56 protein-coding genes (1 of these 56 running past the window's edge) are annotated in these 57,671 nt (G+C 44.2%); 36 read left to right on the top strand and 20 right to left on the bottom strand.

Annotated features, from left to right (window positions below):
* On the bottom strand, window positions 1-308 hold the 5' end (the start) of the coding sequence (locus tag AB6E30_RS09150; protein ID WP_029235435.1) for a sigma-54 dependent transcriptional regulator. The gene continues 1,156 nt to the left of window position 1, outside the view; 308 of the gene's 1,464 nt are visible here — the first part of the coding sequence; the start codon lies at window positions 306-308; its stop codon lies beyond the left edge, outside the window.
* 302 nt (window positions 309-610) lie between these two features.
* On the opposite strand from AB6E30_RS09150, the gene AB6E30_RS09145 reads away from it, so the two are divergent.
* From AB6E30_RS09145 to AB6E30_RS09120, 6 genes are all read left to right on the top strand, one after another.
* Window positions 611-1,417 carry a substrate-binding domain-containing protein gene (locus AB6E30_RS09145; RefSeq protein WP_372103342.1) on the top strand — a complete coding sequence of 269 codons (807 nt, stop codon included), beginning with the start codon at window positions 611-613 and terminating at the stop codon, window positions 1,415-1,417.
* 210 nt (window positions 1,418-1,627) lie between these two features.
* Window positions 1,628-2,326: an ABC transporter permease gene (locus AB6E30_RS09140; RefSeq protein WP_299134437.1), complete on the top strand. Its 699-nt coding sequence runs from the start codon at window positions 1,628-1,630 to the stop codon at window positions 2,324-2,326.
* A 10-nt stretch (window positions 2,327-2,336) separates the two neighbouring features.
* Window positions 2,337-3,056: an energy-coupling factor ABC transporter ATP-binding protein gene (locus AB6E30_RS09135; protein WP_176681197.1), complete on the top strand. Its 720-nt coding sequence runs from the start codon at window positions 2,337-2,339 to the stop codon at window positions 3,054-3,056.
* Window positions 3,034-3,618, top strand: coding sequence for a molybdenum cofactor guanylyltransferase MobA (mobA, locus tag AB6E30_RS09130; protein ID WP_128160576.1), 585 nt, complete (start codon window positions 3,034-3,036; stop codon window positions 3,616-3,618). The genes AB6E30_RS09135 and mobA overlap by 23 nt, the downstream gene beginning before the upstream one ends.
* Complete coding sequence (locus AB6E30_RS09125) at window positions 3,618-5,435, top strand: bifunctional molybdopterin-guanine dinucleotide biosynthesis adaptor protein MobB/molybdopterin molybdotransferase MoeA (RefSeq protein ID WP_372103339.1); 1,818 nt, start codon at window positions 3,618-3,620, stop codon at window positions 5,433-5,435. The genes mobA and AB6E30_RS09125 overlap by 1 nt, the downstream gene beginning before the upstream one ends.
* Window positions 5,436-5,736: 301 nt before the next feature.
* Complete coding sequence (locus AB6E30_RS09120) at window positions 5,737-6,003, top strand: DUF2960 family protein (RefSeq protein ID WP_102393726.1); 267 nt, start codon at window positions 5,737-5,739, stop codon at window positions 6,001-6,003.
* Between the two features lie 179 nt (window positions 6,004-6,182).
* Here the strand turns inward: AB6E30_RS09120 and nagK are convergent, their stop codons facing one another.
* On the bottom strand, window positions 6,183-7,091 hold the full coding sequence (gene nagK, locus AB6E30_RS09115; protein WP_017068179.1) for an N-acetylglucosamine kinase: 909 nt from the start codon (window positions 7,089-7,091) through the stop codon (window positions 6,183-6,185).
* Between the two features lie 163 nt (window positions 7,092-7,254).
* Window positions 7,255-8,001 (bottom strand): tRNA-uridine aminocarboxypropyltransferase, encoded by a 747-nt coding sequence (locus AB6E30_RS09110; protein ID WP_080582212.1) that lies wholly within the window; start codon window positions 7,999-8,001, stop codon window positions 7,255-7,257.
* A 68-nt stretch (window positions 8,002-8,069) separates the two neighbouring features.
* On the opposite strand from AB6E30_RS09110, the gene AB6E30_RS09105 reads away from it, so the two are divergent.
* A complete protein-coding gene (locus AB6E30_RS09105; protein WP_017070845.1) occupies window positions 8,070-8,879 on the top strand; it encodes a sterol desaturase family protein in 810 nt (269 codons plus the stop codon).
* 115 nt (window positions 8,880-8,994) lie between these two features.
* On the opposite strand, the gene AB6E30_RS09100 is transcribed toward AB6E30_RS09105, so the two are convergent.
* Complete coding sequence (locus AB6E30_RS09100; RefSeq protein ID WP_102393725.1) at window positions 8,995-11,040, bottom strand: methyl-accepting chemotaxis protein; 2,046 nt, start codon at window positions 11,038-11,040, stop codon at window positions 8,995-8,997.
* A 104-nt stretch (window positions 11,041-11,144) separates the two neighbouring features.
* On the opposite strand from AB6E30_RS09100, the gene AB6E30_RS09095 reads away from it, so the two are divergent.
* Window positions 11,145-11,630 carry a C40 family peptidase gene (locus AB6E30_RS09095; protein WP_017059602.1) on the top strand — a complete coding sequence of 162 codons (486 nt, stop codon included), beginning with the start codon at window positions 11,145-11,147 and terminating at the stop codon, window positions 11,628-11,630.
* A 107-nt stretch (window positions 11,631-11,737) separates the two neighbouring features.
* Here AB6E30_RS09095 and AB6E30_RS09090 read toward each other — a convergent pair whose 3' ends face one another.
* Complete coding sequence (locus tag AB6E30_RS09090) at window positions 11,738-12,082, bottom strand: DUF3802 family protein (protein ID WP_010440912.1); 345 nt, start codon at window positions 12,080-12,082, stop codon at window positions 11,738-11,740.
* 585 nt (window positions 12,083-12,667) lie between these two features.
* Between AB6E30_RS09090 and AB6E30_RS09085 the strand changes: the two genes are divergently transcribed.
* Together AB6E30_RS09085 and AB6E30_RS09080 are read left to right on the top strand one after the other, a co-directional pair.
* Window positions 12,668-13,534 carry a fructosamine kinase family protein gene (locus tag AB6E30_RS09085; RefSeq protein WP_102393724.1) on the top strand — a complete coding sequence of 289 codons (867 nt, stop codon included), beginning with the start codon at window positions 12,668-12,670 and terminating at the stop codon, window positions 13,532-13,534.
* A 92-nt stretch (window positions 13,535-13,626) separates the two neighbouring features.
* On the top strand, window positions 13,627-13,830 hold the full coding sequence (locus AB6E30_RS09080; protein ID WP_004733789.1) for a CPXCG motif-containing cysteine-rich protein: 204 nt from the start codon (window positions 13,627-13,629) through the stop codon (window positions 13,828-13,830).
* A 185-nt stretch (window positions 13,831-14,015) separates the two neighbouring features.
* Here the strand turns inward: AB6E30_RS09080 and AB6E30_RS09075 are convergent, their stop codons facing one another.
* Window positions 14,016-14,624 (bottom strand): riboflavin synthase, encoded by a 609-nt coding sequence (locus tag AB6E30_RS09075; protein ID WP_017065861.1) that lies wholly within the window; start codon window positions 14,622-14,624, stop codon window positions 14,016-14,018.
* A gap of 161 nt (window positions 14,625-14,785) precedes the next feature.
* Here AB6E30_RS09075 and AB6E30_RS09070 point away from each other — a divergent pair, with 161 nt between their 5' ends.
* Window positions 14,786-16,156, top strand: a complete 1,371-nt coding sequence (locus AB6E30_RS09070; protein WP_017070849.1) for an MATE family efflux transporter — start codon at window positions 14,786-14,788, stop codon at window positions 16,154-16,156.
* A gap of 101 nt (window positions 16,157-16,257) precedes the next feature.
* Here AB6E30_RS09070 and AB6E30_RS09065 read toward each other — a convergent pair whose 3' ends face one another.
* Window positions 16,258-17,100, bottom strand: a complete 843-nt coding sequence (locus AB6E30_RS09065) for a DNA ligase (RefSeq protein WP_102393723.1) — start codon at window positions 17,098-17,100, stop codon at window positions 16,258-16,260.
* Between the two features lie 311 nt (window positions 17,101-17,411).
* Here AB6E30_RS09065 and AB6E30_RS09060 point away from each other — a divergent pair, with 311 nt between their 5' ends.
* The 21 genes from AB6E30_RS09060 to AB6E30_RS08960 all read left to right on the top strand — a co-directional run bounded on the left by AB6E30_RS09060 (window position 17,412) and on the right by AB6E30_RS08960 (window position 44,227).
* On the top strand, window positions 17,412-17,741 hold the full coding sequence (locus tag AB6E30_RS09060) for an STAS domain-containing protein (protein WP_050621341.1): 330 nt from the start codon (window positions 17,412-17,414) through the stop codon (window positions 17,739-17,741).
* A 62-nt stretch (window positions 17,742-17,803) separates the two neighbouring features.
* Window positions 17,804-18,640, top strand: a complete 837-nt coding sequence (locus AB6E30_RS09055; protein WP_017067078.1) for an OmpA family protein — start codon at window positions 17,804-17,806, stop codon at window positions 18,638-18,640.
* The gene (locus AB6E30_RS09050; RefSeq protein ID WP_017067079.1) at window positions 18,637-20,736 is read left to right on the top strand and encodes an SLBB domain-containing protein; all 2,100 of its coding nucleotides are present in this window, start codon (window positions 18,637-18,639) and stop codon (window positions 20,734-20,736) included. Before AB6E30_RS09055 ends, AB6E30_RS09050 begins: the two co-directional genes overlap by 4 nt.
* Window positions 20,736-21,425: a tyrosine-protein kinase family protein gene (locus tag AB6E30_RS09045; RefSeq protein ID WP_050645553.1), complete on the top strand. Its 690-nt coding sequence runs from the start codon at window positions 20,736-20,738 to the stop codon at window positions 21,423-21,425. The genes AB6E30_RS09050 and AB6E30_RS09045 overlap by 1 nt, the downstream gene beginning before the upstream one ends.
* 555 nt (window positions 21,426-21,980) lie before the next feature.
* Window positions 21,981-22,973: an ABC transporter substrate-binding protein gene (locus tag AB6E30_RS09040; RefSeq protein ID WP_017063893.1), complete on the top strand. Its 993-nt coding sequence runs from the start codon at window positions 21,981-21,983 to the stop codon at window positions 22,971-22,973.
* Between the two features lie 147 nt (window positions 22,974-23,120).
* Window positions 23,121-24,020: a proline/glycine betaine ABC transporter permease gene (locus AB6E30_RS09035; protein WP_019823103.1), complete on the top strand. Its 900-nt coding sequence runs from the start codon at window positions 23,121-23,123 to the stop codon at window positions 24,018-24,020.
* Window positions 24,013-25,245 carry a glycine betaine/L-proline ABC transporter ATP-binding protein gene (locus AB6E30_RS09030; RefSeq protein WP_017059590.1) on the top strand — a complete coding sequence of 411 codons (1,233 nt, stop codon included), beginning with the start codon at window positions 24,013-24,015 and terminating at the stop codon, window positions 25,243-25,245. The genes AB6E30_RS09035 and AB6E30_RS09030 overlap by 8 nt, the downstream gene beginning before the upstream one ends.
* A 394-nt stretch (window positions 25,246-25,639) precedes the next feature.
* On the top strand, window positions 25,640-26,044 hold the full coding sequence (locus AB6E30_RS09025) for an Hpt domain-containing protein (RefSeq protein ID WP_017059589.1): 405 nt from the start codon (window positions 25,640-25,642) through the stop codon (window positions 26,042-26,044).
* A gap of 223 nt (window positions 26,045-26,267) precedes the next feature.
* Window positions 26,268-27,779 carry a sigma-54 dependent transcriptional regulator gene (locus AB6E30_RS09020; protein WP_017059588.1) on the top strand — a complete coding sequence of 504 codons (1,512 nt, stop codon included), beginning with the start codon at window positions 26,268-26,270 and terminating at the stop codon, window positions 27,777-27,779.
* Window positions 27,760-28,866 (top strand): glycosyltransferase family 4 protein, encoded by a 1,107-nt coding sequence (locus AB6E30_RS09015; protein ID WP_102428871.1) that lies wholly within the window; start codon window positions 27,760-27,762, stop codon window positions 28,864-28,866. Before AB6E30_RS09020 ends, AB6E30_RS09015 begins: the two co-directional genes overlap by 20 nt.
* 252 nt (window positions 28,867-29,118) lie before the next feature.
* On the top strand, window positions 29,119-30,495 hold the full coding sequence (locus AB6E30_RS09010) for an O-antigen ligase family protein (protein ID WP_372103337.1): 1,377 nt from the start codon (window positions 29,119-29,121) through the stop codon (window positions 30,493-30,495).
* 93 nt (window positions 30,496-30,588) lie between these two features.
* Entirely contained in the window at window positions 30,589-31,374 is a 786-nt protein-coding gene (locus AB6E30_RS09005) for a DapH/DapD/GlmU-related protein (protein WP_017059585.1), read from the top strand.
* Window positions 31,367-32,485, top strand: coding sequence for a glycosyltransferase (locus AB6E30_RS09000; protein WP_136978473.1), 1,119 nt, complete (start codon window positions 31,367-31,369; stop codon window positions 32,483-32,485). The genes AB6E30_RS09005 and AB6E30_RS09000 overlap by 8 nt, the downstream gene beginning before the upstream one ends.
* Window positions 32,482-33,906: a Wzz/FepE/Etk N-terminal domain-containing protein gene (locus AB6E30_RS08995; protein ID WP_136978474.1), complete on the top strand. Its 1,425-nt coding sequence runs from the start codon at window positions 32,482-32,484 to the stop codon at window positions 33,904-33,906. The genes AB6E30_RS09000 and AB6E30_RS08995 overlap by 4 nt, the downstream gene beginning before the upstream one ends.
* 398 nt (window positions 33,907-34,304) lie before the next feature.
* Complete coding sequence (locus AB6E30_RS08990; protein ID WP_372103334.1) at window positions 34,305-35,405, top strand: glycosyltransferase; 1,101 nt, start codon at window positions 34,305-34,307, stop codon at window positions 35,403-35,405.
* A complete protein-coding gene (locus AB6E30_RS08985; protein WP_017059581.1) occupies window positions 35,402-36,589 on the top strand; it encodes a glycosyltransferase family 2 protein in 1,188 nt (395 codons plus the stop codon). The genes AB6E30_RS08990 and AB6E30_RS08985 overlap by 4 nt, the downstream gene beginning before the upstream one ends.
* A gap of 9 nt (window positions 36,590-36,598) precedes the next feature.
* Window positions 36,599-37,258: a sugar transferase gene (locus AB6E30_RS08980; protein WP_017063903.1), complete on the top strand. Its 660-nt coding sequence runs from the start codon at window positions 36,599-36,601 to the stop codon at window positions 37,256-37,258.
* Window positions 37,259-37,474: 216 nt separating this feature from the next.
* Window positions 37,475-38,353: a LysR family transcriptional regulator gene (locus tag AB6E30_RS08975; protein WP_017083639.1), complete on the top strand. Its 879-nt coding sequence runs from the start codon at window positions 37,475-37,477 to the stop codon at window positions 38,351-38,353.
* A 99-nt stretch (window positions 38,354-38,452) separates the two neighbouring features.
* The gene (locus AB6E30_RS08970) at window positions 38,453-39,586 is read left to right on the top strand and encodes an efflux RND transporter periplasmic adaptor subunit (RefSeq protein WP_372103331.1); all 1,134 of its coding nucleotides are present in this window, start codon (window positions 38,453-38,455) and stop codon (window positions 39,584-39,586) included.
* Between the two features lie 10 nt (window positions 39,587-39,596).
* A complete protein-coding gene (locus AB6E30_RS08965) occupies window positions 39,597-42,716 on the top strand; it encodes an efflux RND transporter permease subunit (RefSeq protein WP_372103358.1) in 3,120 nt (1,039 codons plus the stop codon).
* 2 nt (window positions 42,717-42,718) lie between these two features.
* The gene (locus AB6E30_RS08960) at window positions 42,719-44,227 is read left to right on the top strand and encodes an efflux transporter outer membrane subunit (protein ID WP_372103329.1); all 1,509 of its coding nucleotides are present in this window, start codon (window positions 42,719-42,721) and stop codon (window positions 44,225-44,227) included.
* A gap of 108 nt (window positions 44,228-44,335) precedes the next feature.
* On the opposite strand, the gene AB6E30_RS08955 is transcribed toward AB6E30_RS08960, so the two are convergent.
* From AB6E30_RS08955 to AB6E30_RS08925, 7 genes are all read right to left on the bottom strand, one after another.
* Complete coding sequence (locus AB6E30_RS08955; RefSeq protein ID WP_065675541.1) at window positions 44,336-44,788, bottom strand: hypothetical protein; 453 nt, start codon at window positions 44,786-44,788, stop codon at window positions 44,336-44,338.
* A gap of 87 nt (window positions 44,789-44,875) precedes the next feature.
* A complete protein-coding gene (locus AB6E30_RS08950; protein ID WP_136978477.1) occupies window positions 44,876-45,172 on the bottom strand; it encodes a hypothetical protein in 297 nt (98 codons plus the stop codon).
* A 104-nt stretch (window positions 45,173-45,276) separates the two neighbouring features.
* Window positions 45,277-45,726, bottom strand: a complete 450-nt coding sequence (locus AB6E30_RS08945; protein WP_122055378.1) for a DUF3291 domain-containing protein — start codon at window positions 45,724-45,726, stop codon at window positions 45,277-45,279.
* A 64-nt stretch (window positions 45,727-45,790) separates the two neighbouring features.
* Window positions 45,791-46,072 carry a hypothetical protein gene (locus AB6E30_RS08940; RefSeq protein WP_017059577.1) on the bottom strand — a complete coding sequence of 94 codons (282 nt, stop codon included), beginning with the start codon at window positions 46,070-46,072 and terminating at the stop codon, window positions 45,791-45,793.
* A 194-nt stretch (window positions 46,073-46,266) separates the two neighbouring features.
* Complete coding sequence (locus AB6E30_RS08935) at window positions 46,267-46,671, bottom strand: DUF1801 domain-containing protein (protein ID WP_102320222.1); 405 nt, start codon at window positions 46,669-46,671, stop codon at window positions 46,267-46,269.
* 119 nt (window positions 46,672-46,790) lie between these two features.
* Window positions 46,791-47,228, bottom strand: coding sequence for a hypothetical protein (locus tag AB6E30_RS08930; protein ID WP_372103326.1), 438 nt, complete (start codon window positions 47,226-47,228; stop codon window positions 46,791-46,793).
* Window positions 47,229-47,254: 26 nt separating this feature from the next.
* Window positions 47,255-47,677, bottom strand: a complete 423-nt coding sequence (locus AB6E30_RS08925; protein WP_137001803.1) for a hypothetical protein — start codon at window positions 47,675-47,677, stop codon at window positions 47,255-47,257.
* A 608-nt stretch (window positions 47,678-48,285) separates the two neighbouring features.
* On the opposite strand from AB6E30_RS08925, the gene AB6E30_RS08920 reads away from it, so the two are divergent.
* Both AB6E30_RS08920 and AB6E30_RS08915 read left to right on the top strand, forming a co-directional pair.
* Window positions 48,286-49,392 (top strand): transposase, encoded by a 1,107-nt coding sequence (locus AB6E30_RS08920; RefSeq protein WP_372103325.1) that lies wholly within the window; start codon window positions 48,286-48,288, stop codon window positions 49,390-49,392.
* Window positions 49,393-50,065: 673 nt separating this feature from the next.
* Window positions 50,066-50,434 (top strand): PEGA domain-containing protein, encoded by a 369-nt coding sequence (locus AB6E30_RS08915; RefSeq protein WP_372082630.1) that lies wholly within the window; start codon window positions 50,066-50,068, stop codon window positions 50,432-50,434.
* 176 nt (window positions 50,435-50,610) lie between these two features.
* On the opposite strand, the gene AB6E30_RS08910 is transcribed toward AB6E30_RS08915, so the two are convergent.
* The 6 genes from AB6E30_RS08910 to artP all read right to left on the bottom strand — a co-directional run bounded on the left by AB6E30_RS08910 (window position 50,611) and on the right by artP (window position 54,528).
* A complete protein-coding gene (locus tag AB6E30_RS08910) occupies window positions 50,611-50,838 on the bottom strand; it encodes a hypothetical protein (RefSeq protein WP_372082632.1) in 228 nt (75 codons plus the stop codon).
* Window positions 50,839-50,883: 45 nt separating this feature from the next.
* Entirely contained in the window at window positions 50,884-51,276 is a 393-nt protein-coding gene (locus tag AB6E30_RS08905) for a hypothetical protein (protein WP_372082633.1), read from the bottom strand.
* Window positions 51,277-51,592: 316 nt separating this feature from the next.
* The gene (gene artM, locus AB6E30_RS08900; protein WP_372082635.1) at window positions 51,593-52,261 is read right to left on the bottom strand and encodes an arginine ABC transporter permease ArtM; all 669 of its coding nucleotides are present in this window, start codon (window positions 52,259-52,261) and stop codon (window positions 51,593-51,595) included.
* Complete coding sequence (gene artQ, locus AB6E30_RS08895) at window positions 52,258-52,944, bottom strand: arginine ABC transporter permease ArtQ (RefSeq protein WP_017061822.1); 687 nt, start codon at window positions 52,942-52,944, stop codon at window positions 52,258-52,260. The genes artM and artQ overlap by 4 nt, the downstream gene beginning before the upstream one ends.
* A 3-nt stretch (window positions 52,945-52,947) precedes the next feature.
* Complete coding sequence (locus AB6E30_RS08890) at window positions 52,948-53,679, bottom strand: lysine/arginine/ornithine ABC transporter substrate-binding protein (protein WP_017070691.1); 732 nt, start codon at window positions 53,677-53,679, stop codon at window positions 52,948-52,950.
* Window positions 53,680-53,799: 120 nt separating this feature from the next.
* A complete protein-coding gene (gene artP, locus AB6E30_RS08885; protein ID WP_032545343.1) occupies window positions 53,800-54,528 on the bottom strand; it encodes an arginine ABC transporter ATP-binding protein ArtP in 729 nt (242 codons plus the stop codon).
* Window positions 54,529-55,098: 570 nt separating this feature from the next.
* On the opposite strand from artP, the gene AB6E30_RS08880 reads away from it, so the two are divergent.
* Both AB6E30_RS08880 and AB6E30_RS08875 read left to right on the top strand, forming a co-directional pair.
* Window positions 55,099-56,934, top strand: coding sequence for an ABC transporter ATP-binding protein/permease (locus tag AB6E30_RS08880; protein WP_372103320.1), 1,836 nt, complete (start codon window positions 55,099-55,101; stop codon window positions 56,932-56,934).
* Window positions 56,935-57,114: 180 nt separating this feature from the next.
* Window positions 57,115-57,579, top strand: a complete 465-nt coding sequence (locus tag AB6E30_RS08875; RefSeq protein WP_017061819.1) for a thioesterase family protein — start codon at window positions 57,115-57,117, stop codon at window positions 57,577-57,579.
* Window positions 57,580-57,671 lie beyond the last annotated feature (92 nt).

Here is a 57,671-nt window from a genome sequence, read left to right as displayed (position 1 = left end):
GCATAACCCGTCATGAAAATCACATCGGCGCGTTTGTCGTTGTCGTTAAACGCCTCTTCCCACTCAATGCCAGAGCGGCCTGGTAGGTTGATATCAAGGACAATCAGATCAAAATGTTCGCTCGAACGCAGCGTTTCAGCCTCTTCAACCGATCCTGCGCTCGACACCTTGCCAAAGAACTTACCCAGTGCTTTCTTTAAGATAGCCTGCATACCCAATTCATCATCGACCACCAAGACGGAAAACGCCTGATACTGAGTCAATGTGTTCGGGTTGAGATTGGATGCAGATGAACTAGGTAAAGACATAATGATTAGCCGGTGAGAAAAGTTGGGACAGAGTGTACCAATTAACCTTTTGATCAACAGGGTCAAAGTGCGACATTTTGTCCTAGCTCATGTTTTGATTCATTTTATAGGGTCAAATGGCGCAGTTTTGTCCGAAATAACAGCAATTTAATGAAATCTGATGCATCATTTATTGGCATTAAGCTTGCTTATAAGGTGATGATTTCTAATTACAAGAATTAGCATCTTATGTACATGCCCTTCTTTGAGCCCTTTAAAATGAAGGCATGTCATTCATTTATAACAGAATGGACATAATAATAATGAAAGCAATTCCCCTAACTATTGCAGCTCTATCTATCGTCAGTTACTCGGCTAGCAGCGCAGAAGACACCACGCATATCAAGCTTGCGACAACGACAAGCACTTATCACTCTGGCCTACTGGATTACCTACTGCCTGAATTCGAAAAAGATTCTGGCATTAAAGTAGATGTTCTTGCTGCGGGTACGGGTAAATCTCTTCGCATGGGTGAAAATGGCGATGTGGATTTGGTGATGACTCACGCACCAAAGGCTGAAGCGAACTTTGTTGAAAAAGGCTACGGCGTTTTACCTCGTAAACTGATGTACAACGACTTTGTGATTGTTGGCCCTCAAAGCGACCCAGCGAAAGTTGAATCTCAAAAAGCAGTAGCTGATGTATTTAAAGCAATCGCAACCAACAACGTGACGTTTGTGTCTCGTGGTGATGATTCAGGTACGCACAAGAAAGAGATGGGCATTTGGGCACAGACCAAAATGGAACCAAACTTTGGTGGCTACCGCAGTGTTGGTCAAGGCATGGGCCCTACTCTGAACATGGCGTCTGAAATGCAAGGCTACACCATGACAGACCGTGGCACGTGGTTGGCTTACCAAAACAAACTGGATCTTAAAATCCTTTTCCAAGGCGACAAGAACCTATTTAACCCTTACCAAGTGATTCTTGTTAACCCTGAGCGCTACCCAAGCATTAACTACCAAGCGGCGAAAGTATTCAGTGATTGGCTGGTGAACCCTAAAGGTCAGAAACTGATTAACGACTTTAAACTGCACGGCAAACAGCTATTTGTAGCGAGTGCAGAGTAGTTTTTCGTCAGCGTAGATTCGTTTATAACAAGCTGAGAATGGTTTGTTGTAAGTGCTGATTCCAATTAGCACTACGCTTAACTAATCAGTTAACTGAAGCGATTAAAGAAACAATAGCTGGCCAATATAGGCTCAATAATATTGTGTCAGCTATGATTAACATCAGTCATTACCGATAAAGACCCATTATCGATTCACACGAGATACTTCATGACCCTATGGCAAACAACGCTTGATGCATTGAATTTACTAATCAGTTTCGACCAAGAACTGTGGCAAATTGTAGCGGTATCCTTCAGCGTATCTTTGTCCGCCATTTCATTGGTGATTATTCCTGCAATCATCATGGCTTTCATATTGGCTTATACCGAATTCCCCGGTAAATGGGCGCTGCTGTCGGTTATAAACACCTTACAAGCTATCCCTACAGTGGTAATTGGTTTGTTGATGTACATGATGCTCTCTCGTTCCGGCCCATTAGGTGATTGGCAATTGCTGTTCACCCAAAAGGCGATGATTCTGGGTCAGATGCTGATCTGCTTCCCTATTCTGGTTGCTATGATGCACGGCGCGCTGCAAGCCAGTGACCGTCGAGCGGTAGAAACGGCACGTACTCTTGGTGTTTCTACCACTCGAGTCGCGTGTACCTTGATCTGGGAAACTCGTTTTCCTCTACTTGCAGCTGCCATTGCTGCCTTCTCTCGCATCGTAACTGAGGTGGGTTGTTCAATGATGGTAGGTGGCAACATTATGGGAATGACTCGAAATATCCCAACGGCTATTGCTATGGAAAGTCACAAAGGCGCATTCGCACAAGGTGTCGCGCTTGGCATGGTTTTATTGGCATTGGCATTAGCCCTTAACTTTTTCCTTTCCAGTGTGAGAGGAAAAGGCTATCTAAGAACTTAGGAACGCTGTCATGAGTATAAAAATAACAACGCAGCAAATTTCAATGCGCTACAAAGAGCGTGTTTTGTTCCATATCCCTGAGCTGTCGATCGGCCCTAACGATGCTATTTATCTGAAGGGTGACAACGGTGTTGGCAAAACGACCCTACTTAAAATCTTGTCAGGTTTGATCAAACCAAGCTCTGGCCGTATTCAATGTCCGACACAAAGTTGGCAACATAACCTGTTTCCTAGACTAAAATTCAAAGACATCATCTATCTCCATCAAACCCCTTACCTATTTGATGGCTCTGTGTACCAAAATGTCGCTTATGGCATTCGCTTTAACAAAGAGAGCCAAAAAGATAAGCGAGCTCAAATAATTAATGCTTTGAGGATGGTAGGTTTAGAAACCCTAGCAGACGAGCACATTTCTGTGTTGTCTGGTGGTGAGCGTCAACGCGTAGCAATGGCAAGAGCTTGGATTCTTAAGCCTTCAATCTTGCTGATGGACGAACCAAGTGCTTCTTTAGACAAAGAATCTATTGAAAGATTGGTGATTATGGCCGAAGATCTTCTTCAGAGAGGCGCGAGTTTAGTCATTACCAGTCACCAAACCAACGCGTTAACCGATTTGTGCAAGAAGCAGTGGTGGATCAAAGACAATACCTTGACCGAATCACCCCTTCTGCAAGTAATTAAAAAGAACAAAGCACAAGAGAATATTTATGCTGCTTCCAACGCAAACTAGTTGGGTTATTTTGGCTGGCGGGCAAGCCAGCCGTATGGGCGGAAAAGATAAAGGACTTGTTGAGCTCAACGGTTCCCCGCTTATTCAATACGTTATAGACAAGCTGTCACAACAAGATGTCAGCATCACCATCAATGCCAACCGTAACTTAGAGAGTTACCAAGCATTCGCTCCGGTTGTTTCCGATTCCTTCCCTGATTATCCAGGACCATTGGGCGGTATTCATGCCGGCCTTAAAAACGCGACCACAGATTGGGTCGGTTTTGTCCCGTGTGACAGCCCACAAATCAGTGATGATCTCGTACAACGCTTTTGTGCAGCTGTAAAAGAAGACAGTGACATTCTTGTGGCTCACGATGGTGAATTTAAACAACCCGTGTTTACCCTATTCCACAAGCGTGTTCTTCCAAAGCTAGAAGCCTTTTTAGAACGTGGCGATCGCAAGATAATCTTGCTCTACAAAGAGTGCGTCACTGAGTACGTTGATTTCAGCGATGCACCAAACTGCTTTGTAAACCTTAATACGCCAGAAGAACTCACCCAATTCGGAACGCTTCAATAATGAAAGATTCAAAACAACGCCCTAACCTGCCGTTATTAGGTTTCGCTGCCTACAGCGGCACAGGTAAAACAACTGTACTTGAAGCCCTGTTACCCTTGTTAACCGACGCAGGTTTGAAAGTTGGCGTTCTTAAACATGCTCACCACGATTTTGATGTCGATAAGCCAGGTAAAGACAGTTACCGCTTACGTAAAGCGGGCGCGAATCAAATGTTGATCGCTTCTCGTAACCGTCACGTGATGATGACAGAAACGCCAGAAGCCGAAGCTGATTTTGATTACCTTCTGACACGTTTCGATACCAACACGCTTGATCTGATTTTGGTTGAAGGTTGCAAGAACATTGCTTTCCCTAAAATTGAATTGCACAGAGATGAAGTCGGTAAACCTTGGTTATACCCGAACGATGACAACATTATTGCCATTGCTGCAGACAGCCAAGTGGAATCAGAACTGCCACAAATGGCGATCAGTGACTTAGAAGCGATTCGTGATTTCATTATTGAATATGCTCAGTCGTTTGACGGTTCCTCGAAAATAAGCGAAACCGCTTCTTGTTCGTCTTCAAAAGACAACACGCCTGCAGTGTGTTGTGATTCGTTCTCTCCTGCAGGTTTAACCGTTACTCAAGGCCAACAAAAGATTGTTGATAGCATTGACGCGCTTGATCTCACAGAGAGTGTTGAACTACTGCAGGGCTACGGTCGAGTGTTGGCTGAAGATGTGATCTCGCCAATCAATGTACCTCAAAACACCAACTCAGCAATGGACGGCTACGCAATTCGTAGTGAAGATCTAGAATTGGACAGTTACAACATCGTTGCTGAAGTCATGGCGGGTCACAGCTACGAGCAAATCGTGCAACAAGGTGAAGCCGTTAAAATCATGACCGGCGCACCAATGCCAGAAGGCGTTGATGTTGTCGTGATGCGTGAACAAGCCGTCCAAGATGGCGATAAAGTTAGCTTCCCTGATGCTAAAATCTCGGTTGGACAAAATGTCCGTATGGCAGGTGAAGATTTAGAAATCGGCCAACCTGTCTTTACACGTGGCACACGCATTGAAGCGCCAGAAATGGGCATGATGGCGTCGTTAGGTTTTGGTACCTGCCCTGTTCTGCGTAAAGTGAAAGTGGGTGTGTTCTCTACGGGTGATGAAGTTCAAGCGCCGGGTCACGAGCAAAAACCAAACTCTATCTATGACTCAAATCGTTTTACTATTATCGGCATGCTTCAAAAGCTCGGCTGTGACATCGTCGATTACGGCATCATTGAAGATGATGAGCAGAAGATGATGGATGTGCTGCATTCTGCGTCGCTTGAAACCGATATGGTTTTGACTTCTGGTGGTGTGTCTGTTGGTGATGCGGATTACATCAAGCTTGCGTTGGATAAGCTCGGTCAAATCAACTTCTGGCGTATCAACATGCGTCCAGGTCGCCCACTGGCTTACGGTAAAATTGAAAACAAACCGTTCTTTGGTTTGCCGGGTAACCCAGTTGCAGTAATGGTGTCGTTCATTAACTTTGTTGAGCCTGCGATCCGCAAGCTTCAAGGTCAAACGAACTGGACGCCAGTGAAAGCAAATGCTGTAGCAACTGAACAACTGCGCTCACGCCAAGGCCGTACTGAATTTAGCCGTGGTGTGTTCTCGATGAATGAATCTGGCGTGCTTGAAGTGAAAACAACGGGCAAGCAAGGTTCAGGTATTCTGCGTTCAATGAGTGAAGCGAACTGCTTAATCGAAATATCTCCAGCAGTTGATACTGTGAAAGTTGGCGAGACAGTGACGATCATTCCTCTGCAAGGTCGCGTTTGATTCAAAGCTCAAACACTTAAATTGACTTAGCTGCTTTTTAATTGATTTAGAAGCTTTTAAGTGATTTGGAAGATCTTCGCCAAGACATAGACGAAGCCCCTTCTATCGAGCTTTCGATGTTAAGGGGCTTTTTGTTCTTTTCGTTTCGAGAAAAACAACCTGTTCGTTTCCTAAAAGACAAATAGCTTAAATTACGCTAAACGTTTAGAACGATAATCTTAAGATTTCTTACCATTACCTTGAGCCACGTACGGTTTTTATGTAGAGTGCGCGCAAAGTAATAATTCTATTGGAGAGCACCATGGCTCGTACCATTCTGTACACTTACAAAGACGAAGACAAAGAGTTACTGTTTTCAAAACAAGAACACCGCACGATCCAAGAAGCTGTTGCTGCAGCTGAAGGCATCGATATCTCTGAGTATCTAAAAACTGAGCAACAGCTTGAGTTTATTTCTGATACTAAAGCGGTTCGTAACTACCAAGACAACTACTTCCGCAAGCTTGGCTTTACTAAGCTTACGTTGAAGCAAAAAGACAATCTTGGTGTTGGTAAAAAGAAGAAGTAAGCCCTCTTGGCTCTTTTCTTGATATGTCGTTTCTAGCTTTTCGTTTGTAGTTAACAGCTAACAGCTAAAGAAACGAAAGCACCGAACAATAAAAAATGCCGCAACCTCTTTCGAGATTGCGGCATTTTTATTTGTACTTTTTAACTATCTAACCTTAGCTAGCTTAACTTAAGTCACGATTACTTAATGTTAAGGAATGCAGCACCACGAACGCCGCCTGAATCACCATGCTTCGCTTTGATGATCTTTGGACATTTCGCTACAGACAGTAGGTATTTAGGGATACGCTTTGGCATCTCTTCGTAGATAAGTTCGAAGTTTGAAAGACCGCCACCCAATGCAACTACGTGTGGATCAAGACCGGTAAACAGGTTCGCGAAACAGATAGCCAATAGCTCCATGAAACGATCAACGTGCTCAGCCGCTTTTGCTTCACCTTCGTTGTACGCTTGAATGATCTCGATTGCTTTCTTCTTCTCGCCGAAGTAGTGCTCGTAAATCAATTCAAAGCCACGACCTGATAGGTAGCTGTCTAGACAACCTTTCTTGCCACAACCACAACCGAGTAACGGTGCGTTGTCGCCAAGGTGGAACCAAGCATCAATAGGAAGACGCATATGGCCCAGTTCACCAGCAACGTGGTTACGACCAGAGAACACTTTGCCTTCGTAAACTAACCCGCCACCAAAACCAGTACCTAGAATTAGGCCTGCTACTGATGGTTCGTCTTTAAGCTCGTCATCCCACGCTTCTGAAAGCGCAAAGCAATTCGCATCATTTTCAATTTTCACACTACGACCAATAAGTGCTTCTAGGTCTTTACGTAGTGGTTTCCCCGTTGAAGCTGGCACGTTAACAACCAGCATTGTGCCGTCGTCAGCATCTTCCATACCAGGAAGACCAAGACCAATTTTACCTTCGCAAGAAAATTCACTGTCGTACTTCTTCACCAAACCGGCAATCGTATCAAGTAGCAGTTGATAATCTTCAGTAGGCGTTGGTACGCGTTCTGTTGCTACTCGCTCAAGTTTTTCATTGAACGCACCAAATTCAATTTTTGTGCCGCCAACATCGAAGCCGTAATACATGAAATCTCTCCAATTTTTCCCTAAATTCGGGCAAATAAATTTTTCAAATTAAACATCTAGGACGCATTATCCATAACACTCCCCCTACAAACCGTGATGGATAACAAACTTATCTCGTGTTCGAATCTGTTTGAACAACAAGTCAGCACAAAGCGGTTAAAGGTTAGAGTGACGTCTCATTTTTAGTGTGCTCTATGAAAGCGTTCAGGCTTGGTTTGGTTGGATCGGACTTATAACGCGTCTTACTTAGCATGTAGCTTTCACGAAATGTCTCAAACCACAGCTGTAAAGTCTTTGCGCCCTGCTCTTCACCAGCCTGTTTCAAAACCAAGCTCGCTACTTCTGCAGTCGAGAGATGTTGTTCGTTGTCTGACTTACGCATCATGTATTGCGAAACCGATTCTGGTTCGATCGACAACACCGGTAAGTCTTGCAGATACTCTGAACGACGGAAAATACGTCGTGCTTCACGCCAACTACCATCAATAAAGATCAGCAGCAACGTCTTGTTCGAATCTCGCATTTCAGCAAGATCTGCAACCACACGCGATTTGTCATCGGTATAATCTTCAGGAAAGACCACGACTGGCTGATATTTATCGTCTTTCAGCACATCAAGCATCTCTTGATTCGGTTCAGTGCGGTGCCAAAGGTAGGCATAGCTGTCTTTAACGGTATCAAGGATTAAACGGCCGGTATTACTTGGTTTGAGTATTTCGTTGTCCGATAAGATCAACATGGTCGCGACGTTCGTATTTACGTCTGGTTGATGTTCACAGATACAGCTGTCTTGTTTGATTTTACAGAACTGACATCGAACCACTTTACACCCGCGCGCGTTAAACGGCTTGGTAGAAAGAGACAAACGGTGTTGATATAAACGGTGAAAAGCGTGGATTCTCATGGACAATAACGATAAATCTAGAAAAGTGGCACGATTGTACTTACAGTGTCCCTAGAATGATAGAAGGAATTCCCATGCAAGACCCATCACTGCTTCGCCTTGTTTGTTTTATTGTCGTTTTCGGACTGTGTGCGCTTTGGGAATACCGTTTTCCACGTAAAGCACTGACTCAAAGCAAATGGTTTCGCTGGGGAAACAACTTTGCGTTAGTCGCTTTGAACAGCTTTCTATTGGCCACTATAATTCCTATCGCAGCATTTCAAGCGGCGGTTATCGCACAAGAAAACCAATGGGGTCTGTTCAATACCCTGTCACTTCCGAAAGAATTGACCATTCTGATCTGTGTATTGCTCTTGGATTGTGCCATTTACCTACAGCACTTGGTGTTTCACCGTGTTCCTTGGTTGTGGAAGCTACATCGAGTTCACCATGCGGATCTAGATATCGATGTCACAACCGGAACGCGCTTTCACCCTATTGAGATGATTCTTTCAATGCTCATCAAGGTGAGTTTGGTGATCGCACTTGGTGTGCCTGTCATTGCTGTCGTGATCTTTGAAATTGTTCTTAATGCGAGCGCGATGTTTAACCATAGCAATGCACGTCTTCCGCTATGGTTCGATAAACGATTGAGAAAAGTGATTGTGACACCAGACATGCACCGCGTTCATCACTCGGTCATTGTTAAGGAAACGCACTCAAACTTTGGCTTCTTTTTATCAGTGTGGGACATCTGGTTTAAGACTTACCGCGCCCAACCCAAGCTTGGTCATGACAAGGTGCATATTGGTGTTCCCGAGATTCAAGATGGTAAAGAGCAACGGCTAGATTTAATGTTACGCCAACCATTCGCTTCCTTCCCTCATTCGAAAGACAAGACCTAACGCCTCAAGAAAATAATAAAAAATGGCGCAAACTCATAAGAGATTGCACCATTTTTATATGCGTAGCTTCTCACCTTTCAGCGGCAATTCCCACTTCCGGACGACGTTTACACACTTACTTCAATACGTACTTATGAAGCATAGCTTGTTGGCGCCCTGCTATCTCTCCGACTTGCTCTGAACTCTCGATCATAGATTCAAGTTGCAGTTTAGTGTTCTCACCCTGCTCAGACACGCGAGTGATAGAATGCGTTACATCGACAGTCGCACGGGCTTGTTGTTCGGTTGCCACCATGATTTGCTCAACACGGCCTTTGATCTGGCTAACCGCGAATTCGATTTTCTCGAAGGCCTGCTTTACATCGCCACTGGTTTCCAGTGCATTCGCCATTTCGCTTCTCGATTCCGTTACAGAAGCACGTGACCGGTCAGCTGCCGCCACCAATTCGTTCATCATATTACGAATATTAGTGGTTTGCTGGGAGGTACCACTCGCCAGTTTTCGTACTTCATCGGCAACCACGGCAAACCCGCGACCTTGGTCCCCTGCTCGCGCTGCTTCTATTGCGGCATTCAATGCGAGTAAGTTGGTGTTTTCAGCAATACCACTGATCACGTCAACCATTTCACGAATCTGTTTAACGCGAATATCCAAGTCCGTCATCGATTCTTGATTCAGGCTAAGAGATTGCTCGAGTGCTTGTAATCGCTTCTGGTTAAGGCCGACTACTTGGCTACCATTGACTGATTCGTCTTCTGCTATCTGCGCGTCGTCATTCGATGCGTTCGAGATACGAGCAATCTCACCAATGGATGCTTCAAGTTCTGTAATTGTGGTGATCATATTCTGTAGTGATTCGTTCTGCTCGTTCAAGCTTGAATTGGTTTGCTCGGCAGCATCATGACTTACTTCAGCGGTTTGATAGAGCGTTTCACAATTAAGCGTTACCAAACGAACCGAGTCCGCGGTGGAATCAACGACCGTATTAAGTTTTGAAGTGATAACTTGCAGCTCTAGCGGCCCCATCAGTTCACTCTGTTTAGAGAAATCGTGATCTGCAAGTGAACTCAACTGGTGTGTAATGTTTTTAAGCCCTTTATTCATCCAACGGCGTAACACGAACCATGAGATCACAATAATAAAGGCAATCACTAGCCCGCTGATAAACAACACACGATCAATATTGGTGATGGTTTGATTTACAACCAGTTCACTTTCATCAATCAGGTGGGAAGCGGTAGAAGACAACTGATTCAATGTGCTTATGACGGTGTTTGCTAAGGTGATGACTTGCGTTAAGTTTTGCTCTTGCTGCTGAACCAGTTCGAGTTTCAAGAGAATTTGTTTGATTATCCCTTGCTCGGTGAAGCCTTCTTTCACCATTTCGTAAGGCGCCGTCAAGCTCGCGAACTCAGCGATGTCTGGGTGCCAATCGGCAAAATCGCTGTAAGCCAAGTTAAGGCCTGCGATTCGGTTTCTCAATTGACGGTATTCGTCTTGTGCTTTGTCAATGTCAGATTGCATCATCAACATCAAGAAGGTGTTCGCCATAGCAGACGCACTGGATGTAAATCGGTTCGCTGCATCGCTCGCTTCTGGGTTGTCTTCAACCAAGAATGAGCTGATTCGGTTCATTTCAGGTCCGATCGATCCAACACCATAACGAAACTCGCCCATTTTACTGTCGATCAGATTTTGCTTACTTTGAATCTCAATCTGCGCCAGCAGTACCGTATTAGTCATGGTTTGCAGTTGGGCCATATCATCAATAAGGTTTTGTTGTTGCTCTAAAGAGATCGCATCAGGAAAAGATTGGGAGATAAAAAGGAGTTCCTCAAGCGTGGTATTACTCTCTGTTGCGAGTTGGTCAATTGAAACCCTTGTCGAATTCAGCGCATCTAAGTCGGTTGACTGGGTGCTATAGGTGAGAAGTTTTACTTGCTCTAATACGCTTTGCGTTAATTCGGCGTTGTGTAAAGCAAGGGGTAAAGCTTGTTCTGAAAGTGCATCAAAATGTCCCCCGACCCGTTCAACTCCCCGAATGCTAACCATTGATAAAAAACTAACGAGTAAAAGAATGGAAATAAATACAGCAGTGACGGTTTGAATGAGCGAGAATGTATAACGTGAGGGTTTTATTGATAAATTTGTGTCGGGCATGTGAAATCCAGTTTGACTACGAAAAGAGATATCCTTAAGTTAGGTCGTATACTAGAAGTCCTTGATGACGTTTTTATTTCAGTTTTTTGTCAGAAGAGTTACATATGAAAATCAGAAAAATGGCTGTAGTTACAATAACTTTAGCAACATTGGCTGCTTGTAGCTCGTCACCTTCGCCTTCTCAGCTTAGTCAAACCGCACAGAAACCCCTATCAAAGTCAGAACAATTGACTACAAACGCTTATATGAGCGTGTATGAACAGTGGAAAGGCGTGCCATACCATTTCGGTGGGACCTCATTTCGAGGTATAGATTGCTCTGCTTTTGTTCAAATCGCCGTGCAAAATGCGACTCAACAAGCTCTACCAAGAACCACAAAAGACCAGAGTAAAAAGGGAAAAGAAATTGCGTATGGGCAGGCAACAAGCGGTGACTTGGTGTTTTTCAAGACTTCGATGACGGTGCGACATGTAGGCGTTTATTTAGGAAACAACCAATTTCTACATGCCTCGACATCGAAAGGTGTCATTATTTCTAGGTTAGATAACCCTTACTGGGCATCCAAGTTTTGGCACTTTAGGCGTTTATAGCGGTTCGAAAGATAAACCGCTGAGCGAGGTAACTCTAGAAAGATACGACTTAAACGCCCGTTGTTATTATACTGATTAATTACGACGATAAATGAGCAAACAAACCGTTAATCGTATTTAGCAACAGCAGTATCAAACAGGTTCTTCACTAACGCGATGTACTCATCGAGGAATACAATTTGTTCGTTAGTCGCTTTCTTAGCCCACACACCCGCTAATACTTCACCAAGATCCGCTACTACGGCATCTGCTTCTTTCAAAAGTTGAAAACGAACGCTCGAATGCAACTCTGGGTTTTGCTCGAAAATAGCCATGATGTTTGTTGAAATCATGTCGGTAACAATGTCTTCGACACTTTCGTTTCCAGTATCACCATTACTATTGGTAAACACATCAAGGTTGAATGATAGGTGCTCGATTAAAGCCAAATAGCCATCGGTTTCTACAACCACAATAATTCTCCGTTTTAAGCTCTAGAGCAGATTAATACGTACTTGCCTAATACTATGTAAATGAAGCTATTTGTCATCACTTTATTGCCCAAAACTACATTTAAATGATCCTAGTTAGTATTTCAGCTTAAAATTAAATCGATATAGCTTTATGTGGTATACCTGCCTACTTACGACATAAGTAAATTCACGCTAAAGAAGTGTAAGACAAACTTTGAAGCAAAGTATTGCGCCAGTTAACAATAGCCCTTTCAACTTACTCTAAAAGCTCATTTGATTTAGTCGCTAGACAATAACAAGCTCAAACCTCTTTTCCAGTTTGTGGCGTTCAAAACCGTTTCGATTGTGAGACCAGTTCCAAACTATTTCATCACGTCAGGTTTTCAATTTATGTTTGTATTTCAAAGAGCTTGAATCAGTTCGAGTTCACAATTCGGCCAATTGATTCTACGTAAGATGAAGAAGAGCTAAGAACATTGACGAGTGCGTCTATAAATTGTTCAGATTTATCCTAAACTATTGCTATTAAACAAACAGTATTTCTAACCTTCAATCTTTTTAACTTTCAGTCTTTGAGGATTTCCTATGTGGCAGGCCATTTCTCAACAACTTTCAGATACTCTTCTATTTAACTTTCAGATTACTGAACGTACCAAGGTTTCTGGTGGCGACATTAACGATTGCTATATGATCAGCGATGGTAATGAGCGTTACTTTGTGAAAGTGAATCAGCGAGAATTTTTACCTAAGTTTGAAATTGAAGCTGAGAACTTACGCTTGTTAAGAGAAACCTCCACTGTTTACGTTCCTGAGTTGGTGCTTATTGGCAAAACCAAAGAGTGCTCGTTCATTATTCTGAATTACTTGCCGACCAAACCGCTCGAGACGGGCAACAATAGCTTCGATTTCGGCGTTCAGCTTGCGCGGCTTCATCAATGGGGCGAGCAAAAAGAGTTTGGTTGCGACCAAGACAACTATATCGGCAGCACACTTCAACCCAACCCTTGGCATAAGAAATGGGGTCGCTTTTTCTCTGAGCAACGCATTGGTTTCCAACTGCAACTGCTCAAAGAGAAAGGCATCGAGTTTGGTGATATCGATGACATCGTTGATGTGGTGAATATGCGTCTTGCTGGCCACAACCCTCGCCCTTCTTTGCTTCATGGGGATCTTTGGAATGGCAATGTTGCTAACTCTGCGTTTGGCCCAATTTGCTACGACCCTGCTTGTTACTGGGGGGACCATGAGTGTGATTTGGCGTTAACTGAATTGTTTGAAGGTTTCCCTAAAGAGTTTTATGAAGGTTACCAGAGCGTCAATCCACTCGACGTTGGCTATACTGATCGGAAAGACATTTACAACTTGTACCATCTTCTTAACCACTGCAATCAATTTGGCGGCGAATATTTAGCACAAACTGAAGCATGCATTCAGAAGATACAGGCCGTTTAATACTAATCACAGCTAGCTATCGCGTTCTATAACGCTACTGCGATCTTTAAAGCTACTACGATTTGGACAAGATACAGTGAGGAGAATTAGCCATGCATAAATACACAGAGAAACATGTCTCGTGCCCCCACTGTGGGCATGCAATCAGCATAACGCTCGATGCTTCTAATGGGAGCCAAGATTTTTATGACGATTGCCCGGCGTGTTGCAATGCCATTCACCTCGATATGCAGGTAGATGAAGTCAGAGACAGAATTAATCTCTCGATTGATGCAGACGACGAACAAGTCTTCTAACACCTACGCTCTTGTCGAGTTGGCTCTACACCTCGATTTAAAGCTACCCTCGATTTTGTGGCTAGCCTAGAAAAACGCAGATACATACAAATAGAAAAAGAGCACTCAATGTGCTCTTTTTTAATGTCTTCGAGGTTTACTTAGTCAGCGCTTTTTAAGCAAGTGCTGTTGATAAACCGCAATTACTATTTTTGGTTTGCTAGTACGCGTTCAACAGTATCAACAATCGCTTGTGTTTGAGGATCAAACTCAATGTTTACTTGGTCGCCTACTTCACGGCCGCCAAACAGAGTGCGATTCAGCGTTTCTGGGATCAGGTGAACAGAGAAACGGTTCTCTTCCACTTCACCGATTGTCAATGAACAACCATCAACGCCAATGTAGCCCTTGCTCAGCACATACTTCATTGATTCTTGCGGCAGCTCAAACCAAAGCGTACGGTTATTTTCTGTCTTAATCACATCAACGAGGTTAGCCATCAGAGTAATGTGGCCAGACATGCTATGTCCGCCAATTTCGTCACCAAACTTTGCTGCACGCTCAACATTCACTTTGTCACCAACATTCAGCTGGCCTAAGTTCGTCAATCGCAATGTCGCTTGCATTAAATCAAAAGCAATCTGGTTGCCTGAAATTTCCGTTACCGTTAAGCAACAACCGTTATGAGCTACTGAAGCACCAATGGCTAATCCTTCAACCATTTCATCGCTTAGCTCAATGGTATGAGTTTGAAACGACTCTTTTTTGTTGATAGCAACCAGTGTTGCCATGCCTTGAACGATACCTGTAAACATAAGATTCCTATTTAGCATTCTAATAACAGTTTTTCATAGCAGTTATTGTGACATTTCTTTATGATTCGTCCAGTGGAAGCTTAAGATCATTGTCTCTGATTCCTTCAGAATGTCCTTTCCTACACTATTATTCTAATTTTCCCTCTTATTTGGAGTTGTTTGTGCATCGTTACAAAGAAGAATCCTCGAATCTAATCAAACTTGCGACCCCAGTATTGATCGCATCCGTTGCACAAACTGGAATGGGTTTTGTTGATACCGTAATGGCCGGTGGCGTAAGTGCTATCGATATGGCGGCGGTTTCGATTGCAGCAAGTATCTGGCTACCATCAATCCTATTTGGTGTTGGTCTATTGATGGCGTTGGTTCCTGTCGTTGCACAACTGAATGGTTCTGGTCGACAAGTAAAAATTCCATTCGAAATTCAACAAGGCGCATTTTTAGCGCTCGTCATCTCCCTTCCAATCATTGGTGTGCTTTTTCAAACACAATTGATATTGGAGTGGATGGACATTGAACAACTCATGGCGGAAAAGACCATCGGCTATATGAATGCGGTGATGTTTGCTGTACCCGCTTTCTTGTTGTTCCAAACATTGCGAAGTTTTACCGATGGTATGTCTTTAACCAAGCCTGCAATGGTGATTGGTTTTATTGGCTTGTTATTAAACATCCCGCTTAACTGGATGTTCGTATACGGAAAACTTGGTGCTCCTGCATTGGGTGGTGTTGGCTGTGGCGTTGCAACGGCTATCGTATACTGGGTGATGTTTGCACTGCTATTCGCTTACGTTTTAACTTCAAAACGGTTATCGAAAATCAACATCTTCGGTACGTTCCATAAGCCGCAACTTAAAGCTCAAATTCGCCTGTTTAGACTTGGTTTCCCTGTCGCAGCCGCTATCTTCTTCGAGGTAACCTTGTTTGCGGTTGTTTCCTTGTTGGTTGCCCCACTTGGCTCGTTGATTGTTGCCGCGCACCAAGTCGCGATCAACTTCTCTTCGCTGGTCTTCATGATTCCAATGAGTATCGGTGCAGCCGTGAGTATTCGTGTTGGGCATAAGTTGGGCGAAAACAACACCGAAGGCGCTAAGATCGCGACACACGTAGGTATCATTGTTGGTTTAGTGACAGCCTTAATGACAGCGGCGTTAACTGTCCTGTTCAGAGAACAGGTTGCATTACTTTACACAGAGAACACTGCGGTAATTACCGTTGCAATGCAGTTGCTGTTGTTCGCGGCGGTTTATCAATGTACTGATGCCATCCAAGTTATCGCTGCAGGTGCTCTGCGTGGCTACAAAGACATGCGTTCAATCTTCAACATTACCTTCGTTGCTTACTGGTTGCTTGGCCTTCCTATCGGCTACATCTTAGGAATGAAAGATTGGATTGTTGAACCTATGGGAGCGCACGGCTTCTGGATTGGTTTCATTGTCGGTCTAACATCAGCAGCGATTATGCTAGGTATGCGCTTACACTGGATGCACAAGCAGGATGATGACGTACAGTTAGAATTTAGTTCTCGTTAGATTCGCACTCGCTTAGTCGGTCTATCTGATTTCGAACACAAAAAAGAGCTCTGATTTTCAGGGCTCTTTTTCGTTTAATGGTTAGGTAGATCGTATCTGCCTTAATATTCACTCTTCTCTCGTACAAAGCGGGCAAACTTGGGTTTTCCGTTTTGAGTAAAACCATTGTAGCGAAAGGTAATACGGCTGCCGATCTCTGGCGGTACAAGTCTCATTTGGTCAGTGAACCCGCTACCTATATAAAATTCCACACCCTCTTCTGTGTGAACCAGAATTGACCCCATCATCCCTTTGTACTTCCCTGTCCCACCCCTATAGCCAATAACCGTGGCTTCGGCATCGTGATGCCTTTTAAGCTTTAACAAATCATTACTTCGGCCTGCTTGATAACGACTGGTGATTTTTCTAAGCATCAAACCTTCGCCATTACGCTCATCGACATTATCAAGTTGATGAAACAAAGCCTCTTCACTGTGAATTGGTACATGTTCTATGTAGCTGACATGAGATTCTCCAATCACGCTTACCCAATGCAAAATGTTGTAATAGCGCTTTTGATAATCTCCCGCAGCGCCGGGCATATCAAACAGCATGAAATCGATTTGGCGCCATGCTGTGTCACTCGGCGTATGGTCGAGAACGGTAGATTGAACAAGGTGGAACTTGCCCCTTCCTGCCCACAACTCTCCTTCGAGATGGACCTTAGGTAAGTTTTCCGTAAACCACTTCGGTGAGTAAATACGATTACCATTGCGTGTATAAAGATGTTGTCCATCCCATAGAGCCCGAATCCCATCAAGTTTTTCACTCTTCCAGTATTCAGAAACATCTATGCCTTGCTGGTAGGAGTTTGCAAGCACCAAATAGTCCGGAGGTAAATAGGATGAATGAGATGAAAGCGAACACACCCATAGAGTGGCTAAAGCCAGTTTGGTTAATCTCATCATCTTCTCCGTATTAATAACTGTAGTGGTCAACAAATGCTTTTAATCGTAAGTGCTCTAACACGCAGTTAGACAATCTTTGCTAGAAGATGCGATCCACTCATCAACCTTATCTAACCCTTGCATCTATTCATTAGATTAATGACTTATGGCTCTCATATGATCCGCCGTTTTTAGTTCTCAAATTGAGAAATGCCTTTTCTCAATTTGAGATGGGAATTCACGATAAATATAAGTCATTGAAAAATAACAATATAAAAGTTGGCACATTCAGTGCAATTGTCCATACATACTTAAAAGGAGATATCGCTATGGAACTACGTAAGATTGATTTAAACACAACGACACTGACACTTTCTATTTTCGGTGATCTGGATGCAGCAGGCAGTCGTGATGCACAAACCGACATCGATGATGTGATTTCTAACGATGGTCACCCTGAAATCGAAGTTGATTTTAGCCAGGTTGAGTTTTTAGATTCATCTGGTGTTGGCGCGATTGTTTATATGTTCAAACGTCTGACTGAACGCGAGCGCAACATGCGACTTGAAAATGTGACTGGTCAGCCTCTTGAAATTATGAACCTACTACGTATTGGCCACGCTATCCCAGTAAATTCAAAAAATCCTGCAAATTCATGAAGAACCACTAAGCTAGAAGTAACAAAAAATAATAAGAAAAATTAGAAACATAGGACGTTGGCATGAAAATACTGAAAAACTACATAGCCCTTTCTCTGTCCGCTCTCGTTCTGGGTGGCTGTACTAGCTATCCTGAACAAGGCACAGGGGGTTTGGCTGAAAGTTACGATTCTATTAACTATCAAAACTCAGACTTCTCTCCTGTCATGCCAGACGAGCCTCTTGGTCCAGAACATGGATTACGCTTTGATTGGCAGCTCGCTAAATTGCACCTTGATGCTTTGATCCAAGAAGGTGCTCGTTGGTGTTTCCCAGCTGCTGTTGTTCAAGCAATCGAAAAGCAAAATCGTATTGCTCGTGAACTTCAAGGCGGTCTACTACTGGATGCAGCCAACGACTTAGTGATCCAAAGAAAACGCCTAAATGAACTTGAGGTCCAACTGGATTACGTAACTTCACAAGCCCGCTGTGAGCCACCAAAAAATGAAAATCAATTTAGAATGCAACTGTCGGTTATTGAACAGTTGTATGACCTGCTTAATGTTGACAACCAATTTGCGGAAAACTCGACTGAAGTAAATCCTAAATATATGGGAAGACTGGCCGAGGCGACCACTTTACTTAAAGAACACAAATCCCTAGACCTTGTTGTTACCGGCCATGCTGATGCAACGGGTGCCGAAGAATACAACGACAAGTTAGCACTTGGACGAGCGAAACAAGTCGAACGCTACCTGACTATTTTTGGACTAGGCGCTCAACGAATCAAAGCCGTCTCTGTTGGCGAAACCGTCCCTCTTTTTGAAGGTGAATCCGACGGCACGCGTTTAACGAACCGCCGAGTAAGTATTGAAATTGTCTCGCCTAAGAATGCCGAGAAAATGGGAGGTGGATTATGAAATCCTTGATCGCTTTTATCATCACCCTATCGTTATGCTTTGCGAATGTCGTCAATGCTAACGATGAGTTTTCAGACGCGGTTCAAGTCGGTGATCTAATCCAAGTTAACGTACCCGGTGAAAGTACCTTAAACACGGGGTTCCAAGTGGATAAGCGTGGCCGTATTACTCTTCCAGAAGTAGGCGCTGTGTTTGTTGCGGGTTACGACAGCGAACAGCTTAACAAAGTCGTTCTAGAGTCGCTGGCAACCGCTTACAAAGATCTTTCGAACGCTTCAGTGTATGTAAAAGAGCAGCAAATCATCATCTACGTGCAAGGTTATGTAGAACAGCCTGGCGAATACACGCTCTCATTAGGTTCTAGCATCCAAATGGCACTTTACGCTGCGGGTGGTTTACGCCCGGGCGCGCAACTGGATAAGCTGATTCTTAAGCGAGGCGCAGATAAGAAAGAGTTTAACTACAAACGATTCCTTGATTCAGGAGACGAGTCAGCATTACCTACTCTTCAATCACTGGATTCACTATTCGTTCCAGCTTCTCCATTAGTCGGTAACATCGAGCAAGAGTTTGACGCAGCAAAGCTTGCTAACTCAGGTGACAGCGCTGATTCTCGTAACTCCATCAAAGTGTTTGGTGAGGTGAACGCGCCGGGTTCGTTCACTTACAAAGAGAACACCGACCTTGTCGACGTACTTATGCGTTCGGGCGGCGTAACTCGTTATGCCAGTGTTGAGCAAATCCGAGTGATTTCGAACAACACCCCAACGCTATTCAACCTAAAACGTTACTTAGATTCTGGTGACGAAAGTCTGCTTCCAATTTTACGCCCGGGTGCGACCATTTTCGTTCCCAAGCAAGAAGAAGAGATCAAATCCGGCGCCAACATGGTTTACGTAATGGGCGAAGTCGCAGCCCCTGGTGCTTTTGAAGGCAAAAGAGACGCGACCTTTATGGATATCTTGGCGAATGCGGGCGGCCCAACTCGATTTGCAGAGTCACGACAAATCCGTGTTATCAAAGCAGATGGCAGAGTGCTTAAATTCGATTTAGCGGCTTACACTGAAGGCTTACCTAACTCTAACCCTCCTAGCATCAAAGCTGGTGACGCGATTTTCGTTCCCGAGAAAACCGACATGAACGAGAAGTCTTGGTTGAAAATCACGCCAGACCGAGCAGTTAACGTGATTGGTGAGGTGAATCGACCTGGTCGTATTGAATGGTCAGATGAAATGAATTTCATGGGATTATTGGCACACGTCGGTGGCCCTACGCTACGCGCTGACACATCGAAAATCGAAGTTGTTACTGGTAGAAAGCTAGTTGTGTTTAACCTTGATGATTTTATTCGAAATGGTGCGCCACGTGACCAAATGCCACAAATTCGAGCGGGCTCTATCGTGCGTGTTCACGACTTGCCACAAGATCCTTCAGACAATAAATCACAATGGGTTCGTCAAAGCTCTGATGCTTCGATCTACATCTTTGGACAAGTGAATGCACCCGGTCGTTACCGCTTCACCAAAGACATGCACTTCCTTGATATCTTGTCTGCGGCTGACGGTCCAACAAAGGATGCCGACATCCACAACGTTCGAGTAACGCATCGTGACAAAACCTATTCGCAAGTAAGCAAACTTAACTTATCACTGTACTTTGAAACCGGTGACGAATCGTTACTGCCAAACGTAACCACTGGCGACACGATTTACATCCCAGAGAAAGGCAAAAACTGGTTAGATACACCGAAAGAAGAAACCGTTCGTGTGCTTGGTGCGATTAACAATCCGGGGCGTTATGTGTTCAACGACAACATGACCATTCTAGATATTCTGGCAGAAGCAGCAGGCCCTACCGACAATGCTTATGTAGAAAAAATTACCATCGTCAATATGTCTTGCTGCCAAGGTCAGGCTCGTACTTTTGACCTTGTTGAATTCAGTAAAACGGCGAACATTTACAACCTGCCGGTGCTACGCGCTGGTGACACGATTTACATTCCAGACCGTCGCGAAAGCTTTATTGAAAAAGCACGTGTCGGACTTGATGACATACTGCGTATTACGACCACCATCGTATTAATAGGAGCTTTATAATGACTATTTCAGCGACCCATGCCGAAGTCGAGCAACTGTATTTAGCTTCTGAACTTAACGGCCAAAAATCAATATGCGTCACCGCCTGTCATTCAGGTGACGGCGTAACATCTATTGCAACCGCACTAGCTGAGCGTTTTCTTCTTGCGGGTCATTCAACACTTTATGTTGATCTCAACTTATTCAACCCTGCCTTCAAAGATTTGAATATGCTAGAAGATAATCAGCAAGGTCAATTGATTGAACATGTTGAATCTCAGCGTACGTTTATCGGTGTACCTGCTCCACAAGTTGCTTCAACGCAATTGGCTTATAAAGATCCGACAACGTTACAAAAAGTGGTCAACAAATGGTTAGAGAAATACGACAGAGTCATCATTGATACCTCACCGCTTCTCAACATAAACAAAGGCAACATTCCGGCTCAGTCTGTGGCGAGTGCTTGTGACAGCACATTGATGGTTGTCGCCTATGGTGAAACGTCGAGTCATCACCTAGAACAAGCGAAAAAGCTGCTTGATGCACAAAGTATCAACCTAATGGGCTGCGTGATGAACATGAAACAAAAGCCTAGCTTTGCACAAGAGTTGGTCAGACAAATCAATCGAATGAAATTCATCCCCGTTAAGCTTCGTGATAGCTTGGCAAACAAGCTGTATCAAAATGAGTTTTTGAACCTTCCGATGTAACTTTCTTTTGCTACTTTCTGGCTGTCATTAAAACCATGACAGCCACCTATCCGATTAGACTTAAAGCTTCAATAGCTCTAAATAACTCAAAACCAAATTGGGTGTTTTTGGCGAAATTATTATTAAAAATAAGATTTTAAAAACCATTCAACGCATTTCACACACATCAATCATGGTCTTACCACCTTTAAATCCCTTCAAAAATCAACAGCCCCACGCCTAACTTTAGCGGTAATGTGACACAGACGGTTAAAGTGCCATGTAAATAGAATCAAAGATGGAATTCGTACGATTATTCCCTAAGATTATAAATAGAGGTGGTTTTTGACGAATTTGTAATAGTTTGACAAAGTTATCCGATGGCTGTTGAAACACAGTGGATGAATTGGCAAATCACACTTCACTGACTTTGCATGTTTATCTATTCAAACTTCACCCATCCCTCCTTCTGCTCAAATGGTTCAAATACACGGAAAGGATCACCATCGAGCAATTTAGATAATCAATTTACCTTGGTTACCTTAGTTGTATTATTAAAGAGAAAGGAAACTCAATATGAAATACAAGTTAAGCTCCGTATTTTTGTTAGTAGCAGCAGCCAGCGGTAATGCTAACGCTGGAGAATGTGGCAGCGTAACAATCGCAGATATGAACTGGAACTCTGCAACACTGATCGCCAATATCGACCAATTCATCCTTGAACATGGTTATGGGTGTGATGCTGAACTTATCCCTGGCGACACTATGCCAACAGGCACGTCTATGATCGAAAAAGGCCAGCCTGATGTTGCACCTGAACTTTGGAGCAACAGCTTAAAAGACGCATTAGATAAAGGTGTTGAAGAAAAACGTCTTCGCTACGCAGGTAAAGCACTTGTGAACGGCGGCGAAGAAGGCTTTTGGGTTCCAGCTTACCTAGTTAAACAGTACCCTGAGATGGCAACCATCGAAGGCGTACGCAAAAACGCAAGCTTATTCAAACACCCTGAAGACCCAGATACATCTGCATTCTACAGCTGCCCTGCAGGCTGGAACTGTCAGATCAGCGCCGGAAACTTGTTTAATGCTCTTGAGCTAGAAAACAGCGGTTTCACGATTGTTGATCCAGGCTCGAGTGCCGGCTTATCTGGCTCTATCGCAAAAGCTTATGAACGTGAAGAAGCTTGGTTTGGTTACTACTGGGCACCGACGGCTGTGCTAGGTAAATACGACATGGTTAAAGTCGACTTTGGCAGTGGCGTTAATGAGGAAGAGTTCCTTAACTGTACCACTAAAGAAGATTGTGAATCGCCAAAAGCGACCATGTACCCGCCTTCACCTGTTCACACGATTACCACTGAAAGTTTTGCGTCACGCGCACCTGAAGCGTACGACTACTTTACTAAACGTGGTTTCACGAACGACAAAATGAACTCGCTACTTGCTTGGATGGAAGACAACCAAGCTGATGGCGAAGAAGCGAGTCTGCATTTCTTAAGTGAATTCCCAGAAGTATGGCACCCATGGGTTTCTGAAGAAGTGGCTAAGAAAGTTGAAGCAGAGCTGTAAGAGCTTGATTTAATAACAAGTAATTACGCTTCAACAATAAAACAGAAATAACGTCGCTATACTTGATGTTATTCATGATTCGGAGCCCTTTTCATTGCTGATTTTCTTATCGCATGGACAAGTGGCTCCGAACTATAAGGATATAAAATGGCTGACAGCAATTGGTTATCAAGCTTTCCAGAGATGGAACGCGGTGATTTACGAACCATAAAAAAGACGCTAGATGGCGCATACCGTGAATTTTCCCGTGAATACGGCGAAATGATTGAATCTCTCTTTGACCCTCTTCTTTCATTCCTTGTTTGGTTTGAAAAACTTCTCATCTCAACACCTTGGATTATTGTCCTTGCCGTGTGTACCAGTCTTGTCTACGCAGCAAGCCGTTCTTGGAAACTGGCTTTAGGTTGTGTTGTTTCTCTACTTCTCATTGGTTACTTTGGAATGTGGGAAGACACCATGCGGACGCTCAGTATCATTACTGTGTGTACCTTGGTTTCGATATTCTTGGGCATTCCGATTGGTATTGCGATGGCTCGTTCAAATCGAGCTCAATCTATCGTTACGCCGATGCTCGATATCATGCAAACCATGCCTGCATTCGTTTATTTGATTCCAGTGGTAATGCTACTCGGCATCGGTAAGATTCCAGGGCTAATCGCCGTGGTTATCTACGCCATTCCACCTGTAATTCGCTTAACTAACCTAGGCATACGCTTAGTTGATAAAGAAGTCCTTGAAGCCGCTACCGCTTTTGGTGCGAGCAAAAAGCAACGCTTATGGGGTGTCCAACTTCCTCTAGCAATGCCAACGATCATGGCGGGTATTAACCAAACCATCATGATGGCGCTGTCTATGGTTGTTATCGCATCCATGATTGGTGTGAAAGGCCTAGGACAACCGGTTCTTAAATCGATCACCAACCAATACTTCACATTAGGTTTGATGAATGGCTTCGCCATTGTGGCCCTCGCAATCCTTTTTGACCGCGCTTCACAAGCGTACGCAAGAAGAACTAATGCGCATTTAGGAGGATTCAAGCATGACTAAACCATTGATTGAAATTAGTGGTCTGTACAAGGTGTTTGGACCGAAACCAATGTCTGTTATGAACCGAGTTCAAAACGGCGAACACAAAGATCAGATTCTTGCGGATACGGGTCATACCGTTGGTTTGAAAGAGATCAACCTTGAGATTAACCGTGGTGAAATCTTCGTTATCATGGGGCTTTCTGGCTCGGGTAAATCGACGCTGATTCGCCACTTCAACCGTTTGATTGACCCGACTCAAGGTAAAATCATGGTTGAAGGCATTGATGTGATGAGCCTCAACACTAAACAGCTAGAAGAGTTCCGTCGTCATAAAATGTCGATGGTATTCCAACGCTTTGGCTTAATGCCTCATCGCACTGTGGTTGAAAACGTTGCGTACGGGTTGGAAGTACAAGGCATCAAAAAAGAAGACCGTTTAGCGAAAGCCAACGAATGGTTAGAAACGGTGGGCTTAAAAGGTTACGGCAAGCAATACCCAGCGCAACTTTCAGGTGGTCAGCAACAACGTGTTGGGCTTTCGCGCGCTCTGTGTACTAACGCTGAAATCTTGTTAATGGATGAAGCCTTTTCGGCACTCGACCCTTTGATTCGAAGTGAAATGCAAGACCAGCTTATTGAACTTCAAGAGAAGCTTCATAAGACGATTGTTTTCATCACACATGATCTGGACGAAGCACTCCGCCTAGGCGATAGAATCGCAATTTTGAAAGACGGCGAGTTAGTACAACAAGGCACACCACATGAGATTCTGCTAAATCCAGCCGATGATTACGTGGAAGCGTTCGTGAAAGACGTAAACCGTGCTCGTGCACTGACCGTTGAAACCGTTATGCAGCCTCCTCTGTATCGAATCACATCAGAAACAATTGAAGGTGCTTTGGCACAAATGAAGATGCTTAAAAACGATTACGCTTATCACGTAACAGATGACGGCTATCAAGGCCTAGTCACACAAGAAAGTCTACAAGACGCCGTTGAAGATTCATCGGTACATGATTTTAGTGATGAGATATACGAAGAAGTCCCTGCCATCTTACCAGATGCGGTGATTGAAGAAGTGCTACCGGACACTATGTCTTGTGACTACTCTCTTCCAGTTGTTGATGAAGACGGTAATCTAAAAGGTGAACTCGAGAGAAGCGCTGTTGCTGATATCTTCTCAGAAAGTAGCGAGGAAGAAGTAGAAGCCGACCCAAAGCCAAAAATTGATAAAGCTTCGTAGTCCTACTTTTCGTGATTTAAACCACGGCTGTTTAAATTATCATTGTTTGGGTTATCGTTATTTGAGTTATTGCTATTTAGATTAGCCTAAACTACATAAACCGCTCTAAGACCACTGTTGTTAATTCACTGCAGTGGTCTTTTTTATTTGTATCGGGCTCGTTTTCTTCTGAGATCTACCCGCACCTTAGGCTTTATAGGCACCTAAGTTTATATTTCATAAGAGAAAACAAAATAAAATCAGTCCGTTAGGTTTGTCACAAACCCAATAGCAAGATTAGTGAGATGCCAATTAAATGCTCTATTTGTACGGCAACCAGTTGAAATTATTCTAGAAAATGACTAAAACTTAATAGTATTAACAGATATTAAGCTCAATAAAAGGACTTAGTTTGATGAATTCTACTTTAGCGTCAGACGCAGCTACAAATCTAAACTCACAACAAGTGAGCGAGCTTGTCGATGAAAGCGTTCTGGAGCAAATGATTCGCGATACAAGTGCGGACATTATCCCTATCTTGATCGACCATTATGTCGAAGAATCACAAACACGCTTGGTCGCTATAAAAGAGGCAGTCACGCAGAAAGACGCTCAAACACTTGAGTTCGAGGTCCACACTCTCGGCAGCACAGCGCTTTCGTTAGGTAATCGCCCTTTGGGTGAATTAGCTCGAGCTTTAGAAAAGCTATGTTTAGAACAGAGTCATGATGCGGCATTTCGACAAGTTGATGAATTACTAGAGCTCGCAGAGCGTTCAATAAAAGCCTTGCTTGAAAGGAAAGAGGCAGGCTTCAGCTAGCTTTGCATGTTCATTATCGGTATCAGATTAAAAACTCAAAACAGTCGTTATTAATATAGTCGCCATAAGATGGGCTCCATCATGAACAACAATGCGAGAAGTTATACAGGCCGCTTCTTAAAAGATTGCATGTGGTAGATAACAAATACACAAGACTCGTATTGATGGTTGCATATCACTATGTTATTGATTGGTTAGGATAAAGTTTCAAAAGGAATACACAATGCGCCCTAAGGTATTGTTAGTTGAAGACTCCACCTCACTCGCCGTACTCTACAAGCAGTACGTAAAAGACGAGCCCTATGATATTTTCCACGTCGAAACCGGCGCGGAAGCTAAGACCTTCATTGAAAGGCACTCTCCACAGCTTGTGATTCTCGACCTTAAGCTTCCTGACATGCCAGGCGAAGAAGTCTTAGATTGGATTACTGCTAACGAAATACCGACCGCTGTCATCATCGCGACAGCGCATGGTTCAGTAAACATCGCGGTAGACCTTATCCAACGCGGTGCAGAAGACTTCTTAGAGAAACCCATTCAAGCCGATCGACTCAAGACCTCTGTTAGCTTGCATCTAAAAAGAGCGAAACTCGAAAACCTCGTCGATAACATGCAAAGCAAATTCGATCGTGATCGTTTTCATAATTTCATTGGCTCTTGCCTACCCATGCAGGCGGTTTACAAGATCATTGATTCGGTAGCACCAACCACTGCCAGCGTGTTTATTAACGGCGAAAGTGGTACAGGTAAAGAAGTGTGTGCGGAAGCGATTCACCAAGAGAGTCAGCGTAATGGTAAACCCTTCGTGGCCATTAACTGCGGCGCTATCCCTCGAGACCTAATGGAGAGTGAAATCTTCGGTCACGTTAAAGGTGCGTTTACCGGTGCGACAACCGACCGGAAAGGTGCAGCAATGCAAGCGCATGGCGGTACCCTATTTCTCGATGAGCTTTGTGAAATGGAACTGGAGATGCAGAAGAAGCTCCTCAGATTTTTGCAAACTGGTACGTTTACTCCACTCGGTGGCAACCGCGAGATTAAAGTGGATGTCAGAATTATCTGTGCGACCAACCGCGATCCACTGGTTGAAGTAGAAGAAGGACGTTTTAGAGAAGACCTTTACTATCGTGTTCACGTTGTACCTATCGAAATGCCACCGCTTCGTGAACGAGGAAGTGACATTGTCACCCTATCTAATCACTTCTTGAAACTGTACGCGAAGCAAGACAAGAAGAAGTTCAAATCAATAGACAAAGAAACGCAGAATCTACTTAAACGTTATGCGTGGCCAGGCAATGTGCGTCAGTTGCAAAACATCATCCGTAACATCGTGGTGTTGAACAATGAAACGAGCGTGACTAAAGACATGTTACCGCCTCCGATTAATAAAGTAGATGCCGCTCCATCATCTAAATCAGTGACACCAATTCGAGTAACTGCGCCTCAACCTGCAGTTGTTGAAGCACCAGAAGCTAAGTTGCCACCGATTACTCCGGAAGAGTTGGAACAATCGTCAGTTGCTCAAGCTCACAACGAGCCGATGACGCCTGCATTTACCACAAGCGAAGGTGCTATTCGTCCAATGTGGCAAATAGAACGTGAAGCCATTCAACATGCCATCAATCATTGCGATGGGAATGTGTTAAACGCTGCTGTGCTGTTAGAACTTAGCCCTTCTACTGTTTATCGTAAGAAACAGGCTTGGGAATCGGAAGATGAGTACAATCAAGCCTAACCAAGGTATACTCGACATAAACCTTCATGAGATTTGGCTGTTGATCGACAGCCAAACTTTTGGAGGCATAGAAACGCATGTTTTAGAATTAGCACAAGGCCTGATATCGGAAAGCGCTCAGTATTCAGAGGCTGTTCGTATCGTTCTTTTGACTAAGTTTAATCCTGAAGCGATCATCGTTGAAAAGTTGAATGCGCTGAACATCCCTTTTAGTTACCTCTCCGATTTAGCCTCATGTTCTGTAGATTCAAATGGCAATAGCGCGACACAGCTGAAACGTGCAGTTCAACATTATCAACCAAGGCTTATCCATGCTCATGGTTACAAAGCCAGTTTGGTCAGCAAGTTAATCAAGCTTCCGCCTCGTTTCAACAACACAAAGCAAATCACCACTTATCACGCAGGTGAAACCCCAACAGGCAAAGTATGGCTTTATGATTGGCTCGACCGTTACAGCAGTTTTCTTTCTGATCAGTCGCTCGTGGTCAGTGAAAAGATTAAAGCGAAAGTGCCGAGTCAAACCCATCAATTGAATAACTTTGTTAAAATGCCAACCGGGTTAACAAGCTCCCCTTCATCAAGCCCATTCCATGTTGGTTTTGTGGGGCGATTGAGCCATGAAAAAGCGCCTGATCGATTTGTTGCATTAGCCAAACAGTTTCCTGATGTTCGGTTTGAGCTTTTTGGTGACGGGCCAGAAATGGACATCTTAGTTAAATCGCAGCCTGATAATGTGACCTTTCATGGGCATCAGACCAATATGGACGACGTCTGGAGCCAAATCGATCTGTTAATCATCCCTTCTCGCTTTGAAGGCTTACCTATGGCGGCATTAGAAGCCATGATTCGTGGCATTCCCGTTCTCGCCACCTCAGTTGGTAACTTGCCTCAACTCATCGAGCATCAAGTTAACGGCTACCTTGCAAATTCAGAAGCTGAGCTAGAACAGTTTTTATCTTTGTGGATGTCATTGACGAACGAGCAACGTAACTCTCTCAAGAGTCACGCGATAGAAACCGTGAAAAACCAATACTCTCCACAAGCCGTTGTCCCGCAGTTGTTGGAAATCTATCAACTCGACCGTTAATTCTAGCCTTAGTCGATAACTGGTTATTTGGGCTTGATGATTTAAGTACTTTAGTCAGTTTTATACTGATTCTCAAAATGACAAAACTCACCTCAAGGCTACGCCCTCACTTAATAATCCAACATTAAATCAATAAGTTAAATAAAATGCATAACTGGCACTCACTTTGCAATCTTTAACATCAGGCGTAACTACGTCTTAAAAAGATTACGAGCCGAGTCCTAAAGAGTTTATTTGCCAATAGAGGTCACAATGGTCAACCCTGAAGCCAATAGATTGCCAGTCATCATCACGATCAGCACCTTGTGTGTTGGGCTTGGTGTTGTTTGGTACTTTGTGCCTCACCCTGCTGTCATTGTGGCGCTCGCTCTTGTGCCATTGGCCGGGTTATTCGTGTTAAACAAAACATTCTGGTTAGTTCTATTGTTCGTTGTCTTTTCATTTTTCCGAATTCACGAAGCTATACCTCAGCTCTATTCGCTAAAAATACCGCTGATGCTTTCATTAGGCGCTCTGTCGGCTCTTCTATGGCATGCATTAATCAGTAAAGAACTTAAAATCTTCTGGCACCCTTGTTTAAATTGGCTCGCCATATTTTGGGTATTGGTTTTCATTGGTATTATCTTCGCGTCCAACAGGCCAATAGCACTAGCAGAATTCAAGGGCGTTTATTGGAAAATTATAGTGATGACGCTTGCGATTACTTGGCTAGTAAACACCACGGAAAATCTCGCAAAAACCGCGATGACGATTATCTACGCTGGCGCTTTAGTCAGCTCTATTGCCGTGTACAACTCAGTAAATGGTATTGGGCTTGTCGAGGGCTCACGCGTGACTATTGGCCGCGATTTTGGCTCTATGTTAGGTGACCCGAACGACCTAGCACTGGTACTGATGTTCCCACTCGCCTTTACAATAAGCCAAGCCACCACGACTGGCATCTCACGATCCAAACGTTTAATCAGTGCCTTAGTTTGTCTGTTACTGCTCGCCGCCATTATTGCCACTCAAAGCCGTGGCGGACTACTGGGGTGTATTGCGGTGATTGGTATTTTTGCGTGGAAGCTAGTGCGCTCTAAAGTTCTCTTAATCTCAGTGGGAACTGTCGCGGCCGTGGTGCTCTATTTAGTTGCTGGTATCTCAGACAGATCTTCTGGTGGTGCCGCTGAACAAGGTATCGATGAATCTGCAATGGGTCGAATCTATGCTTGGGAAGCAGCAATAAAGATGGCAGTTGAGAATCCACTGACCGGCGTAGGGTTGAACAACTTCTTCTCGAACTACTTCTTTTACAGTTCGCATTGGGACGGACTGAATCACGCCGTTCACAGTACCTGGTTTGGTGTGTTGGCAGAAACAGGCTTTATTGGTCTGATCATTTTTGTCTGCCTTATCGTTGCTTTGATCAAAACCTCTCGCTCTACGCTAACGAGGTTAAAAAACTCGGCCACAGAAATCGCCCCCGAACTCAATGCGGTCGCCTATGCGATCTATGCAGGTCTGATTGGAACAATCGTGTCGGGTACATTTTTGACTCAAGGCTTCAACTGGCCGATTTATATCCTCGCAGCACTCACAGTTTGCGTCTCAAAAGTATCTCAAACTGCCTGTCAAAATGAGAAAACCTAAAAGACACATTTTAACCTATTGAAAATATTATATTTATTAGATGGCACAATATATGAAAGTACTTCTATATAACAAAAAAGAGGATTTTTCATTATGACGTCAGTATCTATACATCAATTCAAACATTGGCTTAAGTTTCATCCTAATTCTCGAATTAGAAATGTGTTTTTCATTTTGAAAAACATCAGAAGCGCAGAGCTACCTACCCCTAAACTATTTAATCGCTGTCTATATCAAGCGCACAAGCTAGTGGTGAATCTGGTTTCTGGCTTTACGCGATTCTTCTACTGGACTCCGGCTTTCAAAGGTCGTGTGGCTCAATGTGGCAAACGCCTGTATTTGTATGGTGGACTGCCTTTCGTCAGCGGTCCGGTGCAAATTACGATTGGCGACAACTGCCGTATCTCTGGCCACACGACATTCTCTGGTTGTACTCAACAACTTGAAGGCTTGGAACACCCACTATTGTCGATTGGCAATAACGTCGACATTGGTTGGCAGTCGACTATCGCTGTTGGAGGTAAAGTGGTTATCTCTGACAACGTACGAATCGCAGGCGGCGCTTTTCTATTTGGATACTCTGGACACCCGCTTGATGCAAAACGCCGAGCGCTAGGTGAAGGTGACGACCCTCAGCAAATCGGTGACATCATTCTTGAACCCGATGTTTGGTTAGGCACGAATGTGACGGTTAAAGGTGGCGTAACCATCGGCGAAGGTGCCGTAATAGCCGCAGGCAGCGTAGTAACAAAGAACATCCCGGCTTTTGCAATCGCAGGCGGTAACCCAGCTCGAGTTGTCGGTCACATTAAACCCGTTGAAGTGACAGAATCCGATATGTTCGATTCGTTAGAGACTCATGGAGGTGACCATGCGTGATTTAATCGTATTTGGTGAAGACTTTGGTGGCCTACCTTCATCGACTCAACATTTAGTTCGTCACCTTGCTAAGCAACACAAAGTCTTATGGGTCAACTCTATTGGCTTAAGACAACCGAAGCTGTCCGCTAAAGATGCCAGCCGAGCGTTCAACAAGTTGTTTGGTAAAACCAAAGCCGTTACTCAAAACATGCTCGACTCTGAGGGACACGACAACATTACTATCGTTAACTTAAAGACAATCCCTGCGCCTGCTTCTAAATTTTCTAGAAAGTTGGCTCAGCAAATGATGTTGCACCAACTAAAACCGATTATTGCGGAGCTTAATCTGAACGCGCCTATCCTATGGACTTCTCTTCCGACCGCTGTTGATTTGTGCGGACACTTAGGCGAGTCATCTGTGGTCTATTACTGCGGTGATGATTTTAGCGCGCTGGCTGGTGTTGATCATGACACCGTTGCACAGCACGAATCAGAGCTAATCGAAAAATCAACGCTTATATTCGCGGCTAGCAAAAAATTGATGGGTAAATTTCCAAAGCATAAAGCGCACTTGCTACCACATGGTGTCGACGTAGACCTATTTTCAACACCCGCACCAAGAGCAAAAGATTTACCAAGCAACCACCGCCCTATTGCTGGTTTTTATGGCAGCCTTTCTAAGTGGCTTGATTATGAAATGATTGATCATGTTGCGAATGCGATGCCGGAATGGGACTTTGTTTTCATAGGTCCAAACGAGCTTGATACGCTCATGCTGCCTAAGTTGAGTAACGTACATTACCTTGGCCCTCGTCCACACCACACGCTACCAAGCTATTCTCAACACTGGGATGTGAGCTTGTTGCCGTTTGTTGATAACGAGCAGATCCGAGCGTGTAGCCCACTCAAACTAATGGAATACCTTGCGGCGGGCACACCCATTATCACAACACCGTTCCCTGCTTTGGTTCCATATCAAGGGCACGTAACCACGGTTGGCAGTGCCAACCAAATGATTTGGGCGCTTGATCATGCACGCGAGCTAAGCAACTCACCTATCTCTGTCGTCGAACAAGAGAGCTGGCAGAACCGTGGTAACTTCGTACATTGGATGTTGGAGCTATTATGAATAATCTGAAATTGCGGTTATTAGTCATCATCAATGCGATGTGGCGCCAACGCTACGTTATCGTTCTGCCAATGCTTATTTTGCCCTTTGTAGGCTTTGGTGTGAGCAAGTTGGCTCCAACTAAATATGACGCGCATACCAGTATGTTGATTCAAGAAACGGCCAAGATGAATCCATTCTTGGAAGACATTGCCGTTTCGACGATGCTCAAAGATCGACTTAACGCATTGAGAACACTGCTTCACAGTCGACATGTGCTTTACTCGGTCGCTGATGAACTGCAATTAACCACGCCAGATATGCCTGAAATTGAGAAACAAGAGATCATTACTGACCTGTCTCAACGTCTAACGGTGACTCAGCTTGGAAAAGATTTTCTAAAGATAAGTCTAACGTCGAACACACCAAATGGAATGGAAGCGACGCTGCGCTCGGTAAGTGAACATTTCATTGAACAGTTACTCGCACCGGAACGTTCATCGATTGAAGATTCAAGTAACTTCTTGAAAATCCATATCGACAAACGTAGCGCAGAGCTTGCAGAAGCAGAAGAAGCGCTAGCTGCATACATGAATGAGAATGTTCATTCGACGCCTGAGGTACAGAGCCAAAGTTTGAATCGCTTAGCTTCACTCAAACAAACACTGGCAGAAAAAGAGGCCGAGTTATCGGGTGTCGAAAAAAGTTTAGGGTCAATCGACCAACAACTTTCAAGAACCAACCCTGTGATCGGTAAATTAGAAGACCAGATCATCGACATTCGTAGCGACCTTACCTTGTTACAAGCTAAATACACGGACAAGCACAGTGCTGTGCAAGCTAAAGTGCGTGAGCTAGACAGACTAGAGAATGAACGTAAGAGTTTGCTCGAGGTAACCCAGCCAACGATGAACAGCGACCAGCTTTGGGACATCGCAAGTAGTACGACACTGAACAAACTTTCTGATACCCAACCTCTTCTGGTCACTCAATTACACAGCCTACAGCTGGTTCGTGCTCGCTTTGAGTCTTTAACTGAAGAGACCAAAAGCCTTCGAACTATGATTTTCGAATTAGAACACAAGGCCAATAACTTCGGCGAAAATGCAAAAGAGATGTACCGCCTTAAACGTCAAGTTGAAATCAAACGTCAACTATATGATGAACTGACAGAGCGTTATGAAATGGCTCAGCTAACGGGTTCGCTTGGTGTATTCGAGCAAAACAAACGTGTGAAGATTATTGATTTGCCTTTCACACCGAGTATCAAATCTAACATGCCGACTTTTGTCTTTATTCTGGCTGGATTTGTTGCAGGTATCGGATTGGGTATTGGTTTAGCGGTATTGTTTGAACTGTTTGATTCTTCAATCAAACGCAAAGACGAAATCGAAGATATCTTGGGTGTCCCTGTGATAACGGTGATCCCGAAAATGAGCTAGTCAGCCTCAAAGCCATTTTTGACTTGCTAGCTTCACAGCTTTCTAATTTCCTAGCCTCGAGCTTCCTAGCTTTTTAGTTTCCTAGCTTCGTGCATCCTAGAGAAAAACGCCAACACTCGCTTGGCGTTTTGTTTGTTTAAAGCCCCAAGTTCTAATGCTACTTTCGATTTACCCAAGCCCTATGATTCAAACTGCCATTCAATTGTATTTTGTTTTGATTCCCATTTTGAGAAATGAAAACTGCCCTAGAATTAAATAATCTAAACAACTGAAAAATAACGGTTATTTAATTGGCACAACTCCTGCAATCTCCTTGTGTAGTTAAACGTTTTAAAGAAGTTACTTCAAGAGAAACGTCAGAAAGGCGAAACAACAATTATAAAGGCAGGGTCCAAACTATGAATACGCATTTAACGAAGCATGGCAAAAAGATCATACACGTTGTTCAGCACCTTGCACCGGGTGGATTAGAAACCCTAACTCTGGATTTGCTCCGCCTTGCTAAACCAACAGACCAAGTGTTGATTGTCAGTTTAGAGGGTACTAAACAAGAGTCTATAAACAACTGGCCGAAGCTAGAGCCATACAAAAAGCAAATCGTCTTTTTGGATAAAGCACCAGGCGTACAATTCAATATCATTATTAAGCTAATTAAAGCCTTCAACGCGATTCGCCCTGATGTGGTTCATACCCATCATATTGGCCCACTGTTATACGCTGGTTATGCCGCTCGCGTAACCGGGGTTCCAACTCGAATCCATACCGAACATGACGCTTGGCATCTGAACAACAACAAACGTCGTCGATTACAAGCGCTTGCTTTAAAAGCTGCTCAACCAACGTTAGTTGCCGACGCGACACGTGTTTATAACCAACTACGCACGGCTTTTTCTTATGAGAACATCATTACCATCAAAAATGGCGTTGATTGTGAGAAGTTTAAGCCAATGTCGAAAGAACACGCGAGAGCAAAACTAAACCTGCCGACAGACAAACACATCATCGGTTGTGCAGGTCGACTAGAACATGTCAAAGGCCAAGACCAACTTATTAAAGCACTGACTCTTTTACCTGCAAACATGGTTGTCGCATTGGCTGGCGGCGGTACTAAACGCAATCAACTAGAGCAACTGACTAGCCGCTTGAATCTGAGTGACCGAGTCATCTTTCTTGGCTTAGTTGAAGACATGACCACGTTTTACGGAGCGTTGGATACGTTCTGCCTACCTTCACGCCACGAAGGGCTGCCGCTTTCTGCACTTGAAGCTCAAGCATGCAATATTCCAACCGTCGCAATGGACGTTGGTGCCGTCGATGAAACCTTATGTCCAGTCAGCGGCGCCCTCGTCAAAAGCGGCAGCATTGTGGGGTTAGCTAGTGCGCTATTAGAAAAGCAAAATGAACGCTTTTTGTCACCTCGTCGCTACGTACTCGAAAACTTCGACATCATCAAAATGGTTTCGTCTTACAACGATATATCTGAAGGAGCTTACGCATGATTGATTGGTTGCTTGCGGGACTTTGTTTGTTTTCAGGTGCGTTGATTGTCTATCATCACGCAGCCTACCCTTTGTTACTGCGTTGGTATGCGAAAAGCCACCCCGCACGCAAAGTTGAAGAGAGTCATCGTTGCTACAAAGAGGAACAGCAAGATTGCACGTTGCCGACCATCACCGTTCTTGTTCCTGCATTTAACGAAGAACAGTGGATCGCAGACAAGATTCGTAACCTTGCTTCACTCGATTACCCAAAAAAGAAGTTGGAAGTCATTATCGCTTGCGATGGTTGCACTGATAACACAGTCGCCATTGCACAAATGACCATACAAGAAGCGATGTGCAGTGATGTCTATTTTGAGATACATGACCATCAAGTAAACCGAGGTAAAGTCGCGGTTGTTAATGAAGAAGTGACACGTATAACCAGTGATATCACGGCGATGAGTGATGTTTCTGCCCTTATTTCATTGGATGCTTTGCTTATAGCTGCCGCTCATTTTGAAAGTGACAAGGTTGGAGTGGTAAACGCAACGTATCAACTTTGTCCAACAGGCAATGAAGGCGAAAACACGTATTGGCAGTACCAAACCGCGGTTAAAGAGTCTGAGGCTTCGTTAGGTTCTAGCTTGGGTTCTCATGGCGCTTTCTACTTGTTTAGAACACACCTGTTTGAACTGCTTCCACTCAACACTATTAATGATGATTTCATCTTACCGATGCAAATCGTTAAACAAGGTTACATCGCCGAATACGAAACCCAAATGGTTGCATTAGAGCTAGAAGAATCGAACCTAGAAACAGACTTCAAAAGAAGACTTCGTATTTCAGCGGGCAACATGCAACAAGCGATTCGATTATTTGCCTTGTTCAGCCCGAAGTTTAAAGGCATCGCGTTTGCGTTCTTTTCAGGAAAAGGGCTTCGCCTACTCACTCCATATTTAATGATTGTGTGCTTAGTGTGCTCAATCTTACTTAGCAACTACTTGGTATTTGAAGCGCTGTTATGGGCTCAAGTTGCCGTTTATACCATTGGCGTCCTTGGCTGCATCTTGCCAAAGCGTCTAGTAAACAAACCTATTTCATTAATCTCTTATTTGATAGTTGGACACTACGCCAACTTCATTGGTGGCATTCGTTACCTAATCGGACTAGAAAACTCACCTTGGACACGAGCAAATCATTAAGGACTTATTATGATGAACATCGAACAGCTATCTACCCAAAACCTATACCAATACAAAATCTCACGTGCTAAACGTACTTTCGATTTTGTAAGCTCACTGATTGCTTTGATTTTGCTAGCGCCCGTATTTCCGTTGATTGCGATGGCGATTGCACTCACTTCTCGTGGCCCTATTTTCTACCGTCAATTGCGCGTTGGTAAATCGACACCGGAGAAAATGGAAATCTTTGAGATCATGAAATTCCGTAGCATGTACGAGGATGCAGAAACTCGCTCTGGTGCAGTTTGGGCTACCGCGAATGACCCGCGAATCACGCCTGTTGGCCGCTTTTTGAGAAAGACACGTCTTGATGAACTGCCACAACTGATCAATGTACTGAAAGGTGAAATGTCTCTAATTGGCCCACGCCCTGAACGCCCTACTTTTTACACCAAACTAGAGAACGAAATCCCTTACTTTGCTGACCGTACATACGGCGTAATGCCTGGTATTACGGGGCTTGCACAAGTAAATCAAGGTTATGATACCTGTATTGATGATGTACGTCGTAAAGTGGGCTTTGACCACAGTTATGCATTAAGCCTATGTTCTGTGAAGTCTTGGATTGCCGCTGATCTCAGCATCATTTCTAAAACTATCATTGTGATGGTCGACGGTCGAGGTCGTTAAACTGATACGGTGTGAGGCGAAAGAACAAGCTGTCTAGTCCAAGGTGAAAAATAGAGCAGTCTGTCCCATGCGAACACAAAGCCAGCTTTGATAATGATTTATCAGCTGGCTTTTTACTGTCTTAAAACAAGCCAAACCCAAGAACGCTTCGATTTTAAAATCCAATTGGTATACGATGCCAACATACTGTTCTAAAAACGATTAAATGCCGTTGTTATGAAAATCGCAGATCTTAAGCTGTTTACCACCGTTGTCGAACTGGGTAGTTTTACTGCCGCAGCCAATGCACTTGACCTTCCCCGAGCTAACGTTAGCCGTAGAATTAACGACCTTGAGAAGTCTCTCGGCATTCAACTGTTCTTTAGAACTACACGAAGCCTCTCCTTAACCAAATCTGGCGAGCTCTATTACAAAGAGCTGCTCAATGCGCTAAGTGCGCTCGACAAAGCGAACCATGTCGCTTCCAACCTTTCGGAGGTTGCACACGGGCAAATTAAGATTGGTCTATTGCCTGAAACCAGCGACATCATGCAATCGACGTTGTTTAAATTCCAAGATATGTACCCTAAGGTTGAGCTTGATATTCGCAACATTAGTAACGGCTTTGTCGACATGTACCGTCAAGGATTAGACCTCGCTATGCATGGTGGTACGTTGAGCGACGCTAACGTGGTTGCTCGTAAAGTGATGGTTCTCCAGCGTATTTTTGTCGCAAGCCCTGAATTTCTAGAGAAACAAGGCAAGCCCTCAAACCTAAGAGAGCTCTCCAATTACCCATTTGTTTGCTTCAGATGGCCAAGTGGCGACATCGATAAACAATGGGACATCAAAGATCACACCATCAAAGTTGAACCTTCGGTCGTCAGCGACAGCATTGGGTTCGTGAAAGGCGGTGTAATTCGACATAGAGGCATCGCGTTGTTACCAGAACTCTTGGTACGACAGCAACTCAAAGACGGCACCTTGATTAACCTGTTCCCCGACGAGAATCTTCAAGAAGAAGAAGCATGGTTGCTCTATCCTCAGCGTAAAGCGTTAAGCCATTCAGCACAGCTTTTGATTGATTTTTTATTACAAGAGCTTCCGAAACTCTAGTTATTGTAACGAATATTGTGACAGTGTTTCACGTGAAGACTAGATTATCTAAACAAGACTGAAAGATAGAATTACTCCATAAATTGACAGGAGTAATCCATGAAGCCTATATCTCAACATTCATCTGTTTTGCAGCGTTCGTCTATCTTTCAACAGACACCTATCTTCAAACACACAGTCATTGCACTAAGCCTAACCGCTCTGTTTGGCTGTAATGACTCTGAGGCGACGATAGCTCAAAAACAAACGCGCCCGATTCAAGTTATCCAACTTGAGCCTCTCTCTCATCAAGTTGAAAAATCGTTCACAGGCAAATTGCAGTCATCAGAAACTGCTGGCGTCGCGTTTCGTGTGCCTGGCACTATTCAAAAAATGATGGTCTCGGTTGGTGATTCAGTAAAGAAAGGCCAACCACTTGCGCAGTTAGACCCTCATGATTATCAAGTCGCGTTAGAAGAGCTACAAGCACGAGCACTCGAAGCGAAATCTGCACACAAATTAGCGAAATCCGAACTTGTTCGAGTAAAACAAGCCATCGCTGATAATGCGATTGCCGATGTTAATCTAGACCGTGCAATCAGCGGTTATGAACGAAGTGAAGCGGCGGTTAAAGTCGTAGAACAGAACATACGCCGTGCGAAAGATTCGATTCGTTATACCAAGTTGCTCGCACCCTTCGACGGCGTTGTAGCGGCATCGAACTTCGATCAGTTTGAACAAGTTCTGCCGGGCATTTCGGTTTTCACCATCCACAACCCAGATCAGCTTGAAGTTAAAATCCAAGTCCCAGAAAACTTGATTCATGAGTTCCAACCGAATCAAACCGCTGTTATCAATTGGTATGGTTCAGAGGAAAAGCTGATTGGGTACGCCGCTGAAATTGCCACGTCACCTCATCTTATCAAGCAAACCTACGCGGTTACCTACCATGTAGAGACAACCAACAAGTCAGTGTTGCCAGGAAAAGCCGTCACACTGACAACTCAACTTGGCGAAGCTAGCAACAATTTCTGTTTACCGTATTCAGCGTTGGTGAATCAATCTGGCATCGAGCAAGTATTCACCGTTCAAAACGAACAAGCTCATGGCGTGACTGTGGACGTGGTTTCGATGTCCCAAAATACCGTATGTGTTGAATCAACGCTCAACGATGGCGATTTCGTCGTGGTGAGTGGTTCTCAGTACGTCATGGAAGGCCAACACTTCTCCGATATTCAAGTTAAGAGTCTGTAGGTAAATCATGATGAATCTAGCTGATTTTGCGATCAAACAACGCACCTTCATCCTGTTTTTCACTGCATTGAGTGTTATCGCAGGCCTGTTTTCTTACTTTGATCTTGGCAAGCTCGAAGATCCAAGCTTCACCATCAAAACGGCCGTCGTAGTAACGCTCTACCCCGGAGCTTCTGCGGAAGAAGTGGAACAGCAAGTTACTGATACCGTCGAAACTAAACTGCAAGAGATGGGGTCATTAAACCGACTTCGTTCACTGTCTCGCCCTGGCATGTCGATGGTGTTTGTCGATCTCAAAGAATCTCTTAATTCAAAAGCACTTCCTCAAGAGTGGGACTTATTGCGTCGCAAAGTATCTGACATGAAGCTGTTACTGCCTTCGACTGCACAGATCAGTGTCGTACAAGACGAGTTTTCTGAAGTCTATGGCATGCTTTTCTCTATCCACAGTAAAGATGCATCGCCTGCTGAACTAAGACGTTACGCAGAAGAGTTGCAACGTCGAATTAAAACCGTCGATGGTATTAAGAAGATCGAATTACATGGCGTTCAACCACGCGTTGTTCATATCGACATCCCAGATGAAAGGTTGGCGCAATACGGCCTATCTATCACACAAGTTTGGTCGCAGCTGAATACGCAAAACATGGCCTTCGATGCCGGTAAGTTTTCAGCAGGAACTGAGCGAATCCGAGTTCAACAGTCGAGTGAGTTTGGTTCATTAGACGACATCAAAAACCTGATGATCAAAGGCGGCGTGAGTGAATTAGGAACCAGCTTAATCCGCTTAGGCGATATTGCAGACGTCACAATGGGCTACCAAGAGCCAATGATGACAGAGAACCGCTACAACGGCGTACCAGCAGTCACATTAGCGATGAGCCCAGTCACCGGCATAAACGTGGTATCACTTGGTGATGAAATCAATCAAATCGTCAGCGATTTTCAAGCAACCCTGCCGTTAGGTGTTGATATCGCGACAGTTGCTAACCAGCCGGAAGAAGTTCAGAAATCGATCGACAACTTCGTGAGTAACTTGCTAGAGAGTGTCGCGATTGTATTCATCGTCCTGTCTATATTCATGGGGCTAAAAAGCGCAACCATTGTCGGCTCAAGCTTACTGCTGACTATCTTGCTGACGCTTATCTACATGAACATCGCGTCAATCGATTTACACCGAGTTTCGCTAGGTACCTTCATTCTTGCGCTCGGCATGTTGGTAGATAACGCCATTGTCATCACCGATATGATGATTGTGAAAATCAACAAAGGCATCGACCGAACCAAAGCCGCAATTGATTCTGTTAAAGAGACAGCCACACCACTCTTTGGTGCGACAGTCATTGCTATTATGGGTGCGAGCCCTGTTATCTTTTCAAAAACCGATGCCGCTGAGTTCGCAAGCTCAGTATTCCTAATTATCGCCTCTTCACTGTTGTTGTCATGGTTTGTCGCAATGACCTTTACAGCTTTGATGTGTTGGTTCTTCATCAAGCCAACTAAGCAAGCTGACAATACCAAAGTAAGCTTATACCGTAAGAGCGTAAACTGGACGGTAGATAACCCACTCAAAGCACTGACGGGACTTATTCCGCTGATCTTGGTCACTGCATTGGCTATCCCGAATATTGCCGTTAACTTTATTCCACAAGCCGACAGACCCATTCTGTTCTTAGATTACTGGCTGCCAAATGGCACCAAGATTGAACAGACCTCAGAAGACATGCAGCGTATCGAACAATGGTTGTTAGAGCAGCCGGAAGTCGAGAGTATTTCAACGTACATTGGTGCTGGCGCTCCTCGTTTCTCAGTGACCATTGAGCCAGAGCCGTTTGACTCTGCTTACGGTCAGATCTTGATTAACGCGACCGATTTCCCTTCACTCAGCCCGTTGATTGCGCGTGGCGACAAATGGTTAATGGAAGAGTTTCCAAACGCCGATCCTCGCTTTAGAAGCTTAAAGCTTGCGACTTCGGATAAATTCAGTGTTGAAGCGCGTTTTTCAGGCCCAGATATCGAGGTACTGCACGGCTTATCTGAACAAGCGAAAGCTATCTTTGCTCGACACCCAGACACCAAGTACGTGCGTGACGACTGGCGTCAAAAGAGCAAAGTGCTAGAACCTGTCATCAACCAAGACAAGATGCGTCTTGCAGGCATTAACCGTGCAGATATTGCATTCGCGATGAAACGCGCGTCAGAAGGCATGCCGCTGGGTCGTATGAACTTAAACGACGAACTGGTGACGATTCAACTGCGTGGTACAGAAAGCTCTATTCAATCGCTAGAAACTTTGCCGGTACGTTCTTTATTGGGCATCCACAGCGTTCCACTAGGTCAAGTCATTGACGGGTTTGAGCTTACAAGCGAAGAGACCATGATTTGGCGTCGTGACCGAGTAAAAACCATCACAGCACAAGCTGGCGTTGGTCGCTACACCACACCTGCAGCAGTGAGAGACTCAGTTAAAGAACAGATAGAATCCATTCACCTTCCACACGGTTACCACTTGGAATGGGGTGGCGAATATTACGACGAGCATAAAGCGGTCAGCGATATTCTTAAACAGCTACCTAAAGCGATGTTGTTGATGGTGATCATCCTAGTTGCGATGTTTAACGGCTTCAAACAGCCAGTGATCATCTTCACCACCCTACCGCTTGCGGCGACGGGTGCAACGTTCAGCTTGTTGCTGTTGGATAAACCGTTCGGCTTCATGGCGTTGATTGGCGCGGTAACGTTGACAGGTATGATCATCAAGAACGGCATCGTGTTGATGGACCAGATCGAGCTTGAACGTAAAAACGGTCGCTCATTGTCTGATGCAATCAAAGAAGCCACCGTGAACCGTACAATGGCGATCTCTATGGGCGCACTCACTACTGCACTTGGCATGATCCCGCTGCTTAGTGATCTGCTATTTGACCAGATGGCGGCAACCATTATCGGTGGTTTGGCTGCGGCAACCGTGTTGTCTCTGTTTGTGATGCCTGCGCTGTACAAGCTTTTCTATCGAACCCAAGAAAAGAATACGGTAGAAGAAGCCATCAAAGACGCCGTGATCGTGCTTGATGCAACGCCTCAGTCTACAAACAGCGGCACTCCAACCTCATTCAACAAGGAGCAATAAACATGTATCCATTAACGAAGTTTAAAGTGGCTCCTATTGCTCTCGCCTTGTTGCTGACAGGTTGTGCGGTTGGCCCCGATTACGAAGAACCTCAAACCACCATGGCTGAGACCTTCTTATATAGCCAAGGTGATGTGAACCAAGACAGCGTGAGCCAAAACGAACAGCACAATCATTGGTGGACACAGTTCAATGACCCAACGCTGAATCAGTTAGTGGCCGATGTTCAAAACCAGAACATCCCACTTAAATTGGCCGCCGAGCGAATCAACATGGCGAACTCATATAAGAGCGTTGTTGAGTCATTCAAAGTTCCGACCATCAATGTCGGCGGCGGTTATTACAACTACCAACTGAGTGAGAACGACTCCCTACTCGGCCCGGTATTTGGTGCCTCTGATGCGGTTGAATCGGCCACAGGTATGTCGTTATTGGAAGCCCAACACGATGGTGGGTTCTTAGGAGCGAGCATCGCATGGGAAATGGACTTGTTTGGACGTATCGATAAGCAATCCAACGCGGCGACGATTCGAGTTGAACAAGCCGAGATATTCCAATCGGGTTTGAATACCTTGATCACTGCCGATGTCATTCACAACTACCTGCAATATCGTGGCGCTCAAGAGCGAAAAGCGATCGCACTAGAGAACATAGCCGACCAAAAGCAGACTTTAGAACTGGTCACTAAAGTTGTTCGCAGCGGCTATGGCTCGGAGTTAGATCTTGCTCAAGCCAAAGCCATGCTTGCCGCGACTGAATCCATTGTTCCTCAACTTGAAATCGCAGAGCAAGTTCACAAACAACGCATGGCAGTGTTGTTAGGCGAATCACTTACGAGCGTGAACCAACGTTTAGTGGGTGAATTTACCTTGCCGAGAATGAAGGATGTGATTCCTACAGGCTTACCTTCTGACTTGTTAGAACAACGCCCAGACATCCGAATTGCAGAACGCGAAATGGCAGCCATTAACGAAGAACTCGGCGCAAGCATTGCTAATCGCTATCCAAAATTCTTCCTAACGGGTACGCCAGGAGTAACTGCAGGAAGTTTTGATGACCTATTCAGTAGCGATTCATTCGGTTGGGCGGCATCTGCTGGCATCAGTTGGAATGTGTTCGATGGTGGCCGAGGCGAAGCCTTGGTAGAGATGAACGAAGCAAGGTTCCGTTCTGCAGCGCTTAACTACCAACACTCGGTAGACAGCGCCTTTGCAGAAGTCGATTCAAGCTTGTTTGCCTATGGCCGTAGCCAAGAGAACCAAAAGCGCATCGATGAAGCCACCCTCGCCGTCGATAATGCAGTGAGCAAAGCAAAGTCACTCTATAAAGCCGGCCTAGTCGATTACTTATCGGTGTTAGACGCACAAAGACAACAAAAAGCGATGCAAGATCGCCAAGTGGCCGCCAAGCTTCAAACCGCCAACACCACGATTGCGGTGTATAAAGCCTTAGGTGGCGATTGGAAAGTCGCTAATGAAACAAAGAGTGTCGAATTAGCTCACGCTAAGTAGGCTCGCTGTTCTCAGCTGAACGATGCAATAAGCATAAAAAAAATACCGCCGTTGATTACGGCGGTATTTTTGTTACTAAAAGTCGCTGTAGCAATTGTGCACTTATGTTTAACGGATACGTACCTTTCCAATTGGGTTTAAACGACTAAATCGGTATTTGGGGTAATAGATCCAAAACAGTTCTTCGTTCTTAGAGTCTTGAGCTATCAATAACTCAACCTCGCCAGAGTTAATAACAATACGTACTTTACTTTTTGACAAAGGTTTCGTTCTATTCATCGTTACGTAGTTACTACTTCTCAAAGAATCTAACAATTTAGATTCTTCAAACTCCTCATGAGCCTCCACAACAAAACTCGACACGCTCAGCTCTTCAGCTAGGATATTTCGGATTTGATACTTCTGAGAGAGAAACAGAACGATACTGATTGCTGCGACTCCACTTAAGAGAATCAACGCTTTTATATTTTTACGCCAGACCCCAACAAAAAGTGCTGAAAGTAAGCTTACAATAAAAACTAAGGAGGTAACCGTAAACCAAATATCTAAATAATCGCCCATAATTACCCTATTCACCTCAACCTAGTTTAAGTACCCCTGATCATGTCTTCCATGACGAAAGTGAACTATTTTCGCGACAATCTGTGACTAGGAATTAGACGCATCGTTGCTGTCTGTATCTACGGTTTTGATCAGAGGACCTGCGCACTCGACAAAATCACCGATATCAAAAGTATCTGGCGCATCCGCTCCGCCCGTCACACCAAAACTGCCTTTCACCGCTGGATCTTTATCAGTCTTATCTACGTCTAAAATGATCTCTACTTTATACGTGTGACCATCAGGAAGGAGTTTTGCACACTCTTCCAGTGTTGAAGCGGTAGCACTCATGCTGAAACCGAATAAACACACCGCAAGTACACTACTTTTCATTTTCAACATAATTAAACCTCTCGAAGACTATAGAAACATCATACCAATAATCGACTCATCTTCACGGGAATTGCCATAAAACGTCTAAAAAACATAACGTTGGTTATCTATGAACGCTATTTTGGCGCTTCTGACTCTGTAAAGTTGGTTTTAAAAGTGAAGGCATACGGCGTATCACCGGTTTCTCTGAGGTGTTCAAGTCGCTCTATCGCCTCTTCGAGTGTGGGAATATGCTCTTCTTCAATCCACCAAAGAACATAAGTATCTTCAGGTAAACGATGAAACCAATCCCCCTTTCGGCGCATAAAATCACGGTGGTGTGTGCGGAACATGAAGTTCTTTAACGAATCCACAGAGTCCCACACCGACATGTTCACAATCATATTAGGATCATCGAAAGCTTGGATATTGGTGGCGTCACCAGATTCATCTTTCAGACGCCAAACAAACCCTTCACTGCTTTCTGCGATTCCATTAACCAACTCTAAGTTATCGACAAACTCTTTTATTTCCGGCGCATCTAACGGGTATTTTGCCAGAGCGATATTTAACTGAGCTAATTTCATAATGTTTCTTCCTTGATAAATTATGAGTAGAAAATTTCAAACGCACCGACTGATACTAAGACAACTAAAGAACAGCCACGCCTTCAACTTCAATCACTGAGTTAACATTTGCTCGCTCGATTATCTTGAGTAACGTCGTTTGAACTAACTCATTATCTCGGATTTCGGTTTCACAAGAAAAACGCTCTTCTTGAACACCATCGCCCTCACCCAGCATAAATTGAACCGCGACTTCCGTTGCGAGATCTTTGGTCGTCCCGTAATACGCTAACGTGATTTTTGGGTATCCGTGGTCGCCTTTTTTAACCTGCTTTGCGATACGTTTTTTGGCTTTATCTAAATTCATACAACTTCCTTTTAAGTTTGAAATACAAGGTGACTAGAACACCTTTTTAAACGGTAAGCAATACAATCAGCGTTGGTTATAGAGATTCCCTAGCCTCTTGATACTAATCAAGATGGTACAGTCTTAGCACTTTAAAGAGTGATAGCTAGAACCCAGAAAACCTGTTTAAGAAATATAATGACAACATATAAGAATTACGCGCCAAGAAGCGGTAGATGTTTTCGTTGTTGATAAGTTAAGGCTAACTCTAAGCACTGCTTGATTGGTGCTTTGGGAAGTGGTTCAGTTAGGTTCAAGACGATTGCCCGATTACCTTGAAATACCAATGTGCCATCGTGCAATTCTCTGAATGTGTCGACTAGCTTCGTTTGACAGTTAAAGAACAAGTAATAGTTGTTTGGTGACTTCAATTTCCAGTCGATTCGAATTGGGCTGCCCGTCTTAACGCTGTAACTCGGCTCGCCCCATTTCAGAGACTCTTCGACTTCAGCTAGTTCCAAATCAGAGCAAAGCTCAAAGATTAATGAACGCAACTCTTCAAGCCGAGCTCGAACATCATCGGGATACTCGTCGAAATGTGTTTTGATTGCTTGGTCCATTGAACCTCCGATCCACTTGTTGAGATATTAAAATGCAGCTCACTTAAAGCATACAGCCTTAAAAATTAGTCCAACTCAAAACGAAAAGTGCCAAGCCTCGTAAATCACTTTTGCGTTATCTATTCGTTAGCGGTTTTCAAGGCCAGCTTTAAACCGTCCGTATCCTTACAACCAATGTAAACATGCTTTCCATTGTTTAGCCTTAACTTCAGGGCTGAACCTATCGATGCATTATACAACCAACCGTCGCTCAGCATTCGGATACCAATACCTTGATACCACTTGCTTTGATAAAACGATGTCTCTGTAATGTCTGACACTTCTACATTTTTACGCCAAAAGCCAAAGCCGAAATACCAGCTTAGTACATTGTCTTTGACCTCAATGGTCATGGAGAAAAAGAGCAAAGCAATTAAACCATTGATGGCGTGAGCGACTAATGTCCCGGGGTTATTATCCGAGGTAACGACAATGAAAGCACTTATCGCAACAAGGATGAGCAGCAATCCCTTGTTGGATTCCTTGCTATAAAACACAGTGGCAACTCCTATAGACAACGAACAATCCACTAACTAGCCAACAGTTATCTGACTGCAGCCTTTCTAAATAATCGTAGTAAGTAATGCAGGCATACTCCCACAACCAAACCAAGTAGCATCGCCTTGATACTACCAACCCAAAGTATCAAACCAGAATAACCTTGTCCCGGACCTAAGCCTTGTTTATTAATCACATCGACAAACATAAAACCGTTCCACAGCACATGCAGTGAGGCTGTAAATCCATGCACACAAATTGCGATGGTTCCAAGTAACTTGTACTTGCTAATGACTGGTGCGCCACAAAAAATGACAACAAGCGCAAAGGTAAAAATCAGAGGGCCAGACAATACTAAAGTGAGTGTGGTTATTTCAACGTGGCTCTCTATGCCATAACTGTATGTACAAAATACCATTGTCATTGAAAACAAAAGCGAAATGAGTGCGAACCATAGCGTTCTATTCATTGGGGTTCCCTGCCTTAATAGTGGGTTTAGGACAAATTCGATAATCGACAGGAAGAACTAATTACCAAAAATACGGCATGAGAAATGCCCTTGTTACTCTACTATTCGATGGACGACTCAGACTTTCATAAACCCAATGTAACGGAAGACTTAGAACACAAGCTAGGCAATATAGCTTCGGCTATATTGAACCACGAGCATAGACTGAAGACAGGTGCTACGACGGAACAAGTAAGGTAGGCTCTACTCATCAAACGATGAGCAATCCACGTATATCAGCATGAGAACCGACGACATTACTTGCTTCATCTATGTAATAACACTATCCCTTAAATAACAAGAAAGGCTCTATAAATGCGGGAGCAGAAACTTCTACGCTCTTATTGACAGAGGGGGTCATATCGCCCAATTAAGGTGTGAAGCACACTACCACAACACTTAAATTGGACGCCGTAATCACTAAACTAAACTCAAACTGAAAATGCCAAGCGTGCTGAATCACTCTTAAATTACTTGTTGAACGAAGCCGCTACGCGGCAGAGTAAAACGAGTGCGAACCATACTCTTGTAACACCATCACCCTGATGGTCGTTCACAGGAGTAACCCCATGAAACCCGATGACTTAAAACGTTACAACACCCTTTATGAACAACACCTTACCAACCTAAAGCTGCAAGGTAAACGACCCGCGACCATTGATGCCTATTCCCGTGCGGTTCGTCGGATCACCGCTCATTTCGACCGAGCCCCTGATACATTAACGACCTCTGACCTCAAACAGTTCTTCGCGTCTCTTATTCAAACCCACTCGTGGAGCACCATAAAACTCGATCGTAATGGCTTGCAGTTTTTCTATCGCTACACGCTCGATAAACAGTGGGAGTGGCTCAATATCGTCAAACCGCAGCAAGTCAGTTCGCTCATCACTCACACGCGACAAGTGCGCTACCAAGTCTTCTTCTTAACACTTTATAGTATGGGGTTGCGCCTTGGTGAAGGGCTGAATCTTATGGTTCACGATATCGACAGCCAAACGATGCGAGTCCATATGCGGGAAGGAAAAGGCGGAATGGGGTTCACTGCCGTGCTTCATACTAATAGCCGACAACGAAACTTGCACCCACATCTACACATTATTGTGGCGGCGGGCCAATACAATGCGTCAAGGCAAGAGTGGCACAAAGGCAACAAGCATTATCTTTTTAACGCGTTTGCTTTAGCCCAAGTATGGCGGGCAAGAATGCTAGAAACCATCAAGCAACATCCGATGTTATGGCTGCCTAATGGCATACCAAAGCAATGGGTGGTCGATTGCAGACAAGTAGGATACGGCCAGTCTGCTCTGAGCTATTTGTCACGCTATCTCTATCGCGGTGTACTGCCTGATGAAGATATCATCAAAGTCACCAATGATACGGTCACCTTCCGCTATAAAGAGAGCAAGACAAACGCATGGCGAACGCGCACCTTACCCACCCTCAAGTTCTTGCTGCTCATTTTACAGCACGTGCTGCCCAAAGGGTTACAACGAGTACGAGACTACGGTTTTCTACGTGGTCAGGCACACGCCTTACGGGTTCGCATTCAGTTGCTACTGTTGAATTTACTCTACCTCATGCCGCCGTTAACTGTGCCAATAAGGACTAAAGCAATACGAGTATGCCCCTGCTGCCAGCATGAGATAGCGTGTGTCGGAGTAAGTCGACCCACGTAGCCGAAAGGCATGAATAATAAGGATAATGGCAAAAGTGAAATAAGAGGAGAATTGACGAAAGACAGCGACAAAATAGCTAACTGATTGATAAGATTGCTATCGCAACCTTATCTTGACCTCGCTCGCCTTGAGAAAAGTATCAAGGCGGCGTGCCCTTCAAATCCAATCGTACAATTTACTTAATAAAGAGGCTTCGGGCTTGTTCAACACTCGGGATTTAACGTTGGCTACTCAACGCTTAATCCTTATTAGTTATTTTTTACCACAAATAACTACTTTGTTCAACGCATTTCAAGAAGTGAATTACCAGCCTAACCCACTTGACCGCCAGAGACACGAAACACAAGGCGACTAGTTCCACTTCCGTGCCCCCAGCCCAATGAAGCAACTCAGACGAATTGCAAAGGGACAAAGAACTAGAGCCTAAGAACTTTAAATCATTGAAGTACAGTTAAATATAACGCCTTACTAACGGGAACTTACGCCATACCACCCAACTTAATTATTATTGTGCCATAAACACGGAACTAAGTTTGCGACTGAGTTCGCCAAGCGTTAGGAGTCGTCGTTAGGCAAATTGCCATGTCAACCTCTAGGTGGGAATATCGATTATTCCCTTGAATATTGTGAAACCAATGTAGAATTCACTCAAAATTTTATTAGGTGTCTAAAAATGAAAAAAGTATTACTTACGGTAATGACAGGATTTGCCCTCTCAGGATGCGCCGGAATTATGTCTGGCGGTGACGATAAACTTACAGTCGCAACGACCACATCTGATGCAAAAATTTATGTAGACGGACGATACTTGGGTGAAGGAAGAATCAGTACACAAGTTAAACGTGGCGACAACTACGAAATTCGTATCAACAAAGAAGGTTGTGCGACAATTTATGAAACTACAGGTGATAAATTAGATGGTTGGTTTTGGGCAAATATCCTTATCGATTGGGGAATTATTTCCATGCCAGTCGATTTAATCAGTGGCTCGGCTTGGAAGCTAGATAAGGAAGAGTACATTCTAATTCCCGAATGTGATTAATCACCCTGAGGCGGGGTCTAGCTCGCCTCATTAAAATTTTACTGATTTCAACGCCAAATTAAGTAGCGAGCAACGCTGTCATCTTCCTGAACCAATGTGTCGTAAACACTAAAGCTAATTAAAACCAAAAGTGCCAAGTGTTGCGAATCTGCTTAAATTTATTGTTAAGCAAGTTCTTACTTCACACGCTGGTCTTGTCTTTTAGCTGCTTTTCGTGGAGCTTCTGGTGTTTTACCATGTAACTCTTCAAGTTCTTTTGGCTCTGTAATACCTTTTTTAACAATAAAATTGATGAGATCAAAAAGCTTCGATGCTACAAAGTCAAAGTCCTCATCTGACATTTCGCCTGGATGAACAGCGTTATTACCTGTAATTCTAACTGTATCCGCAACTTTGATAACCATTGGTGGCAATACGTTTTTTTTCAGCTAAAGTACGAATGTCATTATTTATGTTTTTCCCCTTTCGCCGAGATGCTTACATAATTTTTGTAGTCCAAGCCTAAGTAAAGCCGCAGCACCGCGTGGAGATTTATTGAAGATACTAGCAGCTTGTTCATAGTCACGTTTTACATCTTCTGGCATATCTATTTCATCAGGGCTTGCACTACCTCGGTCAGGAAAAACCATAACACCTGATAGATCAGTTGCACCGAAAATTTCATGTCTCTGTCTTTCAAGTACATGCCAAAGAGAAACTTGTTTGCATCGGCTACAAGTTGCCTCTTGAAACATAGAATCTTTGCCACGGTTACTTAAAATGGACCAATCCATGTGAGTATAAGTGTCACATGTCGGACAGCTAAATCCCTCACCTAGAAATTCTGGGGAAATATACTTCATTAATTATTTACTCCATTTGCGTAACAGCTATTAGACCGAAAAATTCTGCATTTAAATACAGAATCATTCTATCTAGTTTCATATGCATATTAATTTACCACGATTAATCACAGCATTTCAGTGACTTAAAACATAGATAAACTCATTGAATGACAGAATGTAGAATATTTCCATATAGTATGAATTTCGTAAAAACCCCGAGCAACTGGATATAAACACAGTCTCCTTACACATGCCCCAAACACAAAAAAGCCTGCCATCTATGCGAACATAAATGGCAGGCTTTATACGTTAGTTAAGCTTGTGTGTGGCTAGCTTACGCGGCTTCGAATGCGAGGGCTTTCTTCTCTACTTGGCGGAAGATCAGCGTTAGTATGCCGTTTACTGCTAGGTAGAATGCGCCAGCAATACCGAACACCGTTAGTGTGTCGTAGGTTTGGCCGTTGATACGCTGAGCGTAACCCATCAAATCCATGATGGTGATGGTGCTTGCCAGTGACGTACCTTTGAAAACTAGAATCACTTCGTTCGAGTAAGCTGGAACGGCGCGGCGTAGTGCATATGGCAGTAACACTTTCAGCGTTGCGATTTTGTCCATACCAAGTGCGCGACATGCTTCCCACTGCCCTGCTGGAATGGCGTTGAATGCGCCTCTGAACAGTAGCGTGCTGTATGCCGCCGTGTTCAAAGCTAATGCTAACATGGCACAGAACCAAGGTTGGCTTAACCAAGTCCACATGAAGCTTTCACGAATCCAATCGAACTGACCCGGGCCGTAATACACCAAGAAGATCTGCACCAACAATGGTGTGCCGGTGAACAGCGTGATGATGCCACGTGTTAACCAGTGAATCGAAGGTATTCTTAGGATTAGCGTTACCGTCATCAGCAGTGACAAGATACAACCAACCAGCAATGAAGCGCCTGTGAGTTGAAGACTGGTCACTAAGCCTTCAAGCATTTGAGAGAGGTATTGTTGATTCATGCCATTGCCCCTTTGTTACCCAAACCTTGAATAGAGAACTTACCATCAATCACTTTTACCAATCTTTGTGTGATTAAAGTGATGACCAAGTAGATTGCTGCTGCTGTCGCGTACCAAGTAAATGCTTCGTGCGTTGCAGCGGATGTTAGTTGTGCTTGTTTCAACAAATCCGTTACGCCAATCAGCGATACTAATGCAGTGTCTTTCAGTAACACTAACCATTGGTTGGTTAACCCTGGTAGTGCGTGTCTTACCGCTTGAGGTAATACGATACGAAAGAATGCACGAGACTGAGAAATACCAAGCGCGCTTGCTGCTTCTCTCTGCCCTTTGCTTACTGCTTTTAATGCACCACGCAAGGTTTGCGAAGCGTAAGAAGCAAAGATAAGTGACAGTGCAACAACACCAGATAAGAACGGGCTCACTTCTATGAAGTCGCCAGTGATCATGAACAGAACTTGTGTCGAACCAAAGTAGATAAACAGTACGACCAGAATTTCTGGTAAACCACGAACAATCGTCACAAATGCAGTCGTTGGCCATTTGATTGCAATACGACGAGACATCTCACCACTTGCAAACAAAACTGCTAGAACCAATCCAACCAATAGGCTTACGAATGCAAGCTGAACAGTCATCCAGCTTGCTTCGACGAGCCCTAAAGAGTAACCCGTTAGTTCCATAAATTACTTACCGAAGTACTTGTTGAAGATCTTATCGTATTCGCCGTTCGCTTTTACTGCTGCAAGTGCAACGTTAAGCTGGTCTACAAGTTCTTGGTTGCTCTTGTTTACTGCGATGCCAAAGCCGTTACCGAAGTACTCTTGGTTTGTTACTTGGTCGCCAACGTACGTTAGGTTGTCTTCTTTCTTGAACCATTCTGCTACAACGGCTGTGTCACCGAATACAGAATCGATACGACCGTTTTTCATGTCGATGAATGCATCTTGGTAGCTTGAGTAAGGTACCGCTGTTACGCCAGTCATTTGCTCAAGTAGGAAGCTCTGGTGAGTAGAACCGTTTTGAACGCCAACACGCTTACCTTCTAGTGCTGCTTGGTCTGCTACTTTGCCTTCAAAAGAAATGAATGCTGCAGAGTTATCGTAGTATGCGTTAGAGAAGTTCACTTGTTTAAGACGCGCTTCTGTGATGTCCATTGCCGAGATAGCCGCATCGTAACGTTTGAATTTAAGTGCAGGGATCAAGCTATCGAATGCTTGGTTGTGGAAAGTACACGTTGCTTTCAGCTCTTCACAAAGTGCGTTTGCTAAGTCTACGTCAAAACCCTGAATTTGGTTGTTCTCATCCATGTATTCGAATGGTGCGTACGTTGCTTCCATCGCGAATTTGATTTCTTCTTTAGCCGCTGCGTTAAAAGAAGCAAGGCCGATAAGTGAAGCTAGTAGAATCTTTTTCATTTTGTTACTCCGAATACTGTGTAATAGCGGCCTGTGGCCATTCTTATAATTTGATTGTTTTAATTGATGTTGTGTTTAGCTAGATCTAGTGAGTCAACTTTCTTTTAATAAGTGACTTACTTAATGAGTCAGATACTCGGCAAACTCAGGTGTCTGCGGATTAACGAATGAATCGCTGGTGCCGTGTTCAACGATGTACCCTTTCTCTAGGTACAGAACGTGGCTAGCAATCTTCTTCGCGAAATCGACTTCATGCGTCACGACCACTTGGGTAATGCCCGTTCCGCTCAATTCTTTAATAATGCTCACGACTTGGTTGGTGATCTCAGGATCAAGCGCCGCTGTTGGTTCATCAAACAACAACACATCCGGTTTCATCATCAGCGCACGTGCAATCGCAACACGCTGTTGTTGACCGCCAGACAGTTGAAGTGGCCAAGCGTCTGCTTTGTCGGCAAGTTGAAGTGTCTTTAGGACTTCTTGCGCTTGCTTAATCGCTTCTTGCTTATCCAAACCCGCCACTTTGGTTGGTGCTTCAATCAAGTTTTCCATCACCGTCATGTGTGGCCATAAGTTGTATTGCTGGAACACCATGCCGACTTTACGACGAAGTTTAAGCCCCTGCTTCTCTTGGATTTGGCTTGAAAAATCGAATTGCTCATTCGCAATGTCTAATTCGCCGTTGTCCGCGATTTCAAGCAGGTTCAAAACACGCAGTAATGAACTCTTGCCCGCGCCGCTTGGGCCAAGCAATACCAAGGTTTCGCCACTCTCACAGTCGAAACTGATGTCGTGAAGAACTTGGGTATCACCGTATGATTTGTTGATGCTCTTTACTTGAATACTCATGCCACAATACTGCATTAATTGTCATTTGTTGGTTATTCTATTCAATCCGAGTTTTTATGCAAGAAAAATGTATAAAAAACTACTTTGTTGAATTTTTGTAACAAATATTCCACAAAAAACAGTCGCTATAACTGGTCTTACAACCAAAACTTACAAGTCATTGATAAAGCTAATATCGAGATAAATAGCAAACGTTTTGCTATCAATTTATAAATCATCGCACGGTTGCTTGTTTATGTGTGCACTCTCCTATCAACGCTAATTTACTTGCATAAAAACTAGGGTTAAATAGCTTGGTTTCCTATCCAACTGACTGGATCAAAATGCTTAGTTTTCCTTTAAGGTCGTTTCGAATTATTCACTTAGTGTTGATGAAATATTGGAAATTGAGTTTCCTAGGGAGCGTCACAGCGCAATAAATGCTTTAATGGGTTCGATTCTCAACAACAATTACTGCCCAGCGAACAACGCGCAGTACAGGCAATAAGTCATAAAGCAATTAGCCATAAGCAACAAGCAACAAGCAACAAGCCATCTATTTTTAAAGCGACAACACATTAAGGCAGTCATATGCAAAACGATGTCTCTTCTACGCTCGACTCGAACCAGCGACAGACTCAGCGATCGACTCAACAAGCGCCAGAACCCAAACCTGAGAAAAAAAGCCTCAGTATTTTGTTTGAGCTGAGTAAATTCATTCAGCCTTATAAAGGTCGTGTTATTGCTGCGTTGATCGCGTTGATCTTCACAGCGAGCTTAACCCTTTCAGTCGGACACGGTATTCGTCTTCTTATCGACCAAGGCTTCAGCCAACAATCGTTGTCAGACTTAGGCAGCGCGATTCAATTCATCATGGTGGTGGTCGTGCTGATCTCGATTGGCACCTTCTTCCGCTTCTATTTGGTCTCTTCTGTTGGTGAGCGAGTAAGTGCGGATATACGCCTGTCGGTTTTCAATCACGTGGTGACGCTGCACCCGAGTTACTTTGAAACCAATGGCAGTGGCGACATCATGTCGCGAATCACCACGGATACTACTCTGCTTCAAAGCATCATAGGTTCATCGTTCTCTATGGCGATGCGCAGCGCGTTGATGTGTATTGGTGCAATCATCATGCTGTTTGCGACCAATATTAAGCTGACGTTGATTGTATTGGCCTCGGTGCCATTTATCTTGATTCCGATCCTTGTTTATGGGCGCCGTGTAAGAGCCCTATCTCGCCAAAGCCAAGATTCCATGTCTGATGTGGGTTCTTACGCAGGTGAGGCAATTGAGCACATTAAAACGGTGCAAAGCTACAGCCGAGAAGAGCAAGAGAAAGCATCATTCGCGGTAGAAGTGGAAAAGGCGTATGAGATTGGTCGCCAGCGTGTAAAACAGCGCGCGATTCTTATTTCTGGCGTTATCGTGATTGTATTTAGTGCTATTGCAGGCATGCTTTGGGTTGGCGGCAGTGATGTTATCAACGGCACTATGTCGGCTGGTGACTTAGCGGCGTTTGTGTTCTACGCAATTATGGTTGCTTCATCGTTAGGTACGATTTCTGAAGTGATGGGTGAACTGCAACGCGCGGCAGGTGCGACCGAGCGATTAATCGAGATCCTACAAGTTGAAAGCCATATTGTTGCGCCAGTTGCGAATCCAACTTCGCTTGCTAACGTAACGCCAGAAGTTGCATTTGATGATGTGACCTTCTGTTATCCATCAAGACCGGACCAACCCGCAACAAGTAACCTCACGCTTACTGCCCATGAAGGCAAAGTGTTGGCACTGGTTGGCCCGTCTGGCGCAGGTAAAACTACCCTGTTCGAACTGCTGCAACGTTTCTACGACCCACAAGTGGGTAAGGTCACCTTAGGCGGTGTTGAACTGAATCAGTTTGATCCTAACGAGCTAAGAAAGCAGATGGCATTGGTACCGCAACAACCTGCTCTGTTCAGTAACGATGTGTTCCATAACATTCGCTACGGCAACCCGCAGGCAACAGGCGAGCAAGTGATCGAAGCGGCGAAGAAAGCGCACGCACACGAGTTCATTCAAAACCTACCTGATGGCTACAACAGCTTTCTTGGTGAACGTGGTGTAAGGCTTTCTGGTGGGCAGAGACAACGTATTGCCATCGCACGTGCCATCTTGAAAGATCCAAATATTCTATTGTTGGATGAAGCAACCAGCGCACTAGACAGTGAAAGTGAGCATCACGTACAACAAGCGTTAGAAGAGTTAATGCGTGGCAGAACGACGATCATTATCGCCCATCGATTATCAACAATTAAACACGCCGACCAAATTGCGGTGCTCGATAAAGGACAACTAGTAGACATCGGCGACCACCAGTCTCTCATCAATAGCTGCGAATTGTACCAACGCTTGGTTGAGCTGCAATTCAAACACCTTAGTGCCTAACTATTGGGTGGATGTGCAACTAAGTCACTGACATTGTGTGGTTTCAAGCTTCAAAAACTTAAATCACGCGTGTTGCAGTTTTGTTAATTTAGCGGTAGGGTTTTTATTCCAATAACAACTTATTCCGATGAAGGATAAGTAAATAACGTTAATTACACAGATAACAATAAGAGAGTTCGCATGGAAGCACTATTATCTGACTACCCGGTAGTAACAGAAATTCCTGTCGCTTGGGGAGAAATGGACGCACTCAATCACGTTAACAACGCTGTATATTTTCGCTATTTCGAAACCGCTCGCTTAGATTTTTTCAAGCACGTCGAGCTGATGGAAGAGATGGCGATTACCAAAGTTGGTCCTGTTCTTGGTGACACTTACTGTAAGTATTTCCGCCCAGTCACGTATCCAGATACCTTGATGGTCGGCTCACGTGTTACCGATATTCAAGATGACCGATTCACCATGGAATACGCGATTGTCAGTAAGGCTCAACAGAAACTGACGACCGTTGGCACTGCGACTATCGTGATGTTTGATTTTGCTTCGAACCAGAAAGCCCTGCTCTCGCTGCGCTTAACCAATGAAATCGAAAAGATGAACACGTTGAAAAGCCCATGCTTCAAACAAGAAGCCGTGACAGAATAACGTATTCGTTGGTTGAGAAAGATTCAGAAAGTTTCAGAATCGAGTAGGAGGAGGCCTCGCAGCCTCCGTCCTCTCACACCACCGTACAAGCG

Source organism: Vibrio sp. 10N.247.311.12 (assembly GCF_041467515.1).
Taxonomy (GTDB): Bacteria; Pseudomonadota; Gammaproteobacteria; order Enterobacterales; family Vibrionaceae; genus Vibrio; species Vibrio crassostreae_C.
Note: the sequence above shows the minus strand (reverse complement) of the source record. Positions and strands in the feature narration are given on the sequence as shown.

Coding starts and splice junctions, on each gene's coding strand:
- AB6E30_RS08980 (WP_017063903.1), top strand. CDS start 36,599: ATGATGAACATCGAACAGCTATCTACCCAAAACCTATACCAATACAAA.
- AB6E30_RS09040 (WP_017063893.1), top strand. CDS start 21,981: ATGAAATACAAGTTAAGCTCCGTATTTTTGTTAGTAGCAGCAGCCAGC.
- artP (WP_032545343.1), bottom strand. CDS start 54,528: ATGAGTATTCAAGTAAAGAGCATCAACAAATCATACGGTGATACCCAA.
- AB6E30_RS09050 (WP_017067079.1), top strand. CDS start 18,637: ATGAAATCCTTGATCGCTTTTATCATCACCCTATCGTTATGCTTTGCG.
- AB6E30_RS08920 (WP_372103325.1), top strand. CDS start 48,286: ATGAAACCCGATGACTTAAAACGTTACAACACCCTTTATGAACAACAC.
- artM (WP_372082635.1), bottom strand. CDS start 52,261: ATGAATCAACAATACCTCTCTCAAATGCTTGAAGGCTTAGTGACCAGT.
- AB6E30_RS08890 (WP_017070691.1), bottom strand. CDS start 53,679: ATGAAAAAGATTCTACTAGCTTCACTTATCGGCCTTGCTTCTTTTAAC.
- AB6E30_RS09035 (WP_019823103.1), top strand. CDS start 23,121: ATGGCTGACAGCAATTGGTTATCAAGCTTTCCAGAGATGGAACGCGGT.
- AB6E30_RS08905 (WP_372082633.1), bottom strand. CDS start 51,276: ATGAAGTATATTTCCCCAGAATTTCTAGGTGAGGGATTTAGCTGTCCG.
- AB6E30_RS09125 (WP_372103339.1), top strand. CDS start 3,618: ATGAAAGATTCAAAACAACGCCCTAACCTGCCGTTATTAGGTTTCGCT.
- AB6E30_RS09135 (WP_176681197.1), top strand. CDS start 2,337: ATGAGTATAAAAATAACAACGCAGCAAATTTCAATGCGCTACAAAGAG.
- AB6E30_RS09085 (WP_102393724.1), top strand. CDS start 12,668: ATGTGGCAGGCCATTTCTCAACAACTTTCAGATACTCTTCTATTTAAC.
- AB6E30_RS09020 (WP_017059588.1), top strand. CDS start 26,268: ATGCGCCCTAAGGTATTGTTAGTTGAAGACTCCACCTCACTCGCCGTA.
- AB6E30_RS09100 (WP_102393725.1), bottom strand. CDS start 11,040: ATGCCCGACACAAATTTATCAATAAAACCCTCACGTTATACATTCTCG.
- AB6E30_RS08935 (WP_102320222.1), bottom strand. CDS start 46,671: ATGGACCAAGCAATCAAAACACATTTCGACGAGTATCCCGATGATGTT.
- AB6E30_RS08880 (WP_372103320.1), top strand. CDS start 55,099: ATGCAAAACGATGTCTCTTCTACGCTCGACTCGAACCAGCGACAGACT.
- AB6E30_RS08940 (WP_017059577.1), bottom strand. CDS start 46,072: ATGAATTTAGATAAAGCCAAAAAACGTATCGCAAAGCAGGTTAAAAAA.
- AB6E30_RS09000 (WP_136978473.1), top strand. CDS start 31,367: ATGCGTGATTTAATCGTATTTGGTGAAGACTTTGGTGGCCTACCTTCA.
- AB6E30_RS09095 (WP_017059602.1), top strand. CDS start 11,145: ATGAAAATCAGAAAAATGGCTGTAGTTACAATAACTTTAGCAACATTG.
- AB6E30_RS08965 (WP_372103358.1), top strand. CDS start 39,597: ATGAATCTAGCTGATTTTGCGATCAAACAACGCACCTTCATCCTGTTT.
- AB6E30_RS08925 (WP_137001803.1), bottom strand. CDS start 47,677: ATGAATAGAACGCTATGGTTCGCACTCATTTCGCTTTTGTTTTCAATG.
- AB6E30_RS09015 (WP_102428871.1), top strand. CDS start 27,760: ATGAGTACAATCAAGCCTAACCAAGGTATACTCGACATAAACCTTCAT.
- AB6E30_RS09080 (WP_004733789.1), top strand. CDS start 13,627: ATGCATAAATACACAGAGAAACATGTCTCGTGCCCCCACTGTGGGCAT.
- AB6E30_RS08985 (WP_017059581.1), top strand. CDS start 35,402: ATGATTGATTGGTTGCTTGCGGGACTTTGTTTGTTTTCAGGTGCGTTG.
- mobA (WP_128160576.1), top strand. CDS start 3,034: ATGCTGCTTCCAACGCAAACTAGTTGGGTTATTTTGGCTGGCGGGCAA.
- AB6E30_RS09045 (WP_050645553.1), top strand. CDS start 20,736: ATGACTATTTCAGCGACCCATGCCGAAGTCGAGCAACTGTATTTAGCT.
- AB6E30_RS09030 (WP_017059590.1), top strand. CDS start 24,013: ATGACTAAACCATTGATTGAAATTAGTGGTCTGTACAAGGTGTTTGGA.
- AB6E30_RS09060 (WP_050621341.1), top strand. CDS start 17,412: ATGGAACTACGTAAGATTGATTTAAACACAACGACACTGACACTTTCT.
- AB6E30_RS08875 (WP_017061819.1), top strand. CDS start 57,115: ATGGAAGCACTATTATCTGACTACCCGGTAGTAACAGAAATTCCTGTC.
- AB6E30_RS09005 (WP_017059585.1), top strand. CDS start 30,589: ATGACGTCAGTATCTATACATCAATTCAAACATTGGCTTAAGTTTCAT.
- AB6E30_RS08990 (WP_372103334.1), top strand. CDS start 34,305: ATGAATACGCATTTAACGAAGCATGGCAAAAAGATCATACACGTTGTT.
- AB6E30_RS09120 (WP_102393726.1), top strand. CDS start 5,737: ATGGCTCGTACCATTCTGTACACTTACAAAGACGAAGACAAAGAGTTA.
- nagK (WP_017068179.1), bottom strand. CDS start 7,091: ATGTATTACGGCTTCGATGTTGGCGGCACAAAAATTGAATTTGGTGCG.
- artQ (WP_017061822.1), bottom strand. CDS start 52,944: ATGGAACTAACGGGTTACTCTTTAGGGCTCGTCGAAGCAAGCTGGATG.
- AB6E30_RS08915 (WP_372082630.1), top strand. CDS start 50,066: ATGAAAAAAGTATTACTTACGGTAATGACAGGATTTGCCCTCTCAGGA.
- AB6E30_RS09055 (WP_017067078.1), top strand. CDS start 17,804: ATGAAAATACTGAAAAACTACATAGCCCTTTCTCTGTCCGCTCTCGTT.
- AB6E30_RS08955 (WP_065675541.1), bottom strand. CDS start 44,788: ATGGGCGATTATTTAGATATTTGGTTTACGGTTACCTCCTTAGTTTTT.
- AB6E30_RS08995 (WP_136978474.1), top strand. CDS start 32,482: ATGAATAATCTGAAATTGCGGTTATTAGTCATCATCAATGCGATGTGG.
- AB6E30_RS09140 (WP_299134437.1), top strand. CDS start 1,628: ATGACCCTATGGCAAACAACGCTTGATGCATTGAATTTACTAATCAGT.
- AB6E30_RS09145 (WP_372103342.1), top strand. CDS start 611: ATGAAAGCAATTCCCCTAACTATTGCAGCTCTATCTATCGTCAGTTAC.
- AB6E30_RS09025 (WP_017059589.1), top strand. CDS start 25,640: ATGAATTCTACTTTAGCGTCAGACGCAGCTACAAATCTAAACTCACAA.
- AB6E30_RS08945 (WP_122055378.1), bottom strand. CDS start 45,726: ATGAAATTAGCTCAGTTAAATATCGCTCTGGCAAAATACCCGTTAGAT.
- AB6E30_RS08910 (WP_372082632.1), bottom strand. CDS start 50,838: ATGGTTATCAAAGTTGCGGATACAGTTAGAATTACAGGTAATAACGCT.
- AB6E30_RS08970 (WP_372103331.1), top strand. CDS start 38,453: ATGAAGCCTATATCTCAACATTCATCTGTTTTGCAGCGTTCGTCTATC.
- AB6E30_RS08975 (WP_017083639.1), top strand. CDS start 37,475: ATGAAAATCGCAGATCTTAAGCTGTTTACCACCGTTGTCGAACTGGGT.
- AB6E30_RS08960 (WP_372103329.1), top strand. CDS start 42,719: ATGTATCCATTAACGAAGTTTAAAGTGGCTCCTATTGCTCTCGCCTTG.
- AB6E30_RS09105 (WP_017070845.1), top strand. CDS start 8,070: ATGCAAGACCCATCACTGCTTCGCCTTGTTTGTTTTATTGTCGTTTTC.
- AB6E30_RS09065 (WP_102393723.1), bottom strand. CDS start 17,100: ATGAGATTAACCAAACTGGCTTTAGCCACTCTATGGGTGTGTTCGCTT.
- AB6E30_RS09010 (WP_372103337.1), top strand. CDS start 29,119: ATGGTCAACCCTGAAGCCAATAGATTGCCAGTCATCATCACGATCAGC.
- AB6E30_RS09075 (WP_017065861.1), bottom strand. CDS start 14,624: ATGTTTACAGGTATCGTTCAAGGCATGGCAACACTGGTTGCTATCAAC.